At 66.4% G+C, this 57,671-nt stretch carries 51 protein-coding genes (2 of these 51 running past the window's edge); 19 read left to right on the top strand and 32 right to left on the bottom strand.

Annotated elements, in window-relative coordinates; translation table 11 throughout:
- Positions 1-2,457 carry the 3' end of an SDR family NAD(P)-dependent oxidoreductase gene (locus tag ACFWUP_RS15240; protein WP_379234583.1) on the top strand. The gene continues 4,875 nt to the left of window position 1, outside the view, so 2,457 of the gene's 7,332 nt are visible here — the last part of the coding sequence; the start codon falls outside the window, past its left edge; it ends in the stop codon at positions 2,455-2,457.
- On the opposite strand, the gene ACFWUP_RS15235 is transcribed toward ACFWUP_RS15240, so the two are convergent.
- The 4 genes from ACFWUP_RS15235 to ACFWUP_RS15220 form a co-directional block, all read right to left on the bottom strand.
- Positions 2,458-3,618: a hypothetical protein gene (locus ACFWUP_RS15235; protein ID WP_379234581.1), complete on the bottom strand. Its 1,161-nt coding sequence runs from the start codon at positions 3,616-3,618 to the stop codon at positions 2,458-2,460.
- Between the two features lie 242 nt (positions 3,619-3,860).
- Entirely contained in the window at positions 3,861-7,589 is a 3,729-nt protein-coding gene (locus tag ACFWUP_RS15230; protein WP_379234579.1) for a helix-turn-helix domain-containing protein, read from the bottom strand.
- A 138-nt stretch (positions 7,590-7,727) separates the two neighbouring features.
- Entirely contained in the window at positions 7,728-9,173 is a 1,446-nt protein-coding gene (locus ACFWUP_RS15225; RefSeq protein WP_379234577.1) for a M6 family metalloprotease domain-containing protein, read from the bottom strand.
- A gap of 49 nt (positions 9,174-9,222) precedes the next feature.
- On the bottom strand, positions 9,223-10,311 hold the full coding sequence (locus ACFWUP_RS15220; protein ID WP_379234575.1) for a trypsin-like serine peptidase: 1,089 nt from the start codon (positions 10,309-10,311) through the stop codon (positions 9,223-9,225).
- A 286-nt stretch (positions 10,312-10,597) separates the two neighbouring features.
- On the opposite strand from ACFWUP_RS15220, the gene ACFWUP_RS15215 reads away from it, so the two are divergent.
- On the top strand, positions 10,598-11,167 hold the full coding sequence (locus ACFWUP_RS15215) for an RICIN domain-containing protein (protein WP_379234573.1): 570 nt from the start codon (positions 10,598-10,600) through the stop codon (positions 11,165-11,167).
- Positions 11,168-11,290: 123 nt separating this feature from the next.
- On the opposite strand, the gene ACFWUP_RS15210 is transcribed toward ACFWUP_RS15215, so the two are convergent.
- The 4 genes from ACFWUP_RS15210 to ACFWUP_RS15195 are packed head-to-tail and all read right to left on the bottom strand — an operon-like array spanning position 11,291 to position 12,979.
- A complete protein-coding gene (locus tag ACFWUP_RS15210; RefSeq protein WP_379234571.1) occupies positions 11,291-11,665 on the bottom strand; it encodes a hypothetical protein in 375 nt (124 codons plus the stop codon).
- A 39-nt stretch (positions 11,666-11,704) separates the two neighbouring features.
- Positions 11,705-11,980, bottom strand: coding sequence for a hypothetical protein (locus tag ACFWUP_RS15205; protein WP_379234569.1), 276 nt, complete (start codon positions 11,978-11,980; stop codon positions 11,705-11,707).
- Position 11,981: 1 nt separating this feature from the next.
- Complete coding sequence (locus ACFWUP_RS15200; protein ID WP_379234567.1) at positions 11,982-12,644, bottom strand: DUF6875 domain-containing protein; 663 nt, start codon at positions 12,642-12,644, stop codon at positions 11,982-11,984.
- Entirely contained in the window at positions 12,641-12,979 is a 339-nt protein-coding gene (locus ACFWUP_RS15195; protein WP_379234566.1) for a TauD/TfdA dioxygenase family protein, read from the bottom strand. Before ACFWUP_RS15195 ends, ACFWUP_RS15200 begins: the two co-directional genes overlap by 4 nt.
- A gap of 283 nt (positions 12,980-13,262) precedes the next feature.
- On the opposite strand from ACFWUP_RS15195, the gene ACFWUP_RS15190 reads away from it, so the two are divergent.
- Positions 13,263-13,868: an NUDIX hydrolase gene (locus ACFWUP_RS15190; RefSeq protein WP_379234564.1), complete on the top strand. Its 606-nt coding sequence runs from the start codon at positions 13,263-13,265 to the stop codon at positions 13,866-13,868.
- 102 nt (positions 13,869-13,970) lie between these two features.
- On the opposite strand, the gene ACFWUP_RS15185 is transcribed toward ACFWUP_RS15190, so the two are convergent.
- Positions 13,971-14,600: a winged helix-turn-helix transcriptional regulator gene (locus ACFWUP_RS15185; RefSeq protein ID WP_379234602.1), complete on the bottom strand. Its 630-nt coding sequence runs from the start codon at positions 14,598-14,600 to the stop codon at positions 13,971-13,973.
- Positions 14,601-14,683: 83 nt separating this feature from the next.
- Here ACFWUP_RS15185 and ACFWUP_RS15180 point away from each other — a divergent pair, with 83 nt between their 5' ends.
- The gene (locus ACFWUP_RS15180; RefSeq protein ID WP_379234562.1) at positions 14,684-15,571 is read left to right on the top strand and encodes an alpha/beta fold hydrolase; all 888 of its coding nucleotides are present in this window, start codon (positions 14,684-14,686) and stop codon (positions 15,569-15,571) included.
- 15 nt (positions 15,572-15,586) lie between these two features.
- On the opposite strand, the gene ACFWUP_RS15175 is transcribed toward ACFWUP_RS15180, so the two are convergent.
- From ACFWUP_RS15175 to ACFWUP_RS15165, 3 genes are all read right to left on the bottom strand, one after another.
- Entirely contained in the window at positions 15,587-16,906 is a 1,320-nt protein-coding gene (locus ACFWUP_RS15175; RefSeq protein WP_379234560.1) for a hypothetical protein, read from the bottom strand.
- A 1,190-nt stretch (positions 16,907-18,096) separates the two neighbouring features.
- Entirely contained in the window at positions 18,097-18,450 is a 354-nt protein-coding gene (locus tag ACFWUP_RS15170) for a helix-turn-helix domain-containing protein (RefSeq protein ID WP_379234558.1), read from the bottom strand.
- Complete coding sequence (locus ACFWUP_RS15165) at positions 18,450-19,481, bottom strand: tyrosine-type recombinase/integrase (protein WP_379234600.1); 1,032 nt, start codon at positions 19,479-19,481, stop codon at positions 18,450-18,452. The genes ACFWUP_RS15170 and ACFWUP_RS15165 overlap by 1 nt, the downstream gene beginning before the upstream one ends.
- A gap of 113 nt (positions 19,482-19,594) precedes the next feature.
- Between ACFWUP_RS15165 and ACFWUP_RS15160 the strand changes: the two genes are divergently transcribed.
- Together ACFWUP_RS15160 and ACFWUP_RS15155 are read left to right on the top strand one after the other, a co-directional pair.
- Entirely contained in the window at positions 19,595-20,188 is a 594-nt protein-coding gene (locus ACFWUP_RS15160) for a hypothetical protein (protein WP_379234556.1), read from the top strand.
- A 10-nt stretch (positions 20,189-20,198) separates the two neighbouring features.
- Entirely contained in the window at positions 20,199-21,728 is a 1,530-nt protein-coding gene (locus ACFWUP_RS15155; protein ID WP_379234554.1) for a hypothetical protein, read from the top strand.
- A gap of 497 nt (positions 21,729-22,225) precedes the next feature.
- On the opposite strand, the gene ACFWUP_RS15150 is transcribed toward ACFWUP_RS15155, so the two are convergent.
- Together ACFWUP_RS15150 and ACFWUP_RS15145 are read right to left on the bottom strand one after the other, a co-directional pair.
- Positions 22,226-22,975, bottom strand: coding sequence for an SDR family NAD(P)-dependent oxidoreductase (locus tag ACFWUP_RS15150; protein WP_379234552.1), 750 nt, complete (start codon positions 22,973-22,975; stop codon positions 22,226-22,228).
- The gene (locus ACFWUP_RS15145) at positions 22,972-23,325 is read right to left on the bottom strand and encodes a darcynin family protein (protein WP_379234550.1); all 354 of its coding nucleotides are present in this window, start codon (positions 23,323-23,325) and stop codon (positions 22,972-22,974) included. Before ACFWUP_RS15145 ends, ACFWUP_RS15150 begins: the two co-directional genes overlap by 4 nt.
- Positions 23,326-23,364: 39 nt before the next feature.
- On the opposite strand from ACFWUP_RS15145, the gene ACFWUP_RS15140 reads away from it, so the two are divergent.
- Together ACFWUP_RS15140 and ACFWUP_RS15135 are read left to right on the top strand one after the other, a co-directional pair.
- Positions 23,365-23,928 carry a TetR family transcriptional regulator gene (locus tag ACFWUP_RS15140; protein ID WP_379234548.1) on the top strand — a complete coding sequence of 188 codons (564 nt, stop codon included), beginning with the start codon at positions 23,365-23,367 and terminating at the stop codon, positions 23,926-23,928.
- 382 nt (positions 23,929-24,310) lie between these two features.
- Positions 24,311-25,345 carry a hypothetical protein gene (locus tag ACFWUP_RS15135; RefSeq protein WP_379234547.1) on the top strand — a complete coding sequence of 345 codons (1,035 nt, stop codon included), beginning with the start codon at positions 24,311-24,313 and terminating at the stop codon, positions 25,343-25,345.
- A gap of 700 nt (positions 25,346-26,045) precedes the next feature.
- Here ACFWUP_RS15135 and ACFWUP_RS15130 read toward each other — a convergent pair.
- The 10 genes from ACFWUP_RS15130 to ACFWUP_RS15085 all read right to left on the bottom strand — a co-directional run bounded on the left by ACFWUP_RS15130 (position 26,046) and on the right by ACFWUP_RS15085 (position 37,129).
- Positions 26,046-26,396 (bottom strand): hypothetical protein, encoded by a 351-nt coding sequence (locus tag ACFWUP_RS15130; RefSeq protein ID WP_379234545.1) that lies wholly within the window; start codon positions 26,394-26,396, stop codon positions 26,046-26,048.
- Positions 26,397-26,836: 440 nt separating this feature from the next.
- A complete protein-coding gene (gene gntA / locus ACFWUP_RS15125) occupies positions 26,837-27,520 on the bottom strand; it encodes a guanitoxin biosynthesis heme-dependent pre-guanitoxin N-hydroxylase GntA (RefSeq protein WP_379234543.1) in 684 nt (227 codons plus the stop codon).
- 644 nt (positions 27,521-28,164) lie between these two features.
- Positions 28,165-29,607 carry a phospholipase D-like domain-containing protein gene (locus tag ACFWUP_RS15120; RefSeq protein ID WP_379234541.1) on the bottom strand — a complete coding sequence of 481 codons (1,443 nt, stop codon included), beginning with the start codon at positions 29,605-29,607 and terminating at the stop codon, positions 28,165-28,167.
- Between the two features lie 23 nt (positions 29,608-29,630).
- Positions 29,631-30,359, bottom strand: coding sequence for an ATP-binding cassette domain-containing protein (locus tag ACFWUP_RS15115; protein ID WP_379234540.1), 729 nt, complete (start codon positions 30,357-30,359; stop codon positions 29,631-29,633).
- A gap of 45 nt (positions 30,360-30,404) precedes the next feature.
- Positions 30,405-32,210, bottom strand: a complete 1,806-nt coding sequence (locus ACFWUP_RS15110) for an AMP-dependent synthetase/ligase (protein ID WP_379234538.1) — start codon at positions 32,208-32,210, stop codon at positions 30,405-30,407.
- The gene (locus tag ACFWUP_RS15105; protein ID WP_379234536.1) at positions 32,203-32,658 is read right to left on the bottom strand and encodes a MarR family transcriptional regulator; all 456 of its coding nucleotides are present in this window, start codon (positions 32,656-32,658) and stop codon (positions 32,203-32,205) included. Before ACFWUP_RS15105 ends, ACFWUP_RS15110 begins: the two co-directional genes overlap by 8 nt.
- A gap of 229 nt (positions 32,659-32,887) precedes the next feature.
- On the bottom strand, positions 32,888-33,313 hold the full coding sequence (locus ACFWUP_RS15100; protein ID WP_379234598.1) for a cupin domain-containing protein: 426 nt from the start codon (positions 33,311-33,313) through the stop codon (positions 32,888-32,890).
- A 392-nt stretch (positions 33,314-33,705) separates the two neighbouring features.
- Entirely contained in the window at positions 33,706-34,383 is a 678-nt protein-coding gene (locus tag ACFWUP_RS15095) for a hypothetical protein (protein WP_379234534.1), read from the bottom strand.
- Positions 34,384-34,542: 159 nt separating this feature from the next.
- Positions 34,543-36,234 carry a dihydroxy-acid dehydratase gene (gene ilvD, locus ACFWUP_RS15090; protein WP_379234532.1) on the bottom strand — a complete coding sequence of 564 codons (1,692 nt, stop codon included), beginning with the start codon at positions 36,232-36,234 and terminating at the stop codon, positions 34,543-34,545.
- A gap of 52 nt (positions 36,235-36,286) precedes the next feature.
- Positions 36,287-37,129: an acyl-CoA thioesterase domain-containing protein gene (locus tag ACFWUP_RS15085; protein ID WP_379234530.1), complete on the bottom strand. Its 843-nt coding sequence runs from the start codon at positions 37,127-37,129 to the stop codon at positions 36,287-36,289.
- Between the two features lie 209 nt (positions 37,130-37,338).
- Here ACFWUP_RS15085 and ACFWUP_RS15080 point away from each other — a divergent pair, with 209 nt between their 5' ends.
- Positions 37,339-38,589: a hypothetical protein gene (locus tag ACFWUP_RS15080; protein ID WP_379234528.1), complete on the top strand. Its 1,251-nt coding sequence runs from the start codon at positions 37,339-37,341 to the stop codon at positions 38,587-38,589.
- Between the two features lie 6 nt (positions 38,590-38,595).
- Here ACFWUP_RS15080 and ACFWUP_RS15075 read toward each other — a convergent pair whose 3' ends face one another.
- Together ACFWUP_RS15075 and ACFWUP_RS15070 are read right to left on the bottom strand one after the other, a co-directional pair.
- Positions 38,596-39,528: a fatty acid desaturase family protein gene (locus tag ACFWUP_RS15075; protein WP_379234526.1), complete on the bottom strand. Its 933-nt coding sequence runs from the start codon at positions 39,526-39,528 to the stop codon at positions 38,596-38,598.
- Positions 39,529-39,659: 131 nt separating this feature from the next.
- The gene (locus ACFWUP_RS15070) at positions 39,660-40,094 is read right to left on the bottom strand and encodes a hypothetical protein (protein ID WP_379234524.1); all 435 of its coding nucleotides are present in this window, start codon (positions 40,092-40,094) and stop codon (positions 39,660-39,662) included.
- Between the two features lie 186 nt (positions 40,095-40,280).
- Between ACFWUP_RS15070 and ACFWUP_RS15065 the strand changes: the two genes are divergently transcribed.
- Both ACFWUP_RS15065 and ACFWUP_RS15060 read left to right on the top strand, forming a co-directional pair.
- On the top strand, positions 40,281-41,213 hold the full coding sequence (locus ACFWUP_RS15065; protein ID WP_379234522.1) for a sigma-70 family RNA polymerase sigma factor: 933 nt from the start codon (positions 40,281-40,283) through the stop codon (positions 41,211-41,213).
- Positions 41,214-41,314: 101 nt separating this feature from the next.
- Complete coding sequence (locus tag ACFWUP_RS15060) at positions 41,315-42,166, top strand: YybH family protein (RefSeq protein ID WP_379234520.1); 852 nt, start codon at positions 41,315-41,317, stop codon at positions 42,164-42,166.
- A 14-nt stretch (positions 42,167-42,180) separates the two neighbouring features.
- Here ACFWUP_RS15060 and ACFWUP_RS15055 read toward each other — a convergent pair whose 3' ends face one another.
- Positions 42,181-42,966 carry a class I SAM-dependent methyltransferase gene (locus ACFWUP_RS15055; RefSeq protein ID WP_379234518.1) on the bottom strand — a complete coding sequence of 262 codons (786 nt, stop codon included), beginning with the start codon at positions 42,964-42,966 and terminating at the stop codon, positions 42,181-42,183.
- A gap of 132 nt (positions 42,967-43,098) precedes the next feature.
- Here ACFWUP_RS15055 and rph point away from each other — a divergent pair, with 132 nt between their 5' ends.
- The 4 genes from rph to ACFWUP_RS15035 are packed head-to-tail and all read left to right on the top strand — an operon-like array spanning position 43,099 to position 47,707.
- Positions 43,099-45,699, top strand: coding sequence for a rifamycin-inactivating phosphotransferase (gene rph, locus ACFWUP_RS15050; protein WP_379234516.1), 2,601 nt, complete (start codon positions 43,099-43,101; stop codon positions 45,697-45,699).
- Positions 45,700-45,738: 39 nt separating this feature from the next.
- Entirely contained in the window at positions 45,739-46,659 is a 921-nt protein-coding gene (locus tag ACFWUP_RS15045; protein WP_379234514.1) for a D-alanyl-D-alanine carboxypeptidase family protein, read from the top strand.
- 40 nt (positions 46,660-46,699) lie between these two features.
- Positions 46,700-47,347 (top strand): hypothetical protein, encoded by a 648-nt coding sequence (locus tag ACFWUP_RS15040; protein WP_379234512.1) that lies wholly within the window; start codon positions 46,700-46,702, stop codon positions 47,345-47,347.
- 3 nt (positions 47,348-47,350) lie between these two features.
- Positions 47,351-47,707, top strand: a complete 357-nt coding sequence (locus ACFWUP_RS15035) for a hypothetical protein (protein ID WP_379234510.1) — start codon at positions 47,351-47,353, stop codon at positions 47,705-47,707.
- 8 nt (positions 47,708-47,715) lie between these two features.
- Here ACFWUP_RS15035 and ACFWUP_RS15030 read toward each other — a convergent pair whose 3' ends face one another.
- Positions 47,716-48,726 (bottom strand): glutathione S-transferase family protein, encoded by a 1,011-nt coding sequence (locus tag ACFWUP_RS15030; protein WP_379234508.1) that lies wholly within the window; start codon positions 48,724-48,726, stop codon positions 47,716-47,718.
- A 181-nt stretch (positions 48,727-48,907) separates the two neighbouring features.
- Between ACFWUP_RS15030 and ACFWUP_RS15025 the strand changes: the two genes are divergently transcribed.
- The 4 genes from ACFWUP_RS15025 (at position 48,908) to ACFWUP_RS15010 (ending at position 51,769) form a co-directional block, all read left to right on the top strand.
- Entirely contained in the window at positions 48,908-49,081 is a 174-nt protein-coding gene (locus tag ACFWUP_RS15025) for a CsbD family protein (protein WP_379234506.1), read from the top strand.
- A gap of 164 nt (positions 49,082-49,245) precedes the next feature.
- Positions 49,246-49,410: a hypothetical protein gene (locus ACFWUP_RS15020; RefSeq protein ID WP_379234505.1), complete on the top strand. Its 165-nt coding sequence runs from the start codon at positions 49,246-49,248 to the stop codon at positions 49,408-49,410.
- A gap of 21 nt (positions 49,411-49,431) precedes the next feature.
- Positions 49,432-50,019, top strand: coding sequence for an ADP-ribosylglycohydrolase family protein (locus ACFWUP_RS15015; RefSeq protein WP_379234503.1), 588 nt, complete (start codon positions 49,432-49,434; stop codon positions 50,017-50,019).
- Between the two features lie 172 nt (positions 50,020-50,191).
- Positions 50,192-51,769, top strand: coding sequence for an MFS transporter (locus tag ACFWUP_RS15010; RefSeq protein WP_379234596.1), 1,578 nt, complete (start codon positions 50,192-50,194; stop codon positions 51,767-51,769).
- Positions 51,770-51,855: 86 nt separating this feature from the next.
- Here ACFWUP_RS15010 and ACFWUP_RS15005 read toward each other — a convergent pair whose 3' ends face one another.
- The 4 genes from ACFWUP_RS15005 to ACFWUP_RS14990 all read right to left on the bottom strand — a co-directional run.
- Positions 51,856-53,874: a CocE/NonD family hydrolase gene (locus tag ACFWUP_RS15005; RefSeq protein ID WP_379234501.1), complete on the bottom strand. Its 2,019-nt coding sequence runs from the start codon at positions 53,872-53,874 to the stop codon at positions 51,856-51,858.
- 241 nt (positions 53,875-54,115) lie between these two features.
- Positions 54,116-55,420 (bottom strand): QsdR family transcriptional regulator, encoded by a 1,305-nt coding sequence (locus ACFWUP_RS15000; RefSeq protein ID WP_379234500.1) that lies wholly within the window; start codon positions 55,418-55,420, stop codon positions 54,116-54,118.
- 41 nt (positions 55,421-55,461) lie between these two features.
- Positions 55,462-56,982 carry an MFS transporter gene (locus tag ACFWUP_RS14995; RefSeq protein ID WP_379234498.1) on the bottom strand — a complete coding sequence of 507 codons (1,521 nt, stop codon included), beginning with the start codon at positions 56,980-56,982 and terminating at the stop codon, positions 55,462-55,464.
- Between the two features lie 8 nt (positions 56,983-56,990).
- Positions 56,991-57,671, bottom strand: partial view of a lipase family alpha/beta hydrolase gene (locus ACFWUP_RS14990; protein WP_379234496.1) — the 3' portion only. 300 nt of this gene lie beyond the right edge of the window; only the last 681 of its 981 coding nucleotides appear in the window; its start codon lies off the right edge, out of view; the stop codon is at positions 56,991-56,993.

The following is a 57,671-nucleotide window of genomic DNA, read 5'->3' as shown; positions in this document are numbered from 1 at the left end:
CGGTTGGGCGAATGCGACATGGCCCTCGCCGGTGGCGTCACCGTGTTGTCCACCCCGCAGGTCTTCGTCGAGTTCAGCAGGCAGCGCGTGGTGGCGCCCGACGGTCGCTGCAAGGCCTTCGCCGCTGCGGCCGACGGCATGGGATTCGCCGAGGGTGTCGGTGTGCTCGTGGTCGAACGGCTCTCGGACGCGCAACGGCTCGGGCACGAGGTGCTGGCGGTCGTGCGCGGTTCGGCGCTGAATCAGGACGGCGCCTCGAATGGGCTGACCGCACCCAACGGGCCCGCCCAGCAACGGGTCATCCGGGCCGCACTGGCCAACGCGGGCCTGGCGGCCGCCGACATCGACGCGGTCGAAGCACACGGCACCGGCACCGCGCTGGGCGACCCGATCGAGGCGCAGGCACTGTTGGCGACCTACGGTCGAGAACGAGCGGGCGAGCGACCGCTGTGGCTGGGATCGGTGAAATCCAACATCGGCCACACACAGGCCGCGGCGGGCATGGCGGGGGTGATCAAGATGGTCCAGGCGATGCGGTACGGGGTCCTGCCCGCGACCCTGCATGTGGATTCGCCCAACCCACACCTGGATTGGTCAACGGGTGCGGTCGAGTTGTTGACCACCCCGCGCGCGTGGCCGGAGACCGGTGGGCCGCGCCGCGCGGGGGTCTCGTCATTCGGGATCAGCGGCACCAACGCCCACGTGATCCTGGAACAGGCTCCGGTGCAACAGCATTCGCGGCCCTCCACCATCACTGCGCCCGAGGACAGCGGGGCGAGCGCTGGTGTCGTGCCCTGGTTGGTGTCGGGCAAATCCGCCGCGGCCCTGACCGGGCAGGCCGCTCGACTGCTCGCACATGTGCGCCGCCACCCGCACGACACCCCCGTCGATATCGGGTTCTCGCTGGCCCATCGGACGGTATTCGACCATCGGGCCGTGGTGGTCGGCGAGGACCGCGACGAACTGCTGCGCGCCCTGACCGACCTGGTCGAGCACGGCCCCGGCGTCGACATGCCACGATCACCCGCGCGGGTCGCGGGCAAGACCGCGTTCGTCTTCCCCGGACAGGGTTCGCACTGGCTCGGTATGGGCGCGCAGTTGCACGCGAGCGTTCCGGCCTTCGCCGAGGCTTTCGACGCCGTGCTCGACGAACTCGACAACCATCTCGCCCGGCCACTGCGTGAGGTCCTCTGGGGCGCGGACGAAAAGCTGCTCGACAGTACCGAATTCGCGCAACCCGCCCTGTTCGCGGTCGAAGTGGCCCTGTTCGGCCTGCTGCGACAGTGGGGCCTGCGACCGGACTTCGTGCTGGGTCACTCGGTGGGCGAGTTGGCCGCCGCCCATGTCGCGGGTGTGTTGTCACTGCGCGACGCGGCCTTCCTGGTCGCGGCCAGAGGCCGACTGATGGGTGCCCTGCCCGATGGCGGGGTCATGCTCGCGGTGCGGGCCGGCGAGAACGAGGTCCGTTCGCTGCTCGTCGACGAAGTAGCGATCGCCGCGGTCAATGGACCACTGTCGGTGGTGATCGCCGGTTCCGCACCCGAGGTCGACACGATCGCCGACCGGTTGCGTGCCATGGACCGCCGAGTTCGCCGCCTGCCGATGTCGCACGCGTTCCACTCACCGGGGATTGAACCGATACTCGCCGAATTCGGTGACCTCGCCGCCACCGTCGCGGTCGCCGCCCCGCTGATTCCGCTCGTCTCCACACTGACCGGGGCGCCCGCCGCCGACGACTTCGGTTCGGCGCGGTACTGGACCAGGCAGGCACGCGAAACCGTGCGATTCGCCGACAGCGTGCGATTCCTGGAATCGGCGGGCGTGACCAGATTCCTCGAACTCGGGCCGACCAGCGGACTCACCGCGGCGATCGAGCAGACCCTGTCGGGGCCCGCGACGGCGGTCGCCGTCCTGCGTCAGGACGGTGCCGAGCAGGTCTGCCTGCTGGAGGCATTGGGGCGTATGGTCGCGGCGGGCGCGGATATGCAGTGGGATCAGGTGTTCGCGGACTCGCGCGCGCGCCGAATCCCGTTGCCCACCTACGCGTTCCAGCACCGCCGCTACTGGCTCGCCGGCTCGGAGCCCGCCGCTGTTCGCGCGGGGTCCGGCAGCGTCGACGACGAGCGGGGTCCGTCGCCGCTGAGCCGTCGAGGCGATGAACACCGGCAGTTCGGCGCGATCGCCGAACTGGACATCCTGGAACGCCGCTCCGCGCTGATCACCCTGATCAGGACGGAGGCGGCCCACATCATGTCCTACCCCGATCCCGGTGACATCGACCCGGACGGTCTGTTCGAGGGTATGGGTCTGGACTCCATGGGCGCGATCGCGCTGATGAGCAGTCTGCGCTCGGCGGTCGGGATGCCGTTGCTGACGAGTCTGGTGCTCGAGTATCCGACACCGGTCGAGCTGGCCGACCACATCCTGGCCGAGTGGTCGGTCGAAGCCCCCCGCTAGTCAGCCCCGTCGCGCGATCACGGGCGCCTCGGGTGCGTGCGCGGAAATGCGGGCCTCGACATCGACGACGCGCGCCGCCGGATCGGCCAGGTGTCGGCTCACCGCCGCCGACGCCTGCTCGGCGATGCGGCGCCGCACCCCACCGAGCGTGCCGAGCGTCCGCGCGCGCATCCCTTCGGCACGCAACTGGACCGCGATCTGATCGCTGCGCGGCGGATCGACCTCGACGACGATCAGCAACGGGGCCGCCGTGCGCGCCCGCAATTCCAGCGCGATGTCCACCTCGGCGTGATAGCGGTTGGTTCCCAGTCCGGTGACGACGACCTCGAGAACGACAGGAACGACCAGGTCGAAGGTGACGGAGTCCGCGCCGGTTCGCCTGGTGATCCGCGGCATCCGAACAGTGCCACGTGCCGACACCCGGGCCGTACCGCGCGGCCCGACCTGCTCCGGGCCCACGGTGACAACCCGCCCCGACAGCTGTGCGGCCACCGCGGCGATCTGCTGGGTTGTCACGATCCGCGGCAGCAAACGGCGGCCGAACTCCGCGTCGTCGATCCAGTCGAACGCGGTGAGATCGTGGTGTTCGGTCGGGGTTCCGTCGACGATCGCGCCGATATCGAACACCCGAGCCCGCCGGGCCGCCGGGTCGGCCAGTAGCGCGTTGAGCCGGTCGGGGATATCGTCGCGGACCAGCTTCGCCATCGGTCCGACGAGTGTGCGCGCTTCGGTATCGGCGGACTCCACCTCGATGACGGGTCGGCTGACATCGTGGCGCGTGACCGGCGCGATATCGATGACGACGAGTAGCGGATCGGCGGTCCGCGCGCGCAAGGTCAGATCGATATCGACCGTCGCGGCGAGCCGCAGGGTCCGCGTACTGAGCGCGATCGAGATATCGAGCCGAACCGGCAGTCGCAGCTCGAACACCACCGCCGACGCGGTAGCGGCGACGATCGGTGCATCGACCTCACCACGCACCGTAGCCTTCGCGACCTTGCCCGGCCCGACGGCGAAGGTCCCCATATCGATCCCGTGACCGACCAGCCGCGACACCGCCGCGTCGATCCGTGCCGGGGTCACCGCCGCCGCGACGAACCGCGCACCGAACTCTTCGTCGGAGATCAGTGTGGGCGAACCGTTTTCGCTTGGTGCAGACATGATCATCCCGGAATCTCGGCGTGGACAGAGCCTGCCCTCTCCGGGGCAATGATCCTCGAATAGTACTGACCACCGACCCTCCTCGGCCATCCGTTCAGGTCACTGACCTGGTAGCGAAATACACTGACCGACAACAATTTCGACGAAGGGCCACCTTGGTCGTGCCCGGCCGCTATCCGGCCACCAAGGTCCAGTCCTGGCGGGTCACACCGGACAACGTCGCGACTCGGATGGACGAGTGGTCAGGTCGGGCAAAGGCTTCGTGACGGGTAGTCGGGGATGTGTCGTTCCCATTCGGTCGCGGTCAGTGTCGTGCTCCCGCTGACGCAGATGTCGTCGGCGACCTTGTCCGGGTCGGTAGTCCAGAGGTGGACGATCCTGTTTTCTCCTGCACCAGTGAGGAATTGGCCGTCTCGTCCGAATTTCGCGTCATTGACGCGGCCTTGGTCGGCGGTGAGGTTCGCCAGGACATGAGGTTGGTTGGGGGTCGATGTATCCCATAGCCAGATTCCGCCGTTGCCGCTGCGTGCGAGGGTACGCCCGTTCGGGCTGAAGGCCAGGCTGTAGGCGGGTTCGACGGGGCCGATCAACTGGGCGACCGGCCGTGGATTCCGAGGGTCGCGGACATCGAACAGGTGAACGGTTGGTTCGTGCCCGCTGGCGGCGAGGACGGCGCCGTCGGGGCTGATCGCGATCCTGTTGACGGTGCCGTCGAAGTCGTCGAGTGACAGTAGGTTCCGTGGGTTGGCGGGGTCACCGATATCCCATAGCTGGACGAGGTCGGCGTTGGTTCCTGCTGCCAGCAGTGTTGCGCTCTGGTCGATGGCTATGTCGCGCGGACGACTGTGTCCTGTGTCCAGCAAGGAAAGGCGTTGTGGTGATACCGGATTGGTCAGGTTCCAGATCGTGATGACCGGGTGGTCTTGGCTCCCCGCGATGAGTTTGGTTCCGTCAGCGGTGAACAGCAGCGTCGCGACCAGCGATGGCACGGCCTGGATCGCGGTGATGTAGCGGGGGAGGCTTCGCGTGCTGATGTCCCACAGATAGACCTGTCCGCTGGTGGTGCCGACAGCGGCCAGCGTTCCGTTCGGGGATATCGCGACGGCTCCGGTGGGAGTGTCGTCGTGAGGAATATCGAGAGGTTGGATCGGTTGCGGCGTACGTGGATTGGTGAGATCCCAAAGGTAGCTACGGGTTTCGCCACGTCCGGGGCCGACGAGCAGTGTGGTGCCGGCACCGTTGAACGCCATGAATTCGATCTTGGCGCGGGCTCCGCTCAGTGTCACGGCTGGAAGTGGCCACAGCCTGGTTGTGCCGTCGACGCCGGCGGACACGACGGTGGCATTGCCGGCGAATCGGACCGACCCGACAACTGCGGGGTTGGGTAGGCTGAGCTCGAGCGTGTCGTCGGCCAGTGTCCAGATTCGGATCGAGTTGTCGGAGCTCGCGGCCGCGAGTCGGTTTCCGTCGGGGCTGAAGGCAAGGTCGTTGACGTAGCTGGTGAACCCGCCCAGCGTCGGTAGCTGGGTCGGGGGAGTCGTGTCGTTGAATCGCCATCGCTGCACCTGTGACGAGCGCGTCCCGATCGCGAGCATCGACCCGTTCGGGCTGAACTGCACCGCTTGGATGGTGTCGAGGGGGCCGTCAGGTGGCAGATCGAGCAGCAGCGTTGCTTCGGGGCCGGCAATGTTCCATACCCGCAGCGAGCGGAACTTTCCGCCGGCGGCGAGGCGTTTGCCGGTCACGTCGACCGCGACGATGGTTTGCCCGCCGGGAAGGTGCAGTGGCGCGAGTTCGGTGGGTCGGCTGGGATCGTCGATCTGCCAGCGTCGGATCTCCGGCCCGTCGGTTCCCGCGACCACAGTGCGGCCGTCGGGACCGAAGGCGAGGCTTTTGATGGCCTGCGCAGGGATGGCACCCAACAGTGTTGGCGTATCCCAGTTGCCGACGTTCCAGAGTTCGATCGTGGAATCGCTCGCACGCGCCAGCAATCCGGTGTCCGGGCTGAGTGCCATCGCGATCAGCGACGCCATCGTCGGCAGGGGCGTGGTGGTCAGGTGAGGTTTGCCGTCGCTGGTCCGCAGCAGCGACGTGGTACCGTCGGCCGCCCAGACGAGCAGGGCATCGCCCGGGCCGGGGGTGACAAGTGTGTTGCCCGGGGGTCCGGTGAGGCGGACCGGGGTGTGGACCGCTGAGGCGTCGAGGACGGCGGATCGCGCTTCGATCGTCGGGTTGATCCGGTAGGCCGCCAAAGCCAGCTGCGCGGCCAACGCCGGATCGGTGTCGCGCAGACGGATCGCCGCGCCGGCGACTTGACGTGACACGGCCTCATCGCGGGCCAGGCGCGCGCTCGCGCGCGAAGCGATGGCGAGCAGCGCCGCGGTCACCGCGACAACGAGCAACACCGCCAGCGCGGCCACCATCTGCTGCAGTCGACGCCTGCGGCGGCGCTCGCCGTCGCGGACTCGCTGGTTGTGATCGACACTGGCGGTGAGGAATTCACGTTCGAGCACATTGAGTTCGTGGTCATGGTCGCCGCATTCGGCCCATTCCAGGATCGGCGGCAGTCGGGTCGCGCCGAGTAGTGCGCTCGGGTCGCGCCCGCTGTCGTCCCAGTTCTGGGCGGCGAGGGTGAGCCGGCGATGCAGGATCAGACCCTCACGGTCGGCGTTCATCCAGTCGGTCAGACGCTCCCACGCGCCGATCAGTGCTTCGTGGGAGATGGAAACGGTCTGTGCCTCGACGGTCAGCAATCGGCTGTGTGCGAACTGGTCGAGCACCATGTCGACGGCATCTTCATCGAACAGCAGTTCCGAGCGCCGGACCCGTCGGCGGGTGTGGGTCTGGTCATCGAGGTTGACCAGCCGTAGGAACAGCTTGCGCGCGATGTGCTGGTGGTGTTCGGTGAGCTGTCCGAACAGTTGCTCGGCGCGTTGTTCGATCGCGCCACCGATCCCGCCGACCGCCTGGTAGTCGGCGACGGTGAGGGTGTTTCTGGCTGCCCTGCGCCAAGTTTCGAGCAAGGCGTGGGACAGCAGCGGAAGAGCTCCGACATCGTGCGCGTACTCGGTGCCGTGTGGTCGCAGCTCGGTGAGCAGCAGGTTCACCATTTCGGGCGCGACATCGCAACCGGCTGATCGTGCCGGCTCGACAATGACGTGGCGCAATGCCGAGGCGGTGAGCGGGCCGACCACCGTCGAACGTTCGTTCAGGGCCGCGAGCAGACCGGGTTCGGCTGCGGCCGCGGCGAAGAAATCAGCCCGAAGTCCGAGCACGATGATCGGGTCCGAATCCTCACCGGTGATGGCGTCGAGGAACCCTCGACGTTCGATCTCATCGGGGCACAGGGTCCACGCTTCCTCGAACTGGTCGACAACGATGACATCTGTCGAATGAGGCACTGCCCATAGGGATTCCAGCGGATGCCGACCTGGGAGAACGAGGCAGACGTCCAGGCGTTCGTGGCGCAGCGCCGGTATCAATCCGGCGCGCAACAGTGATGATTTGCCCGAGCCTGATGCCCCGATCACCACCAGGACCCGGTCCGCGCCCTGGTTGCCCATCGCAGCCATCACCTGTGTCCGCAGGAGTTCGGTCAGTTCGGCACGGCCGAAGAAGCGTTGGGCGTCGGACTCACTGAACGACCGCAAACCCAGGTACGGCGGTTCGCTTGCAGCGGTGCGGCGCCCGGCCGTTGCGCGCACTCTCTCGACCGCGTGCAGCCACGCGGTCTGTTCGGTGAAATCTGTGACGCCACACGCCCCCAACATCTTCCGCAGCATGGGTTCGTTGGCTTTGGTCGGGACGTGATGCCCGGCGGACCAACTGCCGATCGTGCCCTGGGGAACCCCCGATTTCTGGGCCAGCTGGCGCACGGTCAAGCCCGCGGACTCGCGCAAGTCGGCGAGCGCGGAGGCGAGGTCTTCCCGTGTTCGGATGGATTCCGGGGTGTGGCAGTGTTGGTCGCCCACCAGCGTAGTGTAGCCAACGCGCACAGCACTTTTCGCTGGTCGCCCGTACTGGATCAGACCAGGTCGCGGGTCACAGCGGCGCGCCGAGCCGACTCGCCGTATCGGCCGCGGCAGGCTTGCCCGCGGCCGATACGGAGATCAGGCCAAGGCGACATCGATGAGCATCTGGTCGTCGCCGGGTGTGCCGTGGACGGTGATCGTGATGCCGGACCATTTTCCGGACGGCATGTTCAACGGGGGCGTGGTGAGCTTGCCGATCGTGTTGTTGGCTCCGAAGGGGTACAGGTCGTCGGTGTCGCCACGGTTTCCGCCGCGGAAGATCGCCGCCAGGTCCCGTTTGCCGTCGGCCTGCATCAATTCGATGGCCAGCGCGTGCTCGTCGTTGACGTCGGCGATGGCCTCGTCGACCACGTAGATCGCGACGCCCTGGTCGGGCAGGAAGGCGTCCTGCCCGGATTGACGACGATATTCCACCGCGACGTACTGGCTTTCGCGTGGCATCCGTTCCGGATTTCGGATGTACACCATCGTGCCGCCTTCGGCAGCGGGCTTCAACGCGATGCGCTCGGTCGTCTTCGTCACGACCTGGGGCGCGATCCAGCCGTGGAACGTTCGCAGCATCCCATTGGGAAACACCGGGGTGATGCCGTGATTGCCCCAACTGCCCCCAGCCATAAGGCAGTAGTCACCGAGCCCGGCCGACCGGAAGTTCGGGCTCTGGCCGGTGTCGTAGTAATCGGCCCACCGCGCCGCGAGGTGACCCCACTCGTGGGCGCACACACCCATGTTGCAGTCCTCGGGAACGGTCAGAAATGTCGTGACCGACAAGCCGGGCTTCACCTTGACGCCGTTGCCCGGGATAGCCCATTTCAGGCTCCAGATGTCGTCGGCAGATCCGGTCTCTTCCGCGCCGCGCCCGGCATGGACGATGAACAACGCGGTCACGATGTCCTCGCCGAGCACATCGTAGGGCCCGAAATCCACGCCCTCGGCCAAGGCGGCGTTGACGGCGTCGCGGGCCATTCCGGCGGCGTTGCGCGGAAATCCGTTGCCGGTGCCCGAGGTTCCGTCGGTATAGAACGACAGCGGCCGCGGCATGCGGAACCAGCCGTGCACAGTGCCTTGGATGTCGATGCCCTTCTCGGTCGCGGCGTCGAAGCCGCTCACCTTCCGGTAGTAGTCACGCATGCTTCCGGTGGGAAAGGCGTTGTCGCTGAACAGCATTGCCTCGTAGTAGCCGGTGCTGTGCGCGGGGTCGTGAGGTTTGTCGGGAAAGTCGACCAGCAAGACGATCGTCTGCACGACACCGCGCAACGCCACGTCGGGGCGCACGATCAATTCCTTGGCTTTGCCCGGCACGAGCCGAGTGGAGCCGTCGTCGAGACCGACGATGTTCTCGCCGCGACGCCCCGAACGCCAGTACTCGTAGTACTGCTCGAACGTCGTCGAGGCCGGGAGTCGGTGGGTGCTGGTGAGTTCGAGATAGCGCAGATACAGCTTGCTGAATGCCTGCGGCGACAGCGGAACCGGGCACAGCGCGTCGGCACAGCTGTGCCGCGAGGTCGGGGACAGGGTGAGTTTCATGATGGTTGCCTCAGTGTTGATGGAAGTGTTTGCTCGCGCGGTCGGCGGTTCACGGCCAGGTGTTGCGCGCCCAGTGCAGCAAGTTTGTCAACGCGTTGCCACCGGCGGCGACGTTCTGGCGAGGCTCGCCGAAGTTGTCCTCGCCACCGGAGTGCGTGCCGACCACATCGGGAGATCCGTTGAACCAGGCGAACACCGGTGCGCCGCTCTGCCCGCCTTCGGTGTCGGCCCGGTACTCGAGTTCCACACCGGCGCCGTCGTTGTCGTCGTCGATGATCGCGAAATTCAGATGCAGCCAGGGTCGGTTACCCGAGTCCTTGTCCCAGGGATAGCCCGGCAGCGTCCAGACATTCTGGTCTTGCCAGGCGGGGTGGTAGGTCCGGAATCCGAAGAAGCCGAGGCTGCTGCCCAGCGGCACTTGCAGGCGCATGACCGCCATGTCGTCGCCCTGCGAATGGCTGGCGTAGCCGTGGGCGTTGGTCACCCACGACGCCGCCCACGCACCGTGGATCGAGGCGCCGTCGTAGTAGGCGGGCACGAACAGCGCCTTCCAATTCGGCGAGCCCCACGGCACGACGTGGCTGGCCGTGAGGATGGTGCGCGCGCCCAGCAGTGACGCGGTGCCCCACCAACTCCAGTTCGGGCTGGTCGCGTCCGGCCAGACGAAGATTCGCCCGACCAATGAGTACGGGTAGGCGTTGGGGTAGTACGGCGACCGGGCGTCGGGCGGGATCACCCATTCGGGACGGACGCGGGTCCCGTTGCGGCGCAGGATGGTGGGCTGCTCGACACCGGGCGCGAGGGTCGGCATCGCCGACACCGCGGTCCAGTCCGGAATGTAGGACGAACCCTCCGGGCTGGAATCGTCGGTCGGCGCGAGTTCGGCCTCGATGTCCGCGGGCGTCACCGGCTCAACCGCAGAGACGACCACGCCGAGCACGGTCTCGGGATCGGTGACCGTCAGCCGACCGTCCGGTGCGATGGCGAACGTTTCGGTGGGCTCGGGTGCGCCGGGGGAGGGGTGGCGATCGAAGGTCAGAAAGTTGGCCGGGTCGTGTAGCTGCGTCGGCGCATCGCCTTGCTGGGGGCGCGATTGTGCGAGGACTCGTTCGAGTGGGTCGGGTCGATCGTTGGACATGGGGGTTCTCCCTCGTTCGGGTGGATGTGGCTGCGCAGCTCGCGCTGTCACCCATCGTGGGAGGTGAAAAACGGCCTGACCAGGCTTGCGGCCAAGGCCATACCGGTCCATACGAGTCGGTGTGTATGGACCGGTATGGCCTTGGCGCCAACCCTGGTCAGCGGTGTCGGCGGACTCGCACCATCGGTGAGTGCGGATAGCCGAACGCGCCGCACCCCCAACTCAGTATCGGAGTACGACAATGTCCACCACTTCCAAAGCTTGCCTGCGGCACCGTATTTTCCGGGTGGCCGTGCTCACCGGGTTCGTGATCGGACTCGGTGCGTTGACCCCCGCCGTCGCCACAGCCGAGGACGAGCCGTATATCCTCGCCAACCAATATTCCGGGCTGGTCGTGGACGTCCCTGCCCCCAACGGTTCCACCGCGAACACCTTCACCGTGCTGTGGTCGGACTGGGGCGGCGCCAACCAGCGCTTCGACCTCGTGCCCATCGACCCGAACAATCCGAACTCCGACTTCCTCATCAAGGTCCGCCACGCCGGCAAATGCCTCGACGTCAACAACGCCCGCGGCGACGACGGGGCCAGAATCCAAACCTTCGACTGCTACGGCGGCGCCAGCCAGCGCTGGTACACCGAGATCGTCCGCGACCCGTACTGCCAGCCAATGACATTCTGCGGCAGCGCCACCACTATCCGCGCGCGCCACAGCGGCAAGTGCCTCGACGCGCACAACCCGAACCCGTCGCTGGCGAACCGCCCGAAACAGGGCACGCACCTGCAGCAATGGACCTGTTTCAACAACGTCAACCAGTTTTGGTCGATCCGTGGCGGGCCCGGGCCCATCCTCCGCTGAAATCACCGAGCAATAGCGTCCGGTTGCCCGCCCCGGGAACTCGGGGCGGTCAACCGGACGCGCTGCCCCCTTTGTGAGGTTTTGCAGGGCAGCGCGGTTGCTGCCGGATTCAGTGATCGCGCATCACGGTGGCGTCAGCCTCGACCAGCCAGAAATTCCAGGCAGCTGCTCGGTGTGGCCCCACCGTTCGCTGCCGATCATCACCGTTGTCAACGAAGTCGGTGGATCACTGGAAAGGCGTTCCAGCAGCGGCGGATACAACCCGGCCGCGTACACCAGGTGGGTGATGCGTTCGCGGTGCCCCAACTCGACGGTGGCCGCGACATCGACCATCGGTGCCGGATTGACTACCAGCGTTCCTTCGCACAGCAACGCCCAGAACAACACTCCGGAGGCGACGTCGAACCCAGGTGAATGCAGCAACGCGACCCGCTCGGGCACCCCGTACTCGGCGAGCCGGGCCCGCGTGCAATTGAGCATCGAGCGATGTGCCATCACAACACCTTTGGGTCAAGCCGGTCGACCCGGAGGTGAAGATCACGTAGGCCTGCTCTTCGGCGCCCGGCGCGACGGGCGCCGAAGCCGATCAGCGCCGCGACGAATTCGGTGACCGATCGAGCGACCACCGGGGCCTTCGGTGCCTGGCTCGACGAGCGCGGTGAGCCCGGCTGCGACGGATGCGGTCAGGGTGCCGAATTCGCGGTATCCCCACCGCTGGTCGCCGCATATCAGGACGTCGCGATCGCCGTGGAGCTCGGCCGCGAGGGTGAATGCGTCCCCGAGGGTTCGGGCGGTGTCGAGGGAAGGTCTCATGTCAGCGTCCCGTCTTGGGGAGGCGGGCCTGGACGCGTCGCAGGACGGTCGTCGGGGCACGGTCGCCGAGGTGGTCGAGGTAGTGACGCAGTAGTTCGTGGCGGTCAGGGCCTGGTTGATCCAGAAACAGTGCGTCGTGGGTGGTCAGGGCGCGGACCGCGAACATCGGTACCGGGGACTGCATCACCGGAAAGGCGCGGTTGTGGACGCTGCCGACCGTGCTGGCCGCATGGAACTCGCCCAGCATCATGGCCCGGCGCACGAATTCCGGGCGCAGCCGCGCGTGTCCGGCGTCGATGAACTGCGCGGCGTCAGCGGGATCGAGGTCGGGGAAGATCGCCATCAATGCCCCGCGCTGGAACGTCGTTTCGTCGAACAACTCGACGTAGAGATCAGCCAGCGCGTGTCCGATCCGCACAGCGTCGTCGATGCTGGTCCCCGCCGTTCGGACCGCGACGAGCCTAACGAGGTCGCCGTCGATCGCCGAGGCCAGGCGCGGGCACACCGCGCCGGCACGGCCCAACCGCTCATCAGGCTGGAGGACGAAATTCGCCATCCAGTCGAGAACGGCCTGATAGCAGGGGAACTCATCGAACATGGTGTGGGCGTTGGCGACATCGGTCAGGGAGCCGGGAACGAACGGCGAGGTCTGCGCGGTGCTCATCGGTCCGTGCTCCCGAGCGGGCGGCCGACCACGGCGTGGGAGGTGAATCCGCCCGGCCCGACGGGGATGTCGCCGACAAGGGTGTCACCGCCATAGGTCGGTGCGGTTTCGGCACGCAGGATCGACGCCATCGGCGGATTGACCGCATCGACGTGCTCGGCGTGGCCGATCTTCTGGTCGTGGACGAACACCACCTTGTGGGTGAGCAGCGCCTCCCGGATGTCGGCGACGGTGCGGGGCGCGCCGGAATGGGACAGATCGGTACCGTCGATGCCGGCACCGATATGCCCGGTAACCCGGGTCACGGTGAGGCGCTGAGAAGTGTTCTGGCTCATAGGAATTGCTCCGATGATCAAGGTGTTGCGGCAAAGTACTCCAAGTACACCGTGTACGCCAAGGCGGTCGGCAGTGGTGCACTTGGTGCAATCCGGTGCACTTGGTGCTTCCGGTCGCCGAACTCGAGTAGAGTCACCGCCACCACACCGCCGATGAACTGGTGATCAGGAGGCAGACGCGGTGATCGAGTCACAATCGGCGCTGCCCCGAGCAACTCCTTCAGGCCTTTCGGTTCTTGGAGCCGCGGTGGGATGTCGGAGGGTCCGGCTACCCTCGCGCGCCATGGAGCCTTCTACCGCCGACATCGCCGGGCTGGTCATCGCGATGGAACCGTTCGATGACCTCGAGCAGCAACATATCGAGCAGACCCTGCGCTGGCTCGGTGGTACGACGGACATCTACCGGCGTATTCCGCCCGCGACGCCGTCACCGCATTTGGTGTCCTATGTGGTGGTGGTCGACCCGGATGAGCGTGGAATCTACCTCGGGCTGCACCGTAAGTCCGGTCTTCGCCTTCCGATGGGCGGGCATGTGGATCCGTTCGAGCAACCGCTCGCCGCCGCGCGACGGGAAGGCCGCGAGGAACTCGGTGTCGACCTCAGTTTCGATGTCGTCGGTGACCGACCACTCTTTCTGACTGTCACGCCCACGGTCGGCAAAACTGCTGGGCACGTTGATGTTTCGCTGTGGTTCGTCGCGCGCGGCGATCGTGCCGACCAGTATGGCCTTGATCCGGACGAGTTCGTCGATGGATGTTGGTGGGATCTCGACCCGCATGGTCTCCCGGAGTCGGACCCTCATCTGGGTCGGTTCATTCGCAAACTCGACACGGTCCTGCAGCCGAGGAGCATGCGGTTACCGGTAACCCGCGCTATCCGAACGTGCTGAATGACTGACTCGATTTGGTCGGCGAGAGCCGTGCAGCGGGAGTCGTCTGGACGAATTGCGTGCGGGCCCGATCGCTCAGATTGGTGGGTGATCGACACTACTTCAGGCGGCGAAGACGGTGCGGACGACGGACTTGTCGCCATCGATCTCGACCAGCCCGAGTGCGAGGGCATCGCTGAGGGTAAAGGCGCCGGCGGCGAGGCCGAGGACGTAGGCGGGGTCGGCGCGGACGGTGGCGTCGAGTTCGCGGCCGTCATGCGGGCTGAGGTCGAAGCCTGAGAGCGTGGCGCGGAGTTGGAAGGTCGGGTCGCCGATGTCGAGGCCGATCGTCGCTGAGGAGCGGACCTTGACCCGGGTGTCGAGTAGGGCGGGGACGGCGAGGGCGAGCCACTCGGGGCGAAAGGCGTCACCGTCGGCGGGGCCGCGGACCATCAACGGGGTGGACCAGCGGATCAGGCTCTCGATCGGCTGGCGCAGTTCGGCACCCCACGGTGTAAGGGCGTATTCGACCACGCTGCCCTCACCTGTCAGTCGCCGCTCGACCACGCCCGAGGCCTCGAGGTCGCGGAGCCGGTCGGCAAGCAAATTGGTCGCGATGCCGGGCAGGCCGTCGATCAGATCCCGGTAGCGGGCGGGGGCTATGAGGAGCTGGCGGACGATGAGCAGGTTCCACCGGTCACCGACGACTTCGAGAGAACGGGCAAGCCCGCAGTACTGGCCGTAGCTACGCATCATTTCCTCTTGTCGCTTGATCTTCTCAAGTGCATGTGAGATTCTCAAGCATACATTGATGCCGAGCCCAGAGGGGGCCCACCATGGCCGATACGACCAAGAGCGTGCGGCCCGGTTGGGTCGACGATGAACTGTTCCCGTTCGAGAGCCGATTCGTCGACATCGACGGCCACACAGTGCATTACGTAGATGAGGGTTCGGGCCCCACGTTGCTGTTCCTGCACGGCAACCCAACCTGGTCGTTCCTCTGGCGCGACGTGATCTGCGCACTGCGCGACGACTTCCGGTGCATCGCCCTCGACTACCCAGGCTTCGGGCTGTCGACGCCGAAGCCCGGCTACCGTTACCTGCCCGAGGAACACGCAGATGTGGTCACCGGGTTCGTTGACGCGCTCGGCCTCGATGGGCTCACTCTGGTCGGGCAGGACTGGGGCGGCATGATCGGCTTGGCGGTCGTGCAGCGGCGTCCGGACGTCTTCGATCGGCTGGTGCTGGCCAACACCTGGGCCTGGCCGGTCAACGGCATCCTCCACTTCGAGGCCTTCGGTCGCATCATCGGTGGGCTCCCGGTCCGCTTCTTGGTCCGGCGGCTCAACCTCCTCGTCAACGCGTTCATCCCCACAGGCCACCGACGGCGGAAGCCGACCACGGCAGAGATGACCCACTACAGCCAGGCGCTGAACACCCCCGAACGACGCCAGGCTTCCGCCGTGCTCCCCGGCCGGGTCCTCGCCAGCCGCGGCTTCTTCACCGAGGTCGAGGCCGGGCTAGCGGACATCAATCACCTACCGACACTGATCGTGTGGGGTGACGCCGATATCGCCTTCCGTACCCAGGAGCGCGAGCGTTTGGAAGCGACATTCACTGACCACAAGACTGTGATCGTTGAGGGCGCGGGCACCTACGTGGAGTCCGATGCGCCAGAGGAGTTCGTCGCCGCGATCCGGGAATGGGCGGCGACGCGGCCCTGAGACGCAGCGGCCTGATCAGCTACGTCGGTGCGGTCTACGTGAGACATCGGCGGCGTAGGCGGGTCGGGTGTTGCCTGCTGCCTGTGTCCATCTAGTTGCCGTCTGAATGTGGAGGCCCAGGAGGTTTCCGAGGACGACGGCGGGCAATTGGGCGGCCAGCTGTATCAGCGCGGTGGATCTGCCGGTCCGGGTGTCGATGCCGATGCGGGTCAGTCGGGCGTTGAGATTCGCGGGGCTGCGGTGTTGTCCGGCGCGGGATCCGGGAAACAGCCAGCGCGCAGCTGCGGACTGCCCGAGAACGCCGCGATCGTGGTGGACGCTCAGTTGATGGAGGAGGTCGGCAAGCGGGTCGGGTATGTCGACTGGGTGTGTGCCGAGCAGCAGTTGCGTGGTTGAGTCGGAGTCGGTGATGTGATCGACGGTCAATGTGACGATGCGAGTCGCTGGTTGGGCGAACATCAACACCAGGCAGCCGGCAACGCGGTCGATGAGGTCGTGATCCTGGTCGTGGAGCAGCGACTTCACGATTGCCCATCGCTGGTCGTCTTCGATCAGGTTGTGTGCCAGTGCTGTTGGTGCGCTCGGTGGGATGTCGATATGGCGGATGTGACGGTGACGTGCGCACCAGGTCAGGAAGGCGAGGGCGTCGTGGCGGGTGGGTATGGTGGTGCTCAGCCAGGTGTCGATGTCGTGCTGGGTGCAGGTCGTGAGGTTGCGGTCGTTGGCCGAGAGCCAGTCCAGCAATCGTAAGGTGGCTCGGATGCGTTGCTGGGCGAGTTGAATCTGGCCGTAAGTCAATGGTTTTCGTTCCGCGGACCGCCGTAGGCGGGCCAGCACGGCCCAGGTGGCGAAGCGGCGCACCAGACGGTGGTCGGGAGTGCTTGGCATTGTCGAGAAGGCCCCGGTCAGCCAGCGTTCGACGGTAGCCAACTGTTCGTCTCGCACCGGAAGGACCGCTCCTGCGACGAGGGCTGCGCGCAGGCTCGCGACACTCTTCGGAGTGCCGAGCCGGTCGAGCAGCTCATGTGTCACCGGCTCGGACGTTGTGCCCAGGGCCTCGGCAAGGGCACGGCCGTGGGGTGTTTCGAGCCAATTGAGCAGAGTGGCGGGATTGTTGCCGAGTAGCGCGGTCACCACAGCGTCGATGTCAACGGCGCGATCGTCGGCGCGTGAGGCGAGGAGGCTACGCAGCCACCGCTCCCCGGCACAGCGGTCGCACAGGCCGTAGTGATAGGGGCGTTGGTGTGTGCCGCAGAGCACGCACGGGCGGATGAAAGCCGGATCGACGCGATAGCAGCGACGGCACAGGGCGCCGACGGCGGCACGAGCGATCACAGCCGCACTGCGTCCACAGCCCGAGCACGGTTCACGGCGAGCGCCGCAGGTCTGACAGACCGGATGATTATCGGCGGTGCGCGAATGCACGACGCGGTAATGGCCACAGGAGCTGCAGTGCGCCTTGTTCATCCGCTTGACGCAGCTCGCGCACCGCGGTGCCGCGTCGCGTGCGCCGGAACACGGTTTCGTGCGACCGCATCCGACGCAAGCAGCGATCGGATCGCGCCAGCACCTGCGGCACAGCGCCTGCGCCGAACTGCGGTTGCGACGCACCGAGGTTCGGCGGCCACAACGATCGCAGATGTCGTGACTGCCGGGGTCTCTGCGGGCACATGCGCCGCACACCGGTGCGCCGTCAAGGGTTCGGTCGGTGACTATCTGTAGGCGGCCACATCGGGCGCAGTGTTCGCGGCGAGCTTCGTCGTAGCAGCGGCGACAGCACCGTGCTCCGTCGCGCGTGAACCGCAGCGCGACCGCACGACTGCAGACCGGACACCTCGGGACGACAGCGACGGTGGACCCGTGGGAGGTCAATGCCACGACAAGTCGAACGAGCGCGGCGGAACCGCGGGCGGCGTCTCCGGTCAGCAGTGCGGGGTTCTGGCGTAGTTCGGCGAGGGCCTTTCGCCGTTGAAATGGTTGTGGCAGAGCATGTTCTACGCTTTCAGCGACCACGTTGTCCGGCAGGTCGATCCCTAGTTCGTGCAGCAGACGGCATAGCTGCGCGACATCGTCCCCGTCCCGAATGGCGGGGTGTTGACGGCAGCGTGGACGACCTTGGTCATCGTGATTGTGTACCGCCAGGGTTTTGCCGCAGATCGCACACGGCGCACGCCGAACGCTGAGCCGATTCGCACATTTTGTGCAGACGCGCACTCCGTGGTGAATCCGGTCGAGCCCGCCAGGTCGGCCACACTCGCCGCAGCGCGGCAAGACGACGATCGACGAACCGTGCGTGATCAAGGCTCGGACCATTGCTTCGACCAGATCCGGACCGGTGGGCAGACCGCTGGTCAGTGCCCCCGGATCGTTGACCAGTGCGCGTGCCAGGCGGCGTTGCTGTGCCCGCGAGACGGCAACCGCGTCCACGGCCGCACCGACAACCTCCACCGGCAGCGACGGATCTACTGCGGCCACCGCCCGCACAATCACCTCACGCGGTGGAACCTCGTGGTCTGCGCCGGAAGTCATTGCGGATCGATGACAATGCGGGCTCGCTTGGGGCGCAGTGAACCTAGCCCGGCATCGGTGCGCGCCGCCTTGGTAGCCGCCTGGCCGGACGATCCGGTAGCGCGGCGGCGGCCCGGTCGGCGAATGGGCTCGATGAGTTCTTCCATGCGGCACTCCAGGATATCCAGCAGGGCTACAAGGGTTTTCATGCTCAGTCGCTCCGGTTTGTCGACGACCAAGCGGTAGACCTGACTCGCCGAGAGCTTCACACCACGCTCGGCCAGCAGTGGTGTCAGGTCGGTGGTGGAGAACATGCCGCGAGCGGCCATCATTTCCCGCAAATGCCACGCGTAGTCGAGTTCGTCTGCCATCAGCTGTCCCTCTCCGGCGGCTGGTAGGCGCGATCGAGCGCCTTGCGCATCATCGTGTTCATGAAGTCCGTACTCACTCCGGTATAGATGGCAGTGGTCGACGCGTATCGGTGGCCGACCTGTTCCTGGATGAATTTCGGATCGACACCATCTTCTACTTGATGAGTCACGTGAGAATGCCGTAGGCAATGCGGCACCAGCGCGCCATCCAAGCCCAGAGCATCTCTGTACTCAGCGAACCGTGCCTCAATCTCCCGCGGCCGCAAGCGGCCACCACGCTCGGTCAACCACACCGCCGAACTCGCCGCGTGATGACGAAAACGAGGCCGGACATTGACCAGATAGTCCTCCAGTGCGTCCACTGCCCACGGCATTACCGTCGCCACCATCCGCCGACGCGGGCCGGATCCTTTGGCTCCCTTGCCGTATCGCACATGGACCATCCCGAATCCGCGCAGCTCCGGTGCCTGCGGGTTGCGATGGAAGTCGGGTAGGTCCAACCGCGACGTCTCGGTCGGTCGCAACCCCCACGCGTACATCGTCTTCAATACCGTCGCGTCCCGATACGCGGTCAAGGCGCCCTTTCGGCGGAGCCTGACCGCCTCACCGACCTGGTCGTCGGCGTAGTCCAGCAGCAGCTGGAGCTCGTTGCGTGTCAAGGGCCTTCGACGAGGATCGCCCTCGTAGTCGACCAGGTGGGCGGCGGTGTTCCATTCGTGACACACCTGCACCGGATGTGTACCGAACAGCCTCTCGCACTCCGCCGCCCACCCGTAGTGCGGTGAGGTGAGGAAGTCGCAGAACAACCGCAGTGCACCCTGATAGGCGCGCACCGTTGAATGCGCCAAACCCTGCTCACCCAACATCGCCGCCGACCACTCGTCTACATGCGCGGCCGACCAATGCCACGGATACTCCGCGCTGAAACTCACGAATCGCTGCACAACCGATCGCCGGTCGCTAATCGTCTCGAGATCCAGGCGCCGCGCACGCTGCTGACGTCCCCACCCGTCGAGCATCGCCTCGAGCATCCGGTCTTCCGGATGCAGCAACGACACACCGGAAACAAGCTCCAGCCCAACCGATCCCGGCACACTGCTGCCACTATCAACCATCCGATCCTCCATCATCAGACGATGGAATCATGCATCAAATGAATGATTTCCGCATCCGAACAGGTCAAATCCCTCCGTCCGCCAGCACTCGCCGCTATGCTCAACCCACTATGGGCACCGCTGCCGACGAAAGATCGTGTATCGGATGCAACTCCGCGCCGTTGAGTCCTCTGGTAGTGATCCGCGGGAATTCTGCCTCGGGAAAGTCCACGGCCGCCGCAGCCGTTCAGGGCCGATTCGAACACGGACGGCGCGCGGTGGTGTCCCAAGATCTGGTGCGGCGCAACATGGTCAGGGAGCCCGACGAGCCGGGCGGATTCAACATCGAGTTGATCGAGCAGATCGCCCGGTGGTGCCTGGCTCGGGGGATGGTGGTGATCGTCGAGGGCATCCTCGACGCCCAGCGGTATGGGCCGATGCTCGGCAGGCTCGCGGATTCGGTGGATAGATCGTTGTTCTGCGTTGCGGATGATTCACCGTGGCAGACTCTCAGGAGCGATGATGTCGGCCCCCGCGATCCGAGTTGTGGTGCGATTTTCTGGGCACGAACCTGCGACCGGCGAATCAGGTGTTCCGGGATTGGTCTTCAACGGCCGCACCTGACAACCCGGGGCGGTGTGTGAGGATGCTGCAGTGCCGGACTGGACTTATCACCCGTTGCGGCCGGTGGCGAACGCCCTGGTCGGGGAGCGGCGTGCCCAGCGTTGGGCGCTGGGACTGCTCGGCACGCTGTCGGCGTCGCCGGGTGGGGCCGCGACCATCCGGCGAGTTTTCGATCATCCGGAGCCGCCTGCGGACTGGGTGGATCGGTTCGGGGCCACCGTGCCGGTGTCGGCCGCCAGGGACGCGATCCGGGCGCTGCCACCGCAGGGTGCCGGGTTCGTGGAAGTCGGTCCAGTAGATGCCACGACAGTGGCGACGGTGCGCGAGGCCGCACGCGGTCGCCGCTGCCGGGTTCTCGCCCGAGTCACGGACGAAGGTGTGGCGGCCGACCTGGCCGACGCCGTGGACGAGGTAATTGTCGGCGAAACGGCAAGCGAAAGAAGGTATCTGACCGATCCCGATATCGCCGAAGCGGTACGAGCACTGGCCGATCCGGGAACCACTGTGGTCGCGACGCCCGCCGTGCTGATAGCGGCCGGTCCCGGCTGGTTCCAGCGGGTGATCGAGGCAGCCGCCCCACCGGCCTCGCCCGCACCGACCCTGCGCGATGTCCCGCTCGACCCACGCCGGTGGCCCAGCTGGTTCTGGAGCCTGCTGGTCGGCGTCGGCATGATCGTGGCCGGGCTGGGCGCGGCCGCTATCACGCTCGGCCCGGTGCTGCTGTGGTACGACCGCGACTACCTCGGTACCGACGTCGAGGGCCTGCACCGGATCAATCATCACCTGGTGCATTTCCTGCAGCACGATCGAATCACCATGGCGGGCAACATGATCGCGATCGGCTCGCTGTACACAGGGTTGGCCTGGGGCGGTATCCGCCGTGGGTGGGCGTGGGCCCGCACGGCGCTGCTGATGTCGGGGCTGGTGGGGTTTCCGACACTGTTCTACTTCCTGTTCATCGGGTTCGTCGAACCGCTGCACGTCGCGGTGACGGTGGTGTTGTTCCCGATGTTCCTGCTCGGCGTCCGACGCGCACCCGGACCTGTGTGCCGCCGGTCGCCTCTTCCGTGTCCGGAGCGGGTGCGTCGACGCGCGCTGATCGGGCAGTTGCTGATGGCCGGGACCGGCGTCGGCGTCGTCATCGGCGGCATTGTCATCTCGACGGTCGGGCTGACCGTTGTGTTCGTGCCGACCGACCTGGATTTCCTGCAGACCGACGCGGACACGTTACGGGCCGCCAATGCGAATCTGCTGCCGTTCATCGCGCACGACCGGGCGGGGTTCGGCGGGGCACTGGTGGCAACCGGTGTGGGCATCGTGCTGATCGGGATGTGGGGCTGGCGGCAAGGAGAGGCCTGGGTTTGGTGGTCGCTGCTCGGGGCGGCGACCGCGGGCTCGGTCAGCGCGCTGGCCGTGCATTTCCTGATCCACTACACCGCGTTCATCCATTTGCTGCCGGTCTATATCGGTACCACCCTGCTCATCGTTGCGCTCGCACTCTCCCGGGCCTTTCTGGTGGAGCCGCGACCGGAATCGATCGAATTCCGGTCCGGTTTTTGACCGTGGTCTCGAGTAGCTAGGGGTGGTCTCAATGGATAACGCGACACTAGAAGGTTAGTCGCGGCGGCAATTCCTCGAGGAGTCACGGAGGCGGATCTACTTGTTAGAGTGCGTGAGGCATCTGCAATCAGTGCGCGCCCTGTGGCGAGGCTCGGTCTGCTCAGCATATATAAAAGGAGGTTGAGGCACACCGGCGGGGATGCCACGCTCTCGAGGTTGACCGAGGAGCTTGTAGATTTCCTCGCGGAGTATGGGCACGATGAATTGGTCATGATCGGAGTCTCTGGCCCTGACCGTTATTGCACATTCCTTCTTGCTGATCGTGGATCGTCTGAAATTCTTCACTGGATGCGAATGTTCGGTGCTCGGAAAGCGGCAACGGAAAAAGAATAGCCACGCCGGCGGACCCCGTCCGCTGACGACGGAGCCCGCTCCACGATTCTTTGGCACAGGTGTCGTAGACGAAGAAGGGATCGAGGTCTCCAGCTTGATCTGCCTCAGTCCGCGACCACGCGGGCCGCGAGCGTGGGTGAGATTCGTTGCATACCAAGCAATATGCCGACTTTCCCTACTCGGATCCGGCGCACGTGCGGCTTGTTCAGGCCGGCCAGGACGGCGGCTGCTGCCGCGTCCGGGCTGATCTTGCCTCGTCCACGTCCGGCGGTCATCGCAGTGTCGACCAGCGGCAGCATCGCGTCGACGATGCGGACAGTTGGTGCGTCTGTGGCGAGTTGGTATCGCAGTGAGGTGGTCGCGGCGATCAGGCCTGCCTTGGCCGCGCAGTACACCGGCGCTGATCGCTTGGGCACCAGCCCGAGTGCCGAGGTGATGTTGACGATGGTCGCGGACGGGGCCAGTGCGAGTGTGGGAAGCAGGCGGGCGGTCAGGCGCAGGGGTGCGATCAGGTTTGTCGCCAGTTCCTCGGTCAGATCGTCGAGCAGTTCGTCGGCATCCGATGTCGCCCATTGCCGGTCGAATTGGACTCCGGCGTTGTTGATGACCAGGTCCAGTCCGGGCAGGGCGGCCGCGGTCGCGGCAACGCGATCGACGTCGGCGGGAACTGCGAGATCGGCACGCATGGTCTGCAGGCCGGGGATGCGGGCGGCCGCGTTCGCCAGGCGGTCGGGGTCGCGGCCACAGATCAGCACGTGACGGCCGGTGGCGGCGAGCTGCTGGGCCAATGCGAAGCCGACTCCGCTGCCACCTCCGGTGACCAGCGCCGCGCGGGGCCCGATCTGCTCGTTCATTCGGCGGCCCTGTGCCCGTCTTCCACGGACAGAATCAGGTCATCGAGTCGAAAGTAGGGCGTGGTGAACAGCGCCGAATCACGTAGTTGCTCGACCGCCAGGTAGTACTCGTCGAGGTCGGTGGTGGCGAAAACGGCGATGTCGCTGCACCGGGCGGTGAAGGCCTCGGCGTCGTAGAACCGCATCGTGGTTTTCGTCCGGGCCGCGAGGGCGGTGCCAAGGGCGGCGTCGGCGATGTTTCGACGTTCCGGTCGGCTCAGCGCCAGCCACGCGGGTAGCGCGGTCAGCATCATGAAGGCCGTGTATTCGGTGGGCTCGACGCCCGGCGATGAAGCATTTGTTACATTCATGTCGGAGACCCTAGATGTAACAAATGTTACAGTCAAGGGGTGGCTGACCGAACACCTCCGAATCCCACCCGACGCGAAGAATTGCTCCACTCCGCTCTCGACGACTTCGCACGTCACGGTCTCGTCGACTTCACCTTGCGTGGCCTGGCGGATCGCATCGGGACAAGTGCGCGGATGCTCGTGCACTACTTCGGCAGCCGCGAGCAACTGCTCGCCGCGGCGTTCGCCGAACATCGACAGCAGACGCAGCGCCAACTCGCCGGTGCCGCCGAGCAGTGTCCCGCCGACGCGGCGGCAGCGGCGTGGGCGGCGATGACCGCCGACCAACAGCGCACGCACTTCACGGTCATGTACCACTTGCTCGCCGCCGGGCTCACCGCTGACGCCGCCGAGCGCCCCGCCGCACGTGACGCGATAGTGGCGTGGGTGGATTACGCGGCCGAGTTGCTCACTCGCGCAGGACGCGATTCCGCGTGCGCCCGTGTCGATGCCACGGTGCTGGCCTCGGGTCTCAAGGGAATCCTGCTCGACCGACTCGTCACCGGCGACACGCAACGTTGCGATGCCGCTGCGCACCGCCTCATCGATGCTCTGCTCGCCTGAGGGCGGTCCGCGGATCTGAGATTCTGCAAGTCGGACAGGCCCGCCCGCAGGGGTGGAAGGGCGATCCGTTCTGCGGGCGAGTCTGTTCGCGGTGTTGGAACCGGCTGCCTCGATAGGCCGCACCTGTGACGATAGGAAGGGCGGTGTGTCGCCAGGGCGGCCTGGTCCATATGTTGCGAGGGTTCACAGGAAGTCACGCTTGGCTTTGTCGCTGAATCGAATCCGGTCCCGAACATGATCCGCTGTGATCTGACCCCGATGGATCCGCCGTCGTACCGCCCGCGCTCCGGTAGTGCGTATCGCACATATACGTAGTTCTGCCGATACCGCCTGACCAGCGCTTCCAGCAGGCTGGACGCAGAGGAGGGTGTGAGGAGTGACAATGATTCGGCAAGAATTCGACCGACCCGTCCCTGCTCGGCCGAACCTGGCTCCTGCACGACAGTTGGGCGTCGACATCGTCCGCGACGCGCATCTCGACAAACGGATCGTTCTGGTTCGAGCCGAACAACTCGCCACCTCCTACGCACATGCGAACGTGCCGATCGAAGCGGTCCTCGACGCTGTGCGGAAGGGGTTCGCGCAGGGTGCGGACACACCGTCCGTGGCCGTGGCGGCGAGGGCCACCGAGCGCCGCGACAGCACAGTTCGTGCGATCTCGTGCCGCTACGTCGCTGCCTTGCGGAGCCGGGAAGCGCAGGTGTCGCCCGATCTGATGGCTGAACTGCTCGGTGGCGAAGGCGTCATACGGGCAGCCCGGCAGACGGGATTACCCGTCGCGCACGGCTATACCGTGCTGACACTGGCTTTCGGGCCCGGTAGCAGCGGGGATCCGGCCTCGCCCGAAAGCAGGATCGCTGCTTGGAATGCCAGACGCAGCGCCCTCGGCGAGCTCGGTCGGCCGTGCTGGGATGGGGTGATTCATCGACTCGGCCGTGACGGTGGCGTCGTTCTGATTCCCGAAGACCACGGTATCGATGATCCTGTCGGACTCGTCGACGCGCTCGCTCGAGCGACCTCGGTGCCTGTGACAGCGGTCCGGGTGGATACCACCACCGCCGAGATCGTCGCCGCCGTCGAGCGTGCACACGAGTTGCTGGGTCTCACGCTTCGGCTGGGCTGTCGACCGGGCCTGTATCGGTTCCGGGAGCACGCAATGGAGTACCAGCTGTCGCGGCCTGCGAGGGCCGTGCTGGGCAAGGTGCTCGAACCGCTCGACAACCACCCCACCGACGCCCCACGGCACCGCGATCGAGATCCGGCGAGGCGGTCAGCACCGAGTCGGCTCACCCGCCCGAGCATCGGACACCGGGTCGGCGGCAGCCGAGTGTGCGATGTCGACCAATCGACGAAGGCTCAGATCCAGCGCGAACTGGATCGCGCCGTGCAGGACGATGAAATCGGCGCCGAGCAGTGAAGGGCCGGAGAGGCTGTTGTGGAGCGTGGTCTTCGAATAGTCCCGCACCTGTTCGAGTTTCACTGTAAAGCTGGCGACGATTCCGGACCCGGCGTCGCATGTCATAGTCCACGAGCGGGTGGGGCGGTATTCGGTGACGAGCAGTTCGACCTCGTGGAGCATGTCGAACAACTGCAGTTGCGCGGTCAATTCGCGGCCGGTATTCAACTGATCCGGCGTCGGGCTCGTGCAGGCGTGGAGTTCGGTCATCCAGGAGACGATCGCGGCGGGGCGTGACAGGAATTCCCACGTCGATTCCGGTGGGGTGATCAGTGAGACTGTGCCGCTCGCCCGTACCTGGTTCGGGTGGTGAGTGGCAGTGCGTTGGGTCATCGTTCCCCACTTCATCGAGGCACGGCATTCAGCGACGTTGGTAGATACCGAATGGACTGCGCAACGGTGGGTGCGGGGGTCGTCGGTCGGTGCCACGCTGCAAAAGCCGGTTCTCCCGGCTAGCCGCTCCTGCGTCCCTTCGCGTTCTCCGTGAGGGAAAGGCTAGCCGACGGGCTCGAAATGTCCATTGCGCCAGCAGATCTCGCAACAAGCACTAGGTAGACCGAGCGTGATTCATGCGTGATCACAACGAGACGCCATGGGGTGGCGCGACCGAGGCCGTCGGTCGCGCCCTTCCTGCATGGGTTCGGTACTCGCGCAAGCGATGTCAGCCGAGCACGGATTTCCACGGTGCGGCGAGGGTGCCTGCGATGTCGTGGCCCGCGTCCTGTTCCACGAGCAGTACCGCGAGCCCGGCATCGCTCGCGAGGGTGGTCAGGTGGGCCGATTCCTTACCGGCGAGCTCGAGGGGTGCGACCGCTTCTTCGACAGCCTTGGTCAGGACGTTGGCGGCGGGGCCTGCGTAGAGCAGTGAGATCAGTTCGCTCGCTGACGCTCGTGCTGACGCAGCGGCAGGTTCGGTGCTACCGGCGGTGGCGCGCTGCGTGTCGGTCAATGTGGCGACCGTGTCGAGAATTTCGACGACTTTCGCGAATTGGGTGACGTTCTGGTCAGGCATAAGGACTCCTCGATGGCTGGTCGAACTCCAAACTCTGTCGTCGGTGAACGCGGTAACCGATGGGTAGCGCGTCCCTCCGTGGTGGTACCGGACCGAATCTACCGTTGCGGCCGAGTGCTGGATGGAGCCGCGGATCCCGGAACGCCGCGATACCTGGTGTCGGCGGGTCTGCCACCATGACCTATATGGCGACCACCGATCCGCTGGATCCCGTTCAGCGGCTCAATGCATCCGAGAGTCAATCGAGCCCGCTGGGCGTGATCTTCAGCGTGGTCTTCGTCCGAAACCTGGTCCGCCTGGGACATCAGCTTCCGTACCGGCGTGCCGAGAGCCTTCGCGCTGGCGGCGAAGATCACCGGAGTGGCGTTCACGGCAGACATGCTCGACCAGCCCCTGCTCATCGGACCTGTCGCCCGCCGATAGTCGACCACTCGGCGCGGTCAGTCGTGCTGCACACCCGCCAGCTCGCGTTCGGCCACCGCACTGAACGGGCACTGCCAGTCCGCGGGCTTGGGGCGACCGGAGTAGCGGCGCGCTTCGGAGAGGGTCTCGTACTCCATCAAATTCGGATTGATGTCGCCCTGCAGGTTGATGTCCTGTTTGCGGATCTTGTCCGCCAACCGGTCCCACATCCCGTCGGCCTTGATCCGCGCGAACTGCTCGTGCGAGTTGAACGCCAGCATCGGAAACGGTGGGCGACGCCCGAACCGACGATGCGTCTCGTGCAGTCCGATCACGAAGAACGGGTGCCCCGCCACGCTGTATCGGAACTCGCCGGACTGCGGATCGGACGAACACCCGTCCGCCCAGGCGAATCGGTCGGCGTCCGCCTCGTGCAGCAGCTGCAGGTGCTGCCACAGCAACTCCTCGAACCGCAGCTCGTCCACCCCACGCGGCTGCTCGAAGGTCGCGATGAAACTGGTGAACTTCCGCGAACTCCAGTCCGCCCCGTCGACGAACTCGGCCAGATCGGCGGCCATCTGCTTCGCCGACTCTGCGCTACCCATCACGTCGAAGTGCGAATGGGTGATGCCGCCCTGACGCCAGGACGCGCGACCGGCCAGACAGGCGAACCGGTCTCCGAGAAGGAATTTCTCGAGCTCAGCTCGCGCATCCGTTGTCATTCCAGCGTTCCTTTGATCACAGCCGTACTCGGGCGGGAGCGCTGGCGATCCACTCGGCGTCAGCAGCAACCTCGCCCACATTGCAGGCCGATCCTGTCAGCCGACCGGGCCGATACGCGAATCGACCGCGTCGACGCCGATGGTCGTTGCGGCCGCTCGACGCCGGAAACAGGACACGCGCACGTGTCACGGATCACGCCCGTCTCGGCGACAGCGGCTCCGGCATGGTGGGTGAACCCGGGCCGGATCGCAATCGCGACTGACCGCTCGCGGAAATGCCCTACTTCTTGGAGGAACCGCTCGCCGATCCGCTGCCCAGGATGCACAGCGGATTCGCCACCATCGCCGCCTGCGAGTGCGCGGTGAGTACGAGACATGCGGGCAACGTAATTGCCGGGCGACGACGCCACCCACGGAATTGGACGATTGACCGATACAGTCCCGCTCAGTGGGCCGAGGGTCAACGCCGTCGTCACGATCGCCCACCGCTTGTCGACCGTGCGGCACGCCGATCGGATCGTCGTGATGGACGACAGCAGCGTACGGGCGGTCGGACACACGACGATCAGATGCGCGCCGACGGCCTGGACGCGCGGATTTGTCCACGCCGACGGATTCGTGGAGGCGTCGAACGCGCTCTTCGTTCAGCTCGGAAAGATGCTGTCCCACAGTCTGGTCGGGGTGCGTTCGGGATCCATCAGGTCGTTTTCCGCCAGGACGCTGTCCTCGTTCGCGACGGTTTCGGGGTCGAATCGGATCAGGGTTCGGCCTTCGCCGCGTAGTGCTTCGACCGTGCGAACGAGCGAGGAGGTTTCGGCGAGGGTGGCGTCGAATTTCGCGGGGTCGGCGTCGAGGTGTTCGCAGAGCAGGCGGCGGCGGATGCCGAGGATGGTTTCGCGTAGGAGTTCGCCGTCGGTGGTTGTGGGGGTGACCTCGACGGCGAGGTCGCATTCGGTGTCGAAGCCCATCGATCGATTGTTGAGGTTCGATGATCCGACGCGCAGGAGGCGGTCGTCCATCACCAGCACCTTGGCGTGGACGTAGATGGGCGCGCCGGCGGCGGTGACGGGGTGGTAGACGCCGAGTCGGTGGTGGATGTCGGCTTTCCACAGCAGGTGCAGGAGGCGTCGGCGGGCGCCGTCCATCGCCGCCTGCTCGAGCCAGCCGTCGGCGTGGCGGGGGAGTACCAGCACGATCTCCGGGCCGTTCGGTTCGCGCAGGCGCGCGGCGATCGCCTCGGCGAGGGTGCGCGAGGCCAGGTATTGGCTCTCGATGTACAGCGAGCGGGTGGCGCCGGCGATCGCCGCGCGATACAGCGCCTCGATCTCGCGGACCTCGGCGCGGTCGGCGAGCTCGGGGAGGGTGCGGGCGATTCCCACGTCGACCGACCGCATCGTCGGCTCCAGATCTTGCGGCCACGGGCCGTCTCCGGTGACGTCGTCGACCGGGCTCAGTTCTTGCCCCGTGGCCGATTTCCATCTGGCGCGGGCCAATTCGCTGATCGCCTTGGCCGCGGCGCCGTCCACGGCGGTGGTCGCGTCGTGCCACGGGCCGTACCGGTTGCCGTTGGGCGCGGTTCGGTAGGTGTTGTCGTCGCGGTGGTCGCTGGTGTCCCAGCGGTCGACGGTCATGTCGATGCCGCCGCAGAACGCGAGCTGATCGTCGATCACGATGATCTTCTGATGGTGCGCCGAGCCGATGGGGTGTGCGCCGTCCATTTCGAAGTGCAGTCTTCGGTCGGTCATCCAGTTGACGATGAAGATCGGCGTCATTCCCCGGCCGATCGCGGCGATCGCGCCGACATTCCATTTCAGCAGGTAGATCTCGAGATCCGGCCGTTGTTTCGGCAGCCAGGACAGGAACTTGCCGAGCTGATCGGGCCCCTCGAGGGTCTGGCCCTGTGGTTCGAACTGGATCCGGGTGTCGAAGTCCCAGCCGATCAGCACGATGCGTTTGCGCGCCCGCAGCATCGCGGCCTTGGCGTGGCGGAAATAGTCCGCCGCGTCGATGATGCAGGCCAGCCGATCGGCCCGGGCGATCTGCCAGCAGGTTTGCCCGGGAGTGAGGATTTGTCGCGCGTCGCTCATGTGTTGTCAGCCCCTCGGCATCGTCAGAAAGTTGATGTGAGGAGGGCACGCACGAACATGTCGGTCGATTCCGTCAGTTCCGCGGCCGTGCCCGCGGCGAGGACTCTGCCCCGGTCCAAGATCACCATCTGGTCGGCGAAGCCGCCGTGGGCCAGGATACGTACCTCGTTGCTGACCACGAGTACTGCGGCGCCGGAGTCGGCGTAGTCACGCAGTGAGCGCCACACTCCGTAGGCCGTTGCCGCATCGAGGGAGTTGGTGGGGCCGTCCGCGATGAGGACGGGCGGGGCGGGCAGTAAAGCGGCGGCGAGTGCGGCGCGTTGGATCTGACCACCCGAATGTTGACGGGGGAGCAGGTCCGAGGTGTCGGTGGGGTATTGCGCGGCGGCGCACGCTCGTTCGACGCTCCATGCCCCGTGTCGACGTTGCAGCGACTGCAACTGTGCGCCCACTGTTGTGTCGGTCGCGAAGGCGGTGACGCCTTCTTGGGGCACGTAACCGACGACGTTCTCGCCCAGCGACTGCTGACCGCCGACAGCCGCACCGTTGATCGAGATGCGTCCCTCGTATCGCGCGGTGGTGGGCAAACGTCCGGTGAGGGCGCAGGCGAGCATGGTCTTTCCGGCGCCGGGTCCGCCGAGCACGGCGGTGATCCGACCGGCGGGCACGGTGAGATCGACGTCGGTGAGCACTGTTCCGCTCCAGCGGCCGGTGTCGATGCGGACGGTGAGGCCGGACAGTTCTGCGGTCACAGTTCGACCCTAGGTGATCCGCGCGCACGCCAATGCAAGAAGTGATCAGGCTCGGTAGAGCTTGTCGATGTCGTCGGCGAATCGTTCGGCGACCACGTGCCGCTTCACTTTCATCGTGGCGGTGAGTTCACCGGATTCCTCGGTGAGGTCGCGGTCGAGAACGGCGAACTTCTTGATCGATTCGGCGTGGGAGACAGTGCTGTTGGCGTCGTCGATCGCCTGCTGTACCTCGGCGAGCAGGGCGGGGTCAGTGCGCAGGTCGGCGATGGTGGCCTCGGCCGGTCGGTCGGCGGTGGTCTTCCAGGCCGTGAAAGCGTCCGGGTCGATGGTGATCAGGGCGGTGATGAACGAGCGGCCGTCGCCGATCACGACGGCTTGCGAGATGAGCGCGTGGGAACGGATGCGGTCTTCCATCGGGCCGGGGGAAACGTTCTTGCCGCCCGCGGTGACCAGCAGGTCCTTCTTGCGGCCGGTGATCGACAGGAAGCCGTCGGCGTCGATGGCGCCGAGGTCGCCGGTGCGCAACCATCCGTCGTGCAACGCGGCGGCGGTGGCTTCCTCGTTGCGCCAGTATCCGGCGAACACGATGCCGCCGGCCAGCTCGATCTCGCCGTCGTCGGCGATGCGAACGGCATTGCCGCCCAAGGGATGTCCCACCGAGCCGATCTTCACCGCGTCCGGCATGTTCACGCAGTGCGCCGCGGTGGATTCGGTCAGGCCGTAGCCCTCGTAGACCGGCACGCCCACTCCTCGGAAGAAGTGGCCGAGCTGTGGCGTCAGTGCCCCGCCGCCGGAGATGACGTACTCGCAGTCACCGCCGAGTGCGTCCCGTAGCGGGGAGTAGACCAGCCGGTCACACAGCGCGTACTGCGCGCGCAGGAGCATCGACGGCTGTCGCGCGAATCCTCCTGTGTGGTCGAATGTTTCACTCCACCGGACCGCGGTCTGCTCGGCGAACCGGAACACCGCAGCCTTGATCTTGCCGCCGTCGCGCGCCTTCTTCGCCGCGCCGTCTCGCACCTTCTCGAATACCCGCGGCACACCGAGGATCGCGTGCGGCCGGAAGCGGGTGAACTGTTCGGTGATCGTCTTGAAGTCCGACCAGTGCGCCTGGGTGGTCCCGGATTCGAACGCTGCGAGCGACACCGACCTGGCCAGCACGTGCGCGAGCGGCAGGAAGGTGAGAATGCGTTGCCCGGGATGGGCGACCGCGCCGACACTGGCGGTCAGGATGCCGCGGACTTCCGAGAGGAAGTTGCGATGGGTGAGCATGCAGCCTTTGGGGCGGCCGGTGGTGCCGGAGGTGTAGACCAGCGAGGCGAGGTCGTCGGCGCGCAGGCCGTCGAGCCGTTCTCGCAGGCGGCCTGCGGGGAGGTCGGCGCCGTCGGAGATCAGTGTGGCTTCGGCGCGGTCGTCGATAACCACCGTTCGGCGCAGCGTGTCCGGCGCGCCCGCGAGCAGGTCCTTGTGCCGGGGCGTCTCCACGATCGCGAGTGCCGCACCGGAATCCTCGAGGATCCAGCGCACTTGCTCGGCCGACGACGAGTCGTAGACCGGGACGGTGACCGCACCGGCGGCCCAGATCGCGAAGTCGAACAGTGTCCACTCGAAGCGGGTCGCCGACAGCAGCACCACCCGGTCACCGGGCTGAATTCCGTTGGCGATCAATCCTTTCGCGACCGCGGAGACCAGGCGCGCGAACTCCTCGGCGGTGACGTCGAGCCAGCGATCACCGGCGGGCCGGGAGAACAGCACCCGCTGCGGGAACTGTTCGGCCTGACTGTAGACCGAGGCGACGATGGTCTCGTCCTCGGCGATGGTGAATGTGGCCGGCGCGGTGAACTCACGCATGCTCGCCTCCAAGGGGTTGATCGGGATGCTGGAAACGCCGCAGCGCGTCGGCGAAGTCGGCGATGTCGTCGGCGGTCCAGTCGTTCATGCGCTCACTGAGCAGTGCGAGGTCCTGCTGGATCGAGGCTTGGTGCGCCTCGTGTCCCGCAGCGGTCAAGGTGAGGGGATATCCGGCGCGCAGACTGCCCTCGCCCGCCGTCACCCAGCCCGCGTCGATGCAGGTCCGCAACTGTCGCGACACCGTCGAACGGTGCACGCCGAACGCTTCGGCGAGCTCGGTGGCCCGACAGCCCGGATTCCGCTCGATATACGACAGCGCCGACCGCTGCGCGAACGAAGGAATCCCCTCCGCCCCGGGGCGGCCCGCAATGGTTTCGCGGACGATCTGGGTGAGCGCGTCGTGAACCGCGACGAGCTCGGGCGACCATCCACCCGACTGGTGTTGCATGATGCAACTATAACTCCGTCGATCACCCAACCCTGGACCGACCCGACCCAACTCCCCCGAGTCCACGCCGCCCCGCCCCCCCGAGGTGCTCAACTGGACACCCGATCACCATGTAATGGTGCGAGCATCGGCCGAGAGCCGACCAGCACCAAGACATGGTGATCTTGAAATGGGGTGGTGGTGTCGAGGGGAGGCCCGCCGGGGCGGCGTCGGATACGGCGACCCGGTCTCAGCTCCGGAAATCCGCGAAGTCGAACCCCGGTGCGACTACGCAGCTGACCAGGACTTCCTCGTCGCCGGAGGGGCGGGCGGCCTGCCAGTTGCCTGCTGGGACGAGTTGTTGCACGCGGTGACCTGTTTCGATTTCGGGCCCGAGAATCACAGTCTCGGACGTGGCGGGTTCGTCGCCGTCGCCGCCGACGAGGAGCTCCAGCGGACCGCCGCGATGCCACATCCAGAGTTCGTCGGAGCGCACCGCGTGCCAGATCGACTGCTCGTTCGGGGGCAGCAGGAACAGAATGCCGGTCGCGGCGGCACGGGGGCCCGGGTAGTCGGCGGGGGAGAAAGTGTGAGCGCTGCGCCAGGTTTCGCGGAACCAGCCACCTTCGGGATGGGGCAGCAGGTCGAGGGCTTCCGCGGTCGGTGGCCGGTGCAGGAGTTCGGTGTGGCGGCCTGTGGGGCCGCGCCGGGCCCACCGGATATCGCCGACGGAAAGGTGCCCAGCGGCGCGCGAGGCGACGACGAGGATCTGGTCGGTGGTCGGCAGCGCGTCGCCTATCAGCAGCGCGGACTCGTCGTCCTCGGCCCAGGAGGTCCGGTCGTCGTCGAGCAGTTTCCCACTTGCTGACTGCCAGGCTTCGAGCGTGGTGACGAGTAGCGGTTCGGCGGGGGTGAGGGGACTCATGGCATCGAGTTTTCACGAAGACCGCGGGCATCGCCCCGTCCGCGGCACTTCGGGGTGAGCCCCGCGACCATCGGCTGGGCAACACCGCGGCACCGCCGACGTCAGCTCGATCGTTCACACGCCGAGTCGAATGCCCTTTGGGCTCAATCGTTCTCGGTGACGCTTGTCGGGGCTCTCCACATCTGCTCCGCAAGCCACAGTGCGGCCGCTGCCAGCAGCCCGCCCCAGACGATCCGGCCTGCGTGCGGTAGGAAGAACTGCGGCAACATGGCGACCAGCAGTGCTGCCAGGGGGACGCCGCTCCAGCGGTTGAGGGTGCCTGACCGCCATACCGCCATGGCGGCGAGCACTGCGGCGACCGCGATCAGTGCGAGGCCGATCAGGAAGGCGGAGACGGCGGTCGAATCGTTCCGAAAGGCATTGCCGACCTCGGTCAGGGAGGCATCGTCGTCGGTGACGGCCCGCTGCCCGATCGCTTTGAGCCCGTACACCTCCGCGCCGTAGTAGGAAATCGTCAGCGCGGATCCGATGTACCCGATAGTCGCGGCGAGGGCAGCGATGTTCCCGGTGCGGGTGCCCTCGAGATACCTGCGCAATGCGCCGTAGCCGAGCGGGATGAGGATCAGCCCGATGATCGCGGCAAGGTGTGCCACGGCCCATCCCGCACTGGCCCACGACTCGGCGGCTTCGAGCGAGGTCTGGTCGGTGACGCGCGGTGCGGCCACCTCGTAGATCAGAAACAGGATTCCAGCGAACGCGAATGCCAAGGCGCCCAAGCGGACTCGGTGAGTGGGAAGTGATGCGAGATCAGAGACGGACAAAACGCGCTCCTCGAGATGGCCCGATCGTCATTGCGAGATCAGTGCTCTCGTTTAGAGTAGCGCCCTTCGTTATCAAGCGATAGATACCGGAACGAAAGGTGTCGCGTGTGGGGGCCGACGGGTGCGCCGCGGCAGGCGCGACCCGTCGGCCTGGATGGGTTAACCGGTGACGGCGCCGTGGGCAGCCGAGCTGACCAGTTTGCGGTACTTGGACAGCACGCCCGAGGTGTAGCGGGGTGGCAGTGGCTCCCAGCCGATCTTGCGGGCGGCGAGTTCGTCGGCGTCGATTTCGACGTCGAGGATGCGGTTGGCGACGTCGAGGACGATCGGGTCGCCGTCGCGGACGAAGGCGATCGGGCCGCCGTCCACGGCTTCGGGGGCGACGTGGCCGACGCACAATCCTGTTGTGCCGCCGGAGAATCGGCCGTCGGTGAGCAGCAGGACGTCCTTTCCGAGGCCCGCGCCTTTGATAGCGCCGGTGATGGCGAGCATTTCGCGCATGCCGGGCCCGCCCTTGGGGCCTTCGTTGCGGATGACGACCACGTCGCCTGCCACGATCGTGCCGTCTTCCAGTGCGTTCATCGCCGCGCGTTCCCCGTCGAACACCCGGGCCGTGCCGCGGAAGACGTCGGAGTCGAAACCGGCGCTCTTCACGACGGCGCCTTCGGGGGCGAGCGAGCCGTGCAGGATGGTGAGTCCGCCGGTTCGGTGGAGCGGCCGGTCGAGGCGACGGATCACGTCACCGTCGAGGATCGGTTCGATATGGGCGAGGTTCTCGGCCATGGTCGCGCCGGTGACGGTCATGACGTCACCGTGCAGGAGACCCGCGTCCAACAGGGCTTTCATCACGACGGGGATGCCGCCGACCTTGTCGACATCGTTCATCACGTAGCGGCCGAACGGCTTGAGATCGCCCAGGAGCGGCACCTTGTCGCCGACGCGATTGAAGTCGGCGAGCGTGAGCCCGACCCCGGCCTCGCGGGCGATGGCCAGCAGGTGCAGCACGGCGTTGGTCGACCCGCCGAGCGCCATGACGACGGTGATGGCGTTCTCGAACGCCTCCATCGTCATGATGTCGCGGGCGGTGATCCCCTTGCGCAGCAACCCGACAACGGCCTCGCCGGACTTTTCGGCGTAGTCGTCGCGGCGACGGTCCGGCGCGGGCGGGGCGGCCGACCCGGGCAGACTCATCCCGAGGGCCTCGGCGGCCGAGGCCATGGTGTTGGCCGTGTACATGCCGCCACACGCGCCTTCACCCGGACAGATCGCCCGCTCGATCCGATCGACCTCGGCCGGAGTGATCAGCCCTTTGATGCAGGCGCCGACCGCCTCGAAGGCATCGATGATGGTGACGTCCTTGCCGTCGATATTGCCCGGCAGGGTTGATCCCGCGTAGAGGAAGACACTCGACAGGTCCAGCCGCGCGGCCGCCATCAGCATGCCCGGCAGACTCTTGTCACAACCGGCGAGTAGCACCGACCCGTCGAGGCGCTCGGCCATCATCACGGTTTCGACGGAGTCGGCGATGATCTCGCGGCTGACCAGAGAAAAGTGCATCCCCTCGTGCCCCATCGAGATGCCGTCGGACACCGAGATCGTGCCGAACTCGAGCGGGAAGCCGCCCGCCGCGTGGACACCGCGCTTGACCGCTTTGGCGAGCCGGTCGAGCGAGAGGTTGCACGGGGTGATCTCGTTCCAGCTGGAGGCCACCCCGATCTGCGGTTTGACCCAGTCCTCGTCACCCATGCCCACCGCGCGAAGCATGCCGCGAGCGGCAGTTTTCTCGAGTCCGTCGGTGACATCGCGGGAGCGCGGCTTGATGTCCACGGGCTGTTCGGAGTCGTGTGCCATAGCGCAAGCCTACGAGCCCGGGTCGCGCGATCACTACGTCGGACGGTGCGGTCTATCCGGCGGCGAGGGTGGATGACGGAGTTCCGATGGCGCCCAGGTCGGCGGGACCGTGGGCGTTGGCGATGGAACTCACTGTGGCGGTGCCGAATACGCCGTGTCGGTCGTACATCGCCGCGGTGCCGACCGCGATCCCGTCCTGGGCCATCCGGTCGAGGGTGAACAGTCCCGCTTCGTCCCCCTCGGGCAGCCGCGTCAGGGTGAGCGTGGCGTCGGCATTGATGTATTCCAGGCCGCTGCTGCCCAGGTTGGTGACCACATTCGTCACGTCGGCCAGCCCCGCGACGAACTGGAACGGAGTCGGTCGCTCACCGACCACGACGGGGATCGGCCGATGCCAGATCCCCGTGCGCGCGGTGTTGTGGTGGGTGTGGGCCTGCGGACTCCACCCTTCTTCTTCGCTGAAATACACGCGATCCTGATCCGACGACGGCGCCCGGTCCGCAGGCGGCGGGTCCGCGGTGGTGGCAGCCGACCAGCAGATGCCCTCCGGTGTCGGTCCGGGGCGCAGACACAGCGCGCCTGCGCGGGCGACCGGTCGATCGTCCTGGATCAGGATCGCGTCGAACAGTGCCAGCCGCCGCCCGTCTCGAACCACGTCGAGGCGAATTGTGCAGGGCCGCATGAAGACCGGGCGGAACAGATCGAGTGTCCATCGCACCGGCCGCAAGTCGGTCCGCTCACGCAGCACCAGTTCCCGTTCCACCGCACGGGCCAGAACCGCGCCCACCGCCATACCGCGCAACTGCCCGCCGATCCAGCCACTGCCTGCCTCGGGTTCGGGATGCAGTACCTCCGTGCGACCGCTCGGTACTGCGCGAAAGAATGCGTGACTCATCGGCGGACTCCTCGAAACATGGGCAGTCTCGCCGGATACGCGGCATCGATGGCACGGGACCAGCAGCTGCCCCAAGTCTGCGAGTCGGCGATCCCTCAATGATGCGTCGACCGGACCCGGGCGGCCACTCGGCTGGGGATTGTCACAGAGTCGAACAGGTCTGTGGCAATCCCGTCGGCACGCCGGAAAGCAGCGGGCTACGGTCGGTTATGGCCCACCGATCGGCAGTACTCGGGGCGATGCTCATCGCGATGTCGTTGCTCAGCGCGTCCAGTCCGTCCGGTCGGGGGGAGGACGACCCGCCGCCGGCGCGTGCGGCGGATGTGTTGGTGTCGGTTTCGGAGTCGCCGGGGTTCCTGCAGACCGAGCTGGTCGGGAGTCGGCGCGCACCCTTCTTCGAATTGCGCCGTGACGGCACGGTTTTCACCACCGTGGACCGTGGTGCCGAGCCGAGCATGTTCGGTGTCTACTGGGCGCGGCTCACCGAGAAGGGCATCGAACAGGTGCGTGCGTGGCTCGGTGCTGTCTCGTTCAACGATGCCCACTACCGTGAGCGCACGATCTGGACGGACGAGCCGACGACGTCGGTGTACGCGAACTTCGACGGGCCGGTCGGTGTGTCGGTTTACGGCTTGGACACCAAGCCCGGTTCGCGATCGGACAATCGTGAAGTGCGCCGGTTGGCAGGGGTGATCGACCGTTTGCGAGAACTTCCTGACAGCGAAGAACTCACGGAGCAGCGACGCGCTCCGTACACGCCGACCGCCATCGATATCGGGTTCCAGCCCGCGGTGCCCAAAGACGGCGATCGGCTACCCGCACCGATCAGCTGGCCGTTCGCTACGCCGCTGACGCAGCGCGCCCTTGGCGTCGGCGGCTACGGGCGGGTGCTGTGCGCGACTATCGAAGGCACCGAAGTGGCCACGGTCATGGAGCTGATGGCCGGACAGAACAAGGACAAGCGACCCCACTGGACGACCGGGGCGGCACCGGGGTCCGGACAGCCCACCTCGGTCTTCGTGACGATGAACGCGCTGTTGCGCGGTCAATCCGGTTGCAGTGCGCCAGTATCCGATCGGGCCCCGTCGGATCGTGTTGTCGTGGAACCGCTCCAGAAGGTGGTGCTCGCCGATCCGGCTACCTGGACCGGCTTGTATCCGGCGGACAGGTTCGTTGGCGCGAACAGCCTGGAACTCTATGCGGCGGTGCCGATTCTGGTCCGTGAGCTCGAGGCCAGACATGCGAGCGACACCGGAAGCAGCACCGATTTCCGCGTGCCGACCGGGTCGGCCCTCTCCTGGTACGACTACCGATTCGTGGCCGCGGAAGTGGCCGGTGCCCGCTATATCGACCTCGAGGCCCACTATCCGGGCAGGGTCCCCGATCGGTGGAAGCCGCCGACCTGGCACGCCCGCATCGCTCTCGGTCCCGAGACCGTCACCGACCTCGATCTGAAGTGAGCGAGCTCAACGTAATTCGATCGGTCCGCGGAGTTGGCGGGCGACGGCGCTGAACCAGCCGAGGTGGTAGTGGCTGCCTTCGGCGTCGAATCGGGTGCGCAGTTCATACCAGCGCAGGCCGGGATGCCGGTGATGGACGTCGTGCAGGTTGAAGCTGAGGGCGAAGTGTTCGAGCGGACGGGGGAGGCGCAGATTCATTGCTGCCCTGGGTGATTCGAGGTCGGTGGCGTAGTGATAGGCGTTGTCGGCGAGCGAGATGATCAGTGCGCGGGCGCCGATCGCGGCGAGCAGCATCCAGCCGTGTGCGCCGTAGGCGAGGAACGCGGCGGTGTGAACGACGACGATCGCGGCGGCGTCAGTGCGGAATGTGTCCAGTGCCGCAGGCCGCGCGACTCGGTCCAGCACGAGGCCGCCGATCGAATCCGGTGCGTCCACCCGACGTGCGAGTGCGCGAATGGCTCGTTCGGGTAGCACCGCGAGCAGCAACGTGACCACTTCGAGCAGGTAGAGGCCGCCGAAGAGGGTGAGATAGAAGGGGACAGCGGCACGCCGCCTTGTGGTCTTCGCCGGATCGTAGATCTCGCTGCGCTCGCGAACCCGGCTGTATCGATGATGCAGCAGGTGGCCGATTTTCAGCATCGCGAACGGCGACCCGTACAGCACCGCCAGCACGCGTCCCACCCGATCGTTGCGAGTTCGGTCGCGCAGCAGCGACCCGTGCACGGACTCGTGGATCAGCGACCAGAACGGGGTGGTGGTCAGCGCTAGCGGCACCAGCAACCAGCCCCACGAAGTGTCACGTGGTAGCAGCACCAGCGGGATCACGAAGAGCTGAATCGCACCAAGTGTCAACGCCAGCAGAACAAGTCGGATATTGACCAGGTCGCCGCCGAGTGTTCGCGCGCTACCGGAGGTCCCCGGTCGGCGGGTTTCGGTCATGGTGCAGCGTCGCTCCGTGTAGATCAGCCAACTCCCACACCCATCGTGCCACCACCGGGCGGCGGGCGACAGGCTGGCGGACGCGATGAACCGGGTGTTGGCCGAGAATTCAGAAACGACGTGTCAGGGCGCTAGTCCGGCAGGTCGGTGTCCAGCGCGAGAACGGGAAGCCGGGTCACGGTCCAGGCGGCCAGCGCGGTCGACGCCAGCACGTGCACCAGATAGACCGAGCACACCAGGCCGATGCCGTAGTCGCGCATCCAGGCGCCGAGTGGAATCAGGGCCACCAGGTCGAGGCCGAGCATCAGGATCGACAAGAGCAGGGCTGGGGCCGCCCACGTCGGCGGTTCCGGTGCGGCGAGACCCTGGTTCTCGGCAGCGGGCGGTGCGAGCGGGGTATCGCAGTGGTTCTCGGTGACCATTGTGTCCTCACGGGCAGTACCGGTGGATGCGGTCGACACCACGTCGTGTGCGTCCGGTGTGGGGATGCTGCGTACTTGCTGATCTGTCACATATTCGATGTCACGGCGGTCTTGGATCGGCGTGCGAAGTGAAAACTTCGACATCTGCAATCTGTCGGCAACACGGACGGTGTGGCCTTTCAGGCGGCTGTTCTGTGCGTGAGAACTGTTGTCTCACAGTGCAGCAACCGCTCGATGGTCGATGTCGATCGGGTCGCGTGCCGAGCGGAGAACTGGAATGATTCGGTTTGCCGACGGTGTCGGTCGCGCGGGTGTGCCATGATCGGGCGGGTGGACGATTCCGCTGCTGCTCGCGCCGAGTTCGATCGCCTCGTCGGTCCGCTGCGCGCGGAACTGCACGCGCACTGCTACCGGTTCCTCGGCTCGGTGCACGACGCCGACGACGCGCTGCAGGAGGCATTGCTGCGCGCGTGGCGCTCGCGCGAGAACCTGGCCGACACCGACAAGTTCCGGCCGTGGCTGTACAAGATCGCCACGAATCGCTGCCTGACCATGCTCGAGCGGCGGGGCCGTCGCGAACTTCCGATGGACACCGCGCCGGATTCGCCTGCGGCCGAACGGATCTGGCTCGAACCCTATCCGGGCATCGGCGCCGAGCCCGGACCGGAAGCCCGGTACACCGCGCGCGAGTCCGTCGAGTTGGCTTTCATGGCAATGGTGCAGCAGCTTCCGGGCGTGCAGCGCGGTGCGTTGCTGTTGCGCGATGTGCTCGGATTCTCGGCGAGTGAGACCGCCGAACTGCTCGACGTGACGGTTCCCGCGGCCAACAGTGCCCTGCAGCGGGCCCGAGCCCGCATCGGAAAGAACGCGCCGTCGCAGGCGCCCGACGACCCGCAGGCTCAGCGGCTCGCTCAGCGCTACGCCGCCGCCTGGGAGACCGCCGACGTGGACGGCATCGTCGCGCTGCTCGCCGCCGACGCCCGATACGCCATGCCGCCGCTGCCCGAATGGTATGCCGGGCATGCCGCGATCCAGGACTTCCTGGTCACCGGCCCGTTGCGCTGGCGCTGGCGTTTCCTGCCGACGGTGGCGAACGGCCAACCCGCGTTCGGCACCTACTGGTGGGACGACGAACAGTCGATGTTCGTGGCGATGGCCCTCGATGTGCTGACACTGCGCGACGGCGCGATCACCGAGGTGGTGTCGTTCCTCGACCCGGCGATCTTCCCCCGTTTCGGGCTTCCTGACGTGGTGGCGGAGTAATTTTTGTCGTCCGACGATTAGTTCGGCGCCCCGTGCGGGGTCATATCGGTAGTGGGACGTTCCCACCTGCCGAGACCTCGGCACACCGAATGGAGGCCGTCATGTCGCACGACGAAACCCAGATCCGCACCCTGATCCACGAGTGGGCCGCCGCCGTCCGCGCGGGCGACCTCGACACCGTGGTCGCCGACCATAAGTCCGACATCGTCATGTTCGACGTCCCGCCACCACAGAACGGCGTCCGCGGCATCGACGCCTACCGTCGGACGTGGCCACCGTTCTTCACCTGGCTCGCAGGCGGCGCGGCTTTCGACATCGTCGAGCTGGAGGTGACAGCAGGCGCCGACGTCGCCTTCGCGCACGCCCTGCTCCGCTGCGGATCCCCGGAAGAGCTTGCCGCCGAACCGGATACGCGCCTACGCCTCACCCTCGGCCTCCGCAAGGAAAGCGACCGGTGGGTGATCGCCCACGAACACCATTCCTTCCCCGACACAACCGCCGACCCGACCGCCGACGTCGAGGAAATCCGCGCGCTGCACCAACGGTGGTTCGCCGCGACAGCGCAGAAAGACCTCGACAGCCTGATGGTCGAAATCGCCGACGACGTCGAATCCTATGAACACGATGCGCCGCTGCGCTACACCGGTGTCGACAACGTGCGCGAGGTCTGCCGCCGCGGACTCGAGTCCGCACCCGGCCGAGTCACCTGGGATGTCCCCGAAATGCACGTGCAGGTCCGTGGCGATCTCGCCGTGGTGTGGGGCCTGAACTTCATGACCGCCGAAGACGCGAACGGCCACCTCGACCGCTCCTGGTCACGCGGCACCCGGGTCTTCCGCCGCCGCGGCGGCCGCTGGGTCCTCGTCCACCAGCACGTGTCGTACCCCTACGACTCAGCGACAGGCATGGCGGTCACCGATCTCGTCCCCGACGGAGAGCTACTGCAGCAGTAGAAAAGCGAGGCTCCTCAGCCCAGCACACCAGGGGTCGCGATGAGTTGGAAGAAGCGCGCGGTGTAGATGTAGGGCGCGCGGGTGGCCATCGCGAGTTCCAATCGCTCCAGCTCGGCGAAGAACCGGGGGTCGTGCTTGCGCTCGTCGTCGACGATCAGGTCACAGACGTTGCGGATTCCGCAGTGCGCCACGAGTCGCAGGCCGGCCACCGTGAGGTCGGTCGTGACCTGGTCGGCGTAGCAGGCGCGGGTTTCGGTGTCGTAGGTGACGGTGTGTCTGGTCGGGCTGTCCAGCTGCCGTAATGCCTCGGTGAGGTCCAGGTTTCGCACGGCGGTGAGCAGGGGATCGGCGTCGGCATTCGGGGCGATCACCGACACGACACCGGTCGGCGCCACCACTGACGCCAGCGACTCGATCAGCGTGCCCGCGTCGGGTACGTACTGCAGCAGGTTGTGGCAGAGCACCGCGTCGAACCCATTGTGCCGGAAGGCATTACCGAGGCTGTCGGCATCGATCACCCGCGTGTCGATCAGGTCGCCGAGTCCCTGGTGCTCCGCCAGGGTGCGCGCCTGGGCCAGTGCGGGTGCGGAGATGTCGGCGACGGTGACGTGGTGGCCGCGTGCGGCGAGTTCGATGGCGTCGAGGCCGTTGCCGCCTGCGACATCGAGTATCCGTAGGCCGGTGCCGGGGAGATGAGGTGTCAGGTTGGCGGCCGCGGTGGTGTATCGGAGCTTGCCCCACGGGCTGGCTTGCCACTGACGGAAGGTAGCCAGCTTTTCGTCGAAAACCGACTCGGTCAACGCGGTCCTCCGGTCGACTCGTCGTTGCTTCCCCCTTCTACTGTATACACGATTTCAGGCGCTCATGAGACGCTGAATCTTGGTTCATAATCGCTCGCGAAAGACCGAAACCACCAGGTGAGGAGTAGCGGGATGGCTTATGTGCTCGGGTTCGGTGCGGTCGATGCGACGCAGGGGGCGATCGTTGGGGGTAAGGGGGCGAACCTCGGTGAGTTGTCGCGAATCGGTGGGGTGGAGGTGCCCGCGGGGTTCTGTGTGACGACGGAGGCGTTCGCGCGCACGGTGTCCGGTGCACTCGATGATCGGCTCGACGAGTTGTCGGAGCTGGAGCCAGGGGACCGGGACGCGATTGCGGTGCTGAGCGCGGAGCTTCGATGCGCGGTCGAGGAGCTTGTCGTTCCGGATGACATCGCGGCCGCGATTCTCGCCGCGCATGCCGGGCTCGGTGCCGACGGCGCGTATGCGGTGCGGTCGAGTGCGACGGCCGAGGATCTGCCGACCGCGTCGTTCGCCGGTCAGCAGGACACGTACCTGAATGTTGTGGGGCCGGAGGCGATCCTCGAGCATGTCAGGCGATGCTGGGCTTCGTTGTTCACCGAGCGGGCCGTGACCTATCGGCTGCGAAACGGGTTCGACCAGAAGAACATTCAGATGGGTGTTGTCGTGCAGCGGATGGTGTTCGCGCGCGCCGCCGGTGTTCTCATGACGGTCGACCCCGTCACCTCCGACCGGACCGTCGTGACCATCGACGCCGGTTACGGGCTCGGCGAGGCACTGGTGTCGGGCCTCGTGAACGCCGACCTCTATCAGGTCCGCGACGACCGCATCATCACCGAGACGATCGCCACGAAGAAGCTCACCGTCGAGCCGGTGGCGACGGGTGGAACGCAGGTGCGCGAGATCGCATCGGAGCGACAGAACGAGCCGGTGCTCACCGACGTCGAGGTGTTGCGGCTCGCCCGACTCGGCCGCCGCATCGAAGCACACTTCGGCAGCCCGCAGGATATCGAATGGTGTTGTGAGGGTGAGCAGTTCCGCATCGTGCAGAGCAGGCCGATCACCACCCTGTTCCCGATACCGCACGCCGACGACGGCGAGAACCACGTCTACGTGTCAGTCGGTCATCAGCAGATGATGACCGATGCGATGAAGCCGCTCGGCCTGTCGGTGTGGCAGTTGACGAGCAATGCGCCCATGCGCGACGCGGGCGGTCGACTGTTCGTCGACGTCACCGCGATGATGTCCTCGCCCGCGAAAGCCGCCGCCCTGGCCGCGGGCCTCGGCAAGTCCGATCCGCTGATGGGCGACGCACTGCACACCGTGCTCGACCGCAAGGATTTCATTCGCCAAGTGCCAGAAGAGAATTCCGCCGCACCCATGCGCGACGCACCGCCGCCGATCGAGACCGATCCCGGCATCGTCACCGAGCGGATCGCACAGAGCGAGGCCTCCCTCGCGGCACTGAAGCGCGACATCGCCGACCTGTCCGGACCGGCGCTGCTCGACTTCATCCGGTCCGACATCCAAGGCGAATTGCGGCGAGTCCTGTTCGCACCGCCGGGTTTACAGATGATCACGGCCTCGATGGACGCCACGGAATGGCTCAACACCCAACTGCTCGAATGGCTGGGGGAGAAGAACGCCGCCGACGTGCTCAGCCAGTCGATTCCCGGCAACGTCACCGCCGAAATGGGCCTGGCGCTGCTGGATGTCGCCGACGTGATCCGCCCGCATCCCGAGGTGGTGACCTACCTCGAGCAGATCGAGAACGACGACTTCCTCGACGGGCTGACCGACTACCAGGGCGGCGGCGAGGTACGCGCCGCGATCGAGGCATTCCTCGACGAATACGGCATGCGATGTGCGGGCGAAATCGACATCACCCGCCCACGGTGGGCCGAAAGTCCCCGCACACTCGTGCCGACAATCCTCGGCAATATCGAGAACTTCGAGCCCGGCGCGGGCAAGCGACGTTTCGACGACGGCCTGCGCGCCGCCGAACAGCGCAAACGCGAAGTCCTGCAACGCCTGCGCACCCTCCCGGACGGAGAGAAGAAGGCCGCCGAAACCGCGCGAATGATCGAACGTGTCCGCACCTTCGCCGGCTATCGGGAGTACCCGAAGTACGGCATGGTCAGCCGGTACTTCGTCTACAAGCAGGCTCTCCTGCGCGAGGCGCAACGGCTGGTGGAGGCAGGCGTGCTCCACGACCCCGACGACATCTACTACCTGCGATTCGACGAACTGCACGACCTCGTCCGCACGCACCGAGCCGACCAGGAACTCCTCGACGAACGCAAAGCCGCGTTCCGCGCGAACCAGTCGCTCACCGCACCGCGCGTACTCACCTCCGACGGCGAGGCAATCACCGGCGCCTACCGCCGCGAGGACCTCCCCGCGGGCGCACTGCCCGGCATGGCGGTCTCGGCCGGGACGATCGAAGGCCGCGCCCGCGTGCTCTCCGATATCGCCCAGGCCACCCTCGATCCCGGCGACATCCTGGTCACCGCCTACACCGATCCGAGCTGGACCCCGCTGTTCGTCGGCATCGCGGGCCTGGTCACCGAAGTCGGCGGCCTGATGACCCACGGTGCGGTGATCGCCCGCGAATACGGTCTCCCCGCGGTGGTCGGCGTCGAACACGCCACCGAGCTGATCCGCGACGGGCAACGCATCCGCGTCCACGGCACGGACGGTTATGTCGAAATCCTCGCGCAGATTGGAGGCGGCTAAATCCCGCAGGTCGGGGCATTTGTGCGCCAGAATGTCGCCATGCGGACATTCGCCAAGATGGTGCACGCCGTCACTGCCGGAGTTCTGATCGTCGCTGCAGGTCACGGTGTCGCCGGTGGCGCGCCGTCGGGGAGTGCTGACGGTCTGCTGCCGTGGCCGGCGGCCGGACCGGAAGGCGTGCAGGCGTCGGGTGCGGCGCTGGCCGAGGGGCTCACCGGCGCGGTGGTGTGGTCGCGGGAGGCGAACACCCCGGTCCCGATCGCCAGTATCGCGAAGGTGATGACAGCGGTCGTCGTGATCGTCTCCGGTGACCTCGAACGACCGGTGACCGTGCCGCAGGAAGCGGGCGCCTACTGCGCCAGGGAGAACGGCAGCACCGCCGGGCTGGTGGCCGGTGAGGTGCTCACCGCACGCCAACTCCTCTACGCGCTGCTGCTGCCCTCGGGCTGCGACGCGGCCTACGCCGTCGCCGAGTCGTTCGGCCCCGGCCAGGGCGGGTTCCTCGCGAGAATGAACGACACAGCGCGCGTAATGGGTCTGGCGGGAACACATTTCAGCGATCCGGCAGGCATGCCGTACCCCACCGACAACTCCACCTATTCCACCCCGGCCGACCTCGTGGCACTGGGCGTGCGGGCGATGAACCTGCCGCTGTTCCGCGAAATCGTCGGTTCACGCCACTTCCACGTCCCCGCAGGCCCCGCCAACCGCGAGCACCACTGGGAAACGACGAACCGCATGCTCGACGAGTACCCGGGCACCATCGGCATCAAAACCGGCAGCACGAACGCCGCAGGCCACTGCCTGCTGTTCGAAACGGTCCGATCGGGTATCCCCATCATCGGCGTGGTGCTGCACAGCTCCGACCACAGCAGCGCCGTGGCCCGCGACGACGCCGCCCGCATGCTGAACTGGGCCTACGACCCCATCCTGCGCGTCCTGCAACCGCTCGGCGGCTGACAACCCGCACGATCCGGGCCCAGCGCTTAGCATTCGGGATGTGCGCCGAGGGTTGCTTGTCCTGATCTGCCTGGTCGTGCTGGGCAGCACCGGTTGTGTGGGCGCGGTGGACCGGGCGGATTTCGAGGATCGGATCCGCACGCGCGGCGGCGGTTTGGTGAGCGCGCTCCCGCAGGAAGCCATCGCCGCGCTCACCCAGCGCACCGGCGCCACCGACCTCGAGGTCAACGTCATCGTCCTCACCCCGCCGAATTCGACCCAGTTCCGGCTGACGTTGAACAACCAGCCCGCCCAGATCACCAGGTTCCTGGCCGACGACGAAGTGCTGGCGGCCCGATCGCCCACGGTCCGCCTGCGTGTTCGCCCGCCGGTTCGCTCTCGGCAGCTCGACGATTACTCGTTCACCCTCGGCGCGCTGAGTGCCCCGCGCCCGGTCCGGGTCTCCGCGTTCGACGACCTCGACGGTGAGGATTTCACCGTCAGCGAGGTGCCGGGGCTGTCGAGGATCGAGGAGATCGTCGACACGGCCCTCGTGCGAAGCGAACTGCCCGACGGTCAGGTAACCGTCCTCGTGGTGAGCCGGTTCGGGCGCGAGATCCGCATCGTCGCCAATGTCTTGTCGCCCCGCTCGGAGATGGTCGCCGAATTCGACCGCGCCGGCACGTTCCTGCGCATCGAGCAGGTGTAGCGCGTGCGACGTGTTCTGACATCAGCGGTGTCGATCGTTGTGACCGCGGCGTTTCTCACGATTATCGTCGCCGTCGCGATCTGGCCGGGCGAAGCGAAACTCACCGCGCCGCTGTTCTGCGCGACCCCGGCGACCGAACCCATGGTCGTCTCGGACACCTTCCACGATTCCGAGGGCACCTCGACCAACTACACCCTCTACTGCGTCAGCGATCGCGGCGTACTCACCGACGAAGGCTTCGCACTGCCCATGCTGGCGCTTCTCGTCGCGCACGCACTGATCTTGACCGTGCTGTTCCTGCTCGCCGCCCTGATCGGTCGTGCCGGACACCGACCCGACGAGCGTCTGCGTGACACCTGACAGGCTTCTCAGCCGATCGCGGGTACCAGCTCGGCGGGCACCGGGGGAGGCGGCGGGGTGCCGTCACCGAAGGGGCGTCCACCCAGTTCCTCGCGGTGATGCGGGGTGAGCCAGTTCGACAGGTCCGGTCCCGCGGGAATGATCCCGGTGGGGTTGATGTCGCGGTGTACGGCGTAGTAGTGCTCTTTGATCTGGCCGAAGTCGACGGTGTCGCCGAAGCCGGGCGTCTGGAACAGGTCGCGGGCGTAGGCCCACAGCACCGGCATTTCCGTGAGCTTGGTGCGGTTGCATTTGAAGTGGCCGTGATAGACCGGGTCGAAACGGACCAGCGTGGTGAACAGTCGCACGTCCGCCTCGGTGATGGTGTCGCCGACCAGATAACGCTGGGTGCTCAGCCGTTCGGTGACCCGGTCCAGCGCGGCGAAGAGCCGGACGTAAGCAGCGTCGTAGGCGTCCTGATCGCCGGCGAATCCGCACCGGTAGACACCATTGTTGATGTCGCGGAACACTTCCCGGTTGATCTCGTCGATCTGCGCGCGCAGCGGTTCGGGATACAGCTGCGGTGCGCCCGGCCGGTGGAACTCGGCCCATTCGGTGGAGAAGTCGAGGGTCATCTGCGCGTAATCGTTGGTGACGACCTGCCCGGTCGCGATGTCGACGATCGCGGGGACGGTGATGCCGCGCGGATAATCCGGGAACCGAGCCAGGTAGGCGTCGCGCAGGTGGTGGATGCCGAGTACCGGATCGACCTCACCCGGATCCAGATCGAAGGTCCAGCTGAGCTTGTCGTGGGTAGGCCCGCACAGCCCCAGCGTCAGCACCGGTTCCAGCCCGAGCAACCTGCGCACGATCAACGTCCGATTCGCCCACGGACAGGCCCTTGCCGCGACGAGCCGATACCGCCCGGGTTCGACGGGATAGCCGTCGCGCCCGTCCGCGGTGATCCGCGTGGTGATGTAGTTGGTGTCGCGCCGGAATTCGCCCGGCTCGACATAACTGCCCGCATCAGCATCGTTCACCGTCACAGTCTCGCATAATCCCTGGTCGACGAGCTGCCTCCACGACCGCAAGTCGAAACCTGAACCACGGCGGCGGGATTCGCTGATTGCCCCGCCGGATCCCGGGTAGGCGGACTATGGGTCCCACGGACGGCCCACGACCACCACGGTGGTCGAGCGATCTGTCTGGAAGGAACAAACTATGAGTCTCGCGGACAAGGCCAAGCACAAGGCCGAAGAGCTCGTCGGCAAGGCCAAGGAAGCGACCGGCAAGACCACCGACGACCGCTACCTCGAGCACGAGGGTCGCACCGATCAAACGAAGGCGAACCTGAAGGGTGCAGGCGAAAAGGTCAAGGACGCCTTCCGCGACTGACCCGCCCTACCTGGGGAGCTCTTATCGCCAGCGGCCCCGCGTCGGAGACATCCGATGCGGGGCCGCTGGCGTCACCGGACACCCCTTGGTCACCCGCTGGATTGTGCCACCCCTTCTCAGGAGAATTCGACGGTCTCCACCCGATCTGAAAGACTCTCGACATCGTGACGAGATGGAAGTGGCGTTCGTCCCCCGCCATCGATCGTGTCGGACTGATGCTCGATTCGCTCGACGGGCTGTCCGTCGGCGATGCGCTGGGTGCGCAGTTCTTCATCATGGGACGATCGCTGTCGGGCCTTCGGTCGGGCACTCTCCCGCTGGGACCGTGAGACTGGACCGATGACACCGAGATGGCCTGCAGTGTGGTCGCCGAACTCCACCGGCACCAGAAGATCGACCAGGATCGACTCGCCGCAGGTTTCGCGCGCCGATTCTCACCCGAGCGCGACTACGGGCATGCAACGGTTACGACGCTTCGGCGAATCCGCGACGGCAAGCCTTGGAAAGAGGCAGCAGGCGCAGTATTCGAGGGTCAGGGGTCCTTCGGCAACGGTGCTGCCATGCGGGTCGCCCCACTGGGGGCGTACTACGCCGACGACCCGCAACGGGCCGCCGCCGAAGCCGTGCGATCGGCACAAGTCACCCATATGAACCCCGAAGGAGTGACAGGCGCCGTCGCGGTAGCGGTCGCCGCGGGACAGGCCGCTCATACTGTGTGCCGAGCTATGGATTTGTCCAGTAGTCCGGCATTGATCGAACAGGTTGAGCGCCTGTCGATCGTATCCAGGTCGGGTCGCGTTTCGCGGCTCGATCGATCCGGCGAACGGCTCGGCGAAGCCGTGCATCGTCTGGAGCCGTTGTTCGTCGCGAACTTCTCCACGGCAGTCACCGGTCGAGGCGTAGGCGGCATCGGATACGGGTTGGCACGGCCGCGGTGACCACGCCGCCTGTTCACCCCGGCGACGGTCGACACCGGATGGGTGTCGAGCATGTGGCCGTCCGGTGTACTGCGTCTTGCGTGGTATGCGATCCCTCTGGAGACGCGCGAAGAGCGCGGAGTTCGGTTCGCACCGTGGGGAATTCACCCAGTACCCTGTGGCCGTGAGACCGATGGGTAAAGCGGGGGGTGGGGTGGCGCGGCCGCGCGTTGCTCTGACCGCAGTCGCTGTAGTCGTATTCGTGACCTTTCTCGACACCACGGTGGTGAGTGTGGCGTTGGGGGATATTCGGCGCGATCTCAGTGCCGATGTGACGATGTTGCAGTGGGTGGTCAACGCCTACACCGTGGTGTTCGCCGGGCTGATGTTGGCGGGTGGGTCGCTCGGGGACCGGTTCGGGCGCAAGCGGGTGATGATCATCGGGCTGGTGATCTTCTGTGCCGGGTCGGTGGTCTCGGCGTTGGCCGGCAGTGTCGCGATGCTCATTGCCGGGCGCGCGATCATGGGTCTCGGAGCGGCGGCCTCGGAACCGGGGACGTTGTCGGTGTTGCGGCACGTGTTCCCCGATGATCGGGCTCGCGCGAAGGCGATCGGTGTGTGGGCGGCGGTGTCGGGGCTGGCGTTGGCGGCGGGGCCGGTGCTGGGCGGTGTGCTGGTTCACGCGTACGGGTGGCGGTCGATCTTCTGGTTCAATCTGGTGATCGCGGCCGTGGCGCTGGTTGCCGCGATGTGGTCGGTTCCCGAGAGCGCGGATCCGCGTCCCGAGCCGATCGACTGGGCCGGAGCTGTGCTGGGCGCGTTGGCTTTCGGGTCGGTGATCTATGCCGCGATCGCCGGTCAGGATCGTGGTTACACCGCGCCGTCGGTGCTCGCACTGTTCGCGGTCGGCGGTCTCGCGCTCGTCGCGTTCGTCTTCGTCGAAACACGGGCGCGCGCACCGATGCTCGACTTCCGCTACCTGCGTCTGCCCGGCGTGCGCAGCGCACTGGTGGTGGCTTTCGCGGTGTACTTCGGCATCTTCTCGATCTTCTTCTTCACCGCGCTGTATCTGCAAGTGATGCAGTCGTATTCGGCGGCGCGCACGGCGGGCGTCTTCGCGCCGATGGCGGTCACGATCGTGATCGGTTCGCTGGTCGCGGGCTATTGGGTGGCCAAACGCGGCGCGCGCATGCCGATGATCTTCGGTTGTGTGGTCGGTGCGGGCGGCATTCTGCTGACCCGCTCCATGCTGGCGGGCGAACTCCACGATCCGTCGCTGGCGGCCGCGATGGCCCTGGCCGGCTTCGGATTCGGGATCGCGGTGGTGCCGCTGACCTCGGCGGTGATGTCGGGTGTGCCGTCGGAGCATTCGGGAATGGCTGCGGCCGTGACCAATACGATGCGCCAGGTCGGTTCGGCGTTCGGTGTCGCGGTACTCGGCGCGCTGGTGAGCGGGTTCCTGTCGGCGGACCTGAAGGCCCGCATGACCGAACTCGGCCTGCCGACCTCCCTGCAACCCGACGCCATCCAGGCCGTGGAACTCGGAAAGATCCCCGAAGGCGTCGACATCGGCCCCTACCTGAAGTACCTGTCGAAGGTGACCGAGGTCCTCAACACGGGCAAGGCGGCGTTCCATCACGGGCTCGACGTGGCACTGCTGGTCTCGGCGATCATGATCCTCGTCGCGGCAGCTTTCACCGCCCTCGACGGCCGACACCGCGACCGAACCTCGGATCAGCCCGGTCCGGCCACCCCGAGCAAGGTCGTCTGAACCCGCAGTAGATCGATGTCGCCGTCGGCCTCGGTGACGGCACATGCTGACGGTGTCGAAGCCGTGCCGTGGAGGCAGGCCACGTCTCAGCCCAGGTGTCCCGCGGCCGGGATGTTCACCCAGCTCGGCTGGTTCGGATCCAGTTGCAGGTGTTGCGGTTTCAGGCCACTGGCATCGAGCATCGGACGCAGTGGCAATCCGCGCAGGACTTCGAAGGCGTAGATGTCGATCCGCAGCCGGTGCCCCGGTTGCAGGACACCCTCGGTGGCGGGCAGACCGATATCGACGATGGTGGGCTGGCCGGGCACCAGCTCCTGGCGAGTGTCCACGGTGAGGGAGGGGTACGGATCGGTGTAGTCACCGTTCGGTGAGCGAGTCGCCTTGTCCTCGTCCACGTGTCGCAGTGACGCTTGCAGTTGCCCGCTGGTCCACACCGTGGATCGGCCGTCCGGTGCGACGTCGTTGACCGTGACGGACCAGAAACCGTCGGTCGCGTCCAGGACCGTGTTCAGGTGCGCGCTGATCGGTCCGGAGATCTCCGTCGCCACTGTGACCGGGGCGCTGGTGAACGTCAACCCGTTGGTCTCGTTGATCCGCGCGTCTTTGGCGCAGATGTCGAGAACCCCCGCCTCACCGGCGGTACCGACCGCGGCTTGCCGGGAGCACAGCCCGGTCAGACCAGGAGCGACGGTCAATCGCGCGGCCCCGCCGGGCTCGGTGCGCAGGCTGCCGTCGTGCACGCTGTGCGCCGTTCCCGAAGGGGTGGCGTCCAGATACATCCGGCGGTAATCCATGCCGGGGGTCGGGAACTGATCGCGGCGCACCCAGCTTCCGCCCTGCTGCTTCAGCGTCACCGGATCGAAGCGGTCGATGCCGTTGTCGATTCCCTTGAGCCACTTGTCGAACCAGGCGCGCTGGAGAACATCGAGTCGCGGTGGGCCGCCGGGCAGGCCGAGCCCGGCGCCGGTGGTCAGGTGGTAGGTATCGCCCATGATGAGCTTCTTCTGATCCGCGGGCACATCAATGGCGTTGAAGGTGCGCGTCGCGGAGTAGGCGAAGATGTCCTGCCAGCCGCCGTAGACGAAGGTCGGGACGGTGACCCGCTCCGGATGGTTCTCGAGGCTGCGCCGCATCGGACTGTCACCGTCGAGCATCTGCGTGAGCTCCGGACTGGCGCTCAGGCTCGGAGCGGTCAATGTCGCGAGCAGGAGACCGGCATTGGTGAACGGATCTTTCATGCGATCGCGCAGCCATTGTCCGTCGAGGTTGCCCGCGAAGAATGCCTGCAGGTCCGGCATCAGCTTGAGCGCGTTGACGCTCGCCAGCCAGGCGGGCAGGAATCCGACGCCGAACCCGCCGCCGGTGGCGATGATGTCGCGCAGCATGTCGCCGCCGGGAACGACCGGGAAGATGGCCCGCAGCGCCGCCGGGTGCCGCTCTGCGGTCTGCAGCTGATTGGCCGCTGAATACGACAATCCGTTCATGCCCACCGTGCCGGTGGACCACGGTTGCGCGGCCGCCCAATCGACGACCTCCACACCGTCGCGTTGCTCGCGTTCGCCGAACACCTGCCAGTCTCCTTGCGAGAACCCGGTGCCGCGCACATCGACAACGACCTGCGTGTACCCGGCCTGCACCAGCTTTCGGTCGACGCCGAAGTTGCGCAGCGCGCCGGCGGCCAGCGCCTTCGCCAGGTCGGAGTAGGCGCTCATGCCGACGACGGACAGGTCGAAACCGGCGGTCGCGGCGGTCAGCATGCCCGACAGTGCGGGATCGCCGAGCGCGGTGTCGACGACGGTGGTGGCGAGCTTCGTATACGGCGTGAGGTTGACGATCGCGGGCGTCTGATCGGCCACGGCGTTTCCGGCGGCATCCGCCGGGCGGTACACATTGGCCTTCAGTACCACGCCGTCACTCATCGTGATCGGCACGTCCCAGTCGGTGTGCACGTTCGGGAAGGGTTGCGGCCCATCGTGAGTCGCGGTCCATGCGGTCGTGTCGTCGGCCGGTACGGCGGAAACCGGCACGGCGGTCGACACCCCTGTCACCAGCAACAGTGTGGTCAGCGCGGCGGCCACACGACCGGCGCTTGGCTTGATCAACATCTAGCGTCCCTTGCTGTTTCGTTTGAACGTGGCCGCGCGGTGTCGAATACCGACACTCCTCGGGCCCTCGTTGAAGCTGTCGCAATGTGTAGCACTCTTTACCATGGAGTAATGCTGAATTGCGGATATTGGCTCAATTACGCAAAGCAGCCAGGGTTTCGGAATCCCATGGGTGGAACGTTGAATACCATTCGTTCCATGCGACGAGCGAGCGGTTAGCGTCGTCAGGAGATCGGGAAACTCACGATTCGCCGACGGGGCCGGAAACGCCGAGCAGGCTCGTCTGTACCTGGAGAAGATGGTCGATGTCGCCTTCGGCATCGTCGATCGCGTTGCTGTAAAGGAAGCTCTCGCCGAGGCGAACAAGGGCGTAGGCCAAGGTCGTTCGGTCGACCGGGGGCCGGTAGCCGTCTTGCTCTTGCGCGCGTTGGATGAGCTTTTCGACCAAGGTGACGCTGCCGCGGTGTACCGGCCCCTCTGGATGGGTGACCAGACGAAGGGCGGCCGGTGATTCGTTCTGGAGGTAGGTGCGCAGTGCGGGGTCGGCCGACAACTGGCGTAACGCCTGATCGAACACTTCGCAGATGCGATGTGCGCCGCGGCTGGTGCATCGGCGGTCGATCGCGCTGATCACGTGCTCGAATCGGCGGGCGAGGGTGAGACCGATCAGCTCTTCCCTGGTGCCGAAGCGACGGTAGATGGTGGTGCGGCTGATGCCGAGTTCGGTTGCCACCGCATGCAATTCGATGCGCTCACCACGAAGGAAGGCACGGCTCGCGACATCGAGGACGTCATTTCGGGGTTCCGCACGAGACGCCTGGTCGCCGGGCAGTGACGCATAGTCCGAGGCGCCTTCGCGGACGAGTGCACCACGGGTCTGCGGTGCGGCACCGGCATCGACGGCACGCACGGCCGCCGGATCGAGGTGGCGCATGGCCGCGACGATGATCGAGATCGTCAGGTTCGCGGCCGCGGTGAAATCGAGGTGCTGTGCGAGCGCTTGCTGCACCCCGCGCACCCCGATATCGGTGATCGCCGCCGCGCAGAAATCGGCGCTGGCCCCCCATTGCAGATCGGCGCCGCCGTATTCGTGCCGTATCAGTTCGGCGACGGTGTCGGCCACCGATCCGATCGTGGCGGTCCGCACTTCGTGTGATCGGCCCGCCGTCGGCGCCCCGAACAGCACATGGAAGCCCGCCGTGTGGGTGGCGGCGAAGTCGAACAGCGCGCGCGTCGTTGTCGCGATGTGCCGGTCGAGATCGAATCCCTGTGCGATCCGGTAGCTTTCGCGCATCCACTCCAGCAGCCGCGCGGCCTCGCGGCGCACACACGCGTCGAAGAGCTGGTCCTTGGATCCGAAATGCGCGTACAGCGTCGGCTTGGAAGTCTCGGCGGCGGTGGCCAATTGATCCATGGTGACGCTGTCGAAGCCGTCGGCGGCGAAGACCGCGAGGACACCGTCGAGCAGCGCGTCGTCGGAGGGCCGCACCGCGGTGGAACGCCGGCGCGGCCGGACGTCGGCTGTTTCCGAATCGGACCTGGTCATAATGCTGCAGGTTACCGCCTCGTCCGAGGAGTGAACGGCGTTCATTTCCGCACCGTGAGCCTGAACAGCTCTTCCTCGACCGACGCCCGGTGCCGAAGCGCGTCGGCACGCGCCGACGCTGGTCGCCACCGGCCGACCAGCAACCACACCGAGGGCAAGAACATCAGCTGTGCGGCGAGGCATATCCACCACAGCTGTTGCCACTGGCGCGGAGCGTTACGGGCCGCGCGACGGACATCCTCGCCGTGCTGGACCAGGTATTGCAGGTCCGCCGCGGGAACCGCTGTCCCGGCCTGCACCGCCGCCGAGGTGTGCGTCACCCGTGGACCGAAGTCCGCGAGCACACCGGCGGCGGGAATCGCGAAGACCAGCGCGGTGAACGACAACGCGACGACCACCCGGACGCACGCGCCCCACACCGCCAACCCGGTCACGGTCGCCGCTGGATCGCTCGCCTCCACGGTTTCGGTGAAGGCCGCCATCCAGGTGGCGAACGTCATCCCGGTACCGAGGGCGATCACCACGATGATCGTGGCGAACAGGCGGTAGCTGGTGTGGCTGTCGCCGGTGGCGACAGCGAACCAGCCGATACCGAACGCGCTGATCAGTCCGCCGACGATCATGAACGGTTTGCGCACGCCCACCGCATCCGAGAGCACCCCGAATGCCATGAGGCTCAGCGCGTTCACGATCCAATACCAGGTGGCCAGGCTGTTCGCGCGGGCGTCGCTGTAGCCGAAAGTGGTGACCAGGAACAGCACCAGGAATCCGACGGCCACGTAGTAGAACAGCAGGTAGCAGCTGATCGCCCCGGCCGGGATGAGGATTCGGCTGGTCATCATCTGCCGCCAATGACCGCGCGTCGACTGATCTGCCGGGATGTCGCGTGCCCGCGCTTCCAGCAGCGCACGGTCACGCAGACTCACCATCCGTTGATCGCGCAGTCGCGGTGTGAGTTCGCGCAGCCCGACGAACGCGACCAACGAGATCACCGCCCCGACCACGCCCGCCACCCGGAACTGGAACTGCCAATCATGGTGCGTACCAAGGGTGATGCTGGAGATGACCGTCACGAGCAAGCTGCCGAGCACCGGCCCGAGCGTCCAGAACCCCATCGCTGAGGCGCGGTTGAGCTGCGGGGAGAAGTCGCGGATGAGCGCGGGAGTCGAGACCAGCACAACCCCTTCGACCCCGGCGATCAGCCCGAAAACCACCATGTAGGCGAGGGGACTGCCGACGTTCGGTGCCCCGACGCCGACCAGTAGCGACACCACGATCAGGCCGTAGACCACCAGGTTGGCACGGCCCCACCGATCGGCGAGGCCGGCCGCGAGCGAGCCGAGTATCCCGACAAGGCCCCCGACGACCTGGCCGAGAATGAAGTAGGTCAGCGACATATCCAGGTCGGCAAGGACTTTCGTCACGACCGCGCCTTGAACGTAGAGCTGGTAGTACAGCACCACGGTGGCGGCGACGGTGATCGCCAGATATGTCGCTCGCTTTCCGTTGGTGGGGAACCGGTCCAGTTGCCGGTTCCAGAGCTCGAACGACGATCTCGTCATGGTCGTGGTCAGCCGTTGCGGGGTCGGGCGAAGCAGTCGACCGGGATGCGATTAGCCGGGTCGAGTGCGTTGAGAATGTGCTGTGCGACAACGGGATCCCCGGCCGCGCCCGCGTGTTCGAACAGGGCGAGCGGGCACTGGTCCTGCACGACGATATTGGTGACGTTCGGGGCGATCGGCCCCATGCCGCTGGTGTGTGGAACCACCACCTGATCCCAGCGGGTCATGATGAAGGTGTAGTCGATGTCGGCGGGGTAAGCGTCACCGGAGTTCACCTGTTCGAGGTAGTCCGAGCCGGTTGTCATCTGCAGGCTCGCGCCGAATCCGAAAGCCTCCGCACGGATTTGGGTGTCGTCCCACACGCCGAGGGCCTTCAGCGCACGGGCGATCAGGGCTTGACCGCCGGCCTGCGTGCCATTGTTGATCGGGGTCAGGTTGACCGACTTGGCGACCTTGGTCGCGCCGCCCAGGTACTTGATGTACCAGCGCGGCATGACGGTGCCTTCGGAGTGGCCGACGAGGTCGACCTTCTGCGCGCCGGTGGCCGCCAGCACGCGATCCACGAACGGCGCCAGGTCGTTCGCCGAGGATTCGCGCATCGACTTCGTGGCTGGGATCAGGTTCAACGGCACCGGTGCGTCCGGGTCGATGCCGTAGTTCAGGGCGAACACGCAGTAGCCGTTGTTGGC

This window comes from Nocardia sp. NPDC058658 (assembly GCF_042716665.1).
GTDB lineage: Bacteria > Actinomycetota > Actinomycetes > Mycobacteriales > Mycobacteriaceae > Nocardia.
This window is presented reverse-complemented; position numbering and strand designations above follow the sequence as displayed.

Coding starts and splice junctions, on each gene's coding strand:
- ACFWUP_RS15235 (WP_379234581.1), bottom strand. CDS start 3,618: ATGTCTGCACCAAGCGAAAACGGTTCGCCCACACTGATCTCCGACGAA.
- ACFWUP_RS15225 (WP_379234577.1), bottom strand. CDS start 9,173: ATGAAACTCACCCTGTCCCCGACCTCGCGGCACAGCTGTGCCGACGCG.
- ACFWUP_RS15220 (WP_379234575.1), bottom strand. CDS start 10,311: ATGTCCAACGATCGACCCGACCCACTCGAACGAGTCCTCGCACAATCG.
- ACFWUP_RS15205 (WP_379234569.1), bottom strand. CDS start 11,980: ATGAGACCTTCCCTCGACACCGCCCGAACCCTCGGGGACGCATTCACC.
- ACFWUP_RS15200 (WP_379234567.1), bottom strand. CDS start 12,644: ATGAGCACCGCGCAGACCTCGCCGTTCGTTCCCGGCTCCCTGACCGAT.
- ACFWUP_RS15195 (WP_379234566.1), bottom strand. CDS start 12,979: ATGAGCCAGAACACTTCTCAGCGCCTCACCGTGACCCGGGTTACCGGG.
- ACFWUP_RS15190 (WP_379234564.1), top strand. CDS start 13,263: ATGGAGCCTTCTACCGCCGACATCGCCGGGCTGGTCATCGCGATGGAA.
- ACFWUP_RS15185 (WP_379234602.1), bottom strand. CDS start 14,600: ATGCGTAGCTACGGCCAGTACTGCGGGCTTGCCCGTTCTCTCGAAGTC.
- ACFWUP_RS15180 (WP_379234562.1), top strand. CDS start 14,684: ATGGCCGATACGACCAAGAGCGTGCGGCCCGGTTGGGTCGACGATGAA.
- ACFWUP_RS15170 (WP_379234558.1), bottom strand. CDS start 18,450: ATGGCAGACGAACTCGACTACGCGTGGCATTTGCGGGAAATGATGGCC.
- ACFWUP_RS15165 (WP_379234600.1), bottom strand. CDS start 19,481: ATGCTCGAGGCGATGCTCGACGGGTGGGGACGTCAGCAGCGTGCGCGG.
- ACFWUP_RS15160 (WP_379234556.1), top strand. CDS start 19,595: ATGCATCAAATGAATGATTTCCGCATCCGAACAGGTCAAATCCCTCCG.
- ACFWUP_RS15150 (WP_379234552.1), bottom strand. CDS start 22,975: ATGAACGAGCAGATCGGGCCCCGCGCGGCGCTGGTCACCGGAGGTGGC.
- ACFWUP_RS15145 (WP_379234550.1), bottom strand. CDS start 23,325: ATGAATGTAACAAATGCTTCATCGCCGGGCGTCGAGCCCACCGAATAC.
- ACFWUP_RS15135 (WP_379234547.1), top strand. CDS start 24,311: ATGATTCGGCAAGAATTCGACCGACCCGTCCCTGCTCGGCCGAACCTG.
- ACFWUP_RS15130 (WP_379234545.1), bottom strand. CDS start 26,396: ATGCCTGACCAGAACGTCACCCAATTCGCGAAAGTCGTCGAAATTCTC.
- gntA (WP_379234543.1), bottom strand. CDS start 27,520: ATGACAACGGATGCGCGAGCTGAGCTCGAGAAATTCCTTCTCGGAGAC.
- ACFWUP_RS15120 (WP_379234541.1), bottom strand. CDS start 29,607: ATGAGCGACGCGCGACAAATCCTCACTCCCGGGCAAACCTGCTGGCAG.
- ACFWUP_RS15110 (WP_379234538.1), bottom strand. CDS start 32,210: ATGCGTGAGTTCACCGCGCCGGCCACATTCACCATCGCCGAGGACGAG.
- ACFWUP_RS15105 (WP_379234536.1), bottom strand. CDS start 32,658: ATGCAACACCAGTCGGGTGGATGGTCGCCCGAGCTCGTCGCGGTTCAC.
- ilvD (WP_379234532.1), bottom strand. CDS start 36,234: ATGGCACACGACTCCGAACAGCCCGTGGACATCAAGCCGCGCTCCCGC.
- ACFWUP_RS15085 (WP_379234530.1), bottom strand. CDS start 37,129: ATGAGTCACGCATTCTTTCGCGCAGTACCGAGCGGTCGCACGGAGGTA.
- ACFWUP_RS15080 (WP_379234528.1), top strand. CDS start 37,339: ATGGCCCACCGATCGGCAGTACTCGGGGCGATGCTCATCGCGATGTCG.
- ACFWUP_RS15075 (WP_379234526.1), bottom strand. CDS start 39,528: ATGACCGAAACCCGCCGACCGGGGACCTCCGGTAGCGCGCGAACACTC.
- ACFWUP_RS15070 (WP_379234524.1), bottom strand. CDS start 40,094: ATGTCGAAGTTTTCACTTCGCACGCCGATCCAAGACCGCCGTGACATC.
- ACFWUP_RS15060 (WP_379234520.1), top strand. CDS start 41,315: ATGTCGCACGACGAAACCCAGATCCGCACCCTGATCCACGAGTGGGCC.
- rph (WP_379234516.1), top strand. CDS start 43,099: ATGGCTTATGTGCTCGGGTTCGGTGCGGTCGATGCGACGCAGGGGGCG.
- ACFWUP_RS15045 (WP_379234514.1), top strand. CDS start 45,739: ATGCGGACATTCGCCAAGATGGTGCACGCCGTCACTGCCGGAGTTCTG.
- ACFWUP_RS15025 (WP_379234506.1), top strand. CDS start 48,908: ATGAGTCTCGCGGACAAGGCCAAGCACAAGGCCGAAGAGCTCGTCGGC.
- ACFWUP_RS15015 (WP_379234503.1), top strand. CDS start 49,432: ATGGCCTGCAGTGTGGTCGCCGAACTCCACCGGCACCAGAAGATCGAC.
- ACFWUP_RS15010 (WP_379234596.1), top strand. CDS start 50,192: ATGGGTAAAGCGGGGGGTGGGGTGGCGCGGCCGCGCGTTGCTCTGACC.
- ACFWUP_RS15005 (WP_379234501.1), bottom strand. CDS start 53,874: ATGTTGATCAAGCCAAGCGCCGGTCGTGTGGCCGCCGCGCTGACCACA.
- ACFWUP_RS15000 (WP_379234500.1), bottom strand. CDS start 55,420: ATGACCAGGTCCGATTCGGAAACAGCCGACGTCCGGCCGCGCCGGCGT.
- ACFWUP_RS14995 (WP_379234498.1), bottom strand. CDS start 56,982: ATGACGAGATCGTCGTTCGAGCTCTGGAACCGGCAACTGGACCGGTTC.